Annotated in this window: 47 protein-coding genes and 1 pseudogene (1 of these 48 running past the window's edge); 27 read left to right on the top strand and 21 right to left on the bottom strand. The window is 64.5% G+C overall.

The window, feature by feature from the left end:
- From EO156_RS16495 to rph, 5 genes are all read right to left on the bottom strand, one after another.
- Positions 1 to 1,723, bottom strand: partial view of a DUF1631 domain-containing protein gene (locus tag EO156_RS16495; protein ID WP_011052249.1) — the 5' portion only. The gene continues 701 nt to the left of window position 1, outside the view; 1,723 of the gene's 2,424 nt are visible here — the first part of the coding sequence; its start codon is at positions 1,721 to 1,723; its stop codon lies off the left edge, out of view.
- Between the two features lie 306 nt (positions 1,724 to 2,029).
- Entirely contained in the window at positions 2,030 to 3,187 is a 1,158-nt protein-coding gene (gene hemW, locus EO156_RS16490) for a radical SAM family heme chaperone HemW (protein WP_011052248.1), read from the bottom strand.
- A gap of 15 nt (positions 3,188 to 3,202) precedes the next feature.
- Complete coding sequence (rdgB, locus tag EO156_RS16485; protein ID WP_003486138.1) at positions 3,203 to 3,802, bottom strand: RdgB/HAM1 family non-canonical purine NTP pyrophosphatase; 600 nt, start codon at positions 3,800 to 3,802, stop codon at positions 3,203 to 3,205.
- Positions 3,799 to 4,191 carry a VOC family protein gene (locus EO156_RS16480; protein ID WP_011052246.1) on the bottom strand — a complete coding sequence of 131 codons (393 nt, stop codon included), beginning with the start codon at positions 4,189 to 4,191 and terminating at the stop codon, positions 3,799 to 3,801. Before EO156_RS16480 ends, rdgB begins: the two co-directional genes overlap by 4 nt.
- Positions 4,188 to 4,913 (bottom strand): ribonuclease PH, encoded by a 726-nt coding sequence (rph, locus tag EO156_RS16475; protein ID WP_005926909.1) that lies wholly within the window; start codon positions 4,911 to 4,913, stop codon positions 4,188 to 4,190. Before rph ends, EO156_RS16480 begins: the two co-directional genes overlap by 4 nt.
- A gap of 109 nt (positions 4,914 to 5,022) precedes the next feature.
- Here rph and EO156_RS16470 point away from each other — a divergent pair, with 109 nt between their 5' ends.
- From EO156_RS16470 to EO156_RS16430, 9 genes are all read left to right on the top strand, one after another.
- Positions 5,023 to 5,883 carry a YicC/YloC family endoribonuclease gene (locus EO156_RS16470; RefSeq protein ID WP_003486147.1) on the top strand — a complete coding sequence of 287 codons (861 nt, stop codon included), beginning with the start codon at positions 5,023 to 5,025 and terminating at the stop codon, positions 5,881 to 5,883.
- A 115-nt stretch (positions 5,884 to 5,998) separates the two neighbouring features.
- Complete coding sequence (gmk, locus tag EO156_RS16465; protein ID WP_005921718.1) at positions 5,999 to 6,610, top strand: guanylate kinase; 612 nt, start codon at positions 5,999 to 6,001, stop codon at positions 6,608 to 6,610.
- A gap of 261 nt (positions 6,611 to 6,871) precedes the next feature.
- On the top strand, positions 6,872 to 7,171 hold the full coding sequence (gene rpoZ / locus EO156_RS16460) for a DNA-directed RNA polymerase subunit omega (protein WP_002812428.1): 300 nt from the start codon (positions 6,872 to 6,874) through the stop codon (positions 7,169 to 7,171).
- Positions 7,172 to 7,299: 128 nt separating this feature from the next.
- Complete coding sequence (locus EO156_RS16455; protein ID WP_003486157.1) at positions 7,300 to 9,471, top strand: bifunctional (p)ppGpp synthetase/guanosine-3',5'-bis(diphosphate) 3'-pyrophosphohydrolase; 2,172 nt, start codon at positions 7,300 to 7,302, stop codon at positions 9,469 to 9,471.
- 79 nt (positions 9,472 to 9,550) lie between these two features.
- Complete coding sequence (locus EO156_RS16450) at positions 9,551 to 9,931, top strand: RidA family protein (protein ID WP_005911914.1); 381 nt, start codon at positions 9,551 to 9,553, stop codon at positions 9,929 to 9,931.
- Between the two features lie 20 nt (positions 9,932 to 9,951).
- The gene (gene recG, locus EO156_RS16445) at positions 9,952 to 12,105 is read left to right on the top strand and encodes an ATP-dependent DNA helicase RecG (RefSeq protein WP_003486161.1); all 2,154 of its coding nucleotides are present in this window, start codon (positions 9,952 to 9,954) and stop codon (positions 12,103 to 12,105) included.
- A gap of 136 nt (positions 12,106 to 12,241) precedes the next feature.
- A complete protein-coding gene (locus tag EO156_RS16440) occupies positions 12,242 to 13,180 on the top strand; it encodes a nucleoside hydrolase (RefSeq protein WP_016848816.1) in 939 nt (312 codons plus the stop codon).
- A 71-nt stretch (positions 13,181 to 13,251) separates the two neighbouring features.
- Entirely contained in the window at positions 13,252 to 13,494 is a 243-nt protein-coding gene (locus EO156_RS16435) for a type B 50S ribosomal protein L31 (RefSeq protein ID WP_005911911.1), read from the top strand.
- A 229-nt stretch (positions 13,495 to 13,723) separates the two neighbouring features.
- Complete coding sequence (locus EO156_RS16430; RefSeq protein ID WP_003486167.1) at positions 13,724 to 15,013, top strand: citrate synthase; 1,290 nt, start codon at positions 13,724 to 13,726, stop codon at positions 15,011 to 15,013.
- 260 nt (positions 15,014 to 15,273) lie between these two features.
- Here EO156_RS16430 and EO156_RS16425 read toward each other — a convergent pair whose 3' ends face one another.
- Complete coding sequence (locus tag EO156_RS16425) at positions 15,274 to 15,924, bottom strand: hypothetical protein (protein ID WP_005926962.1); 651 nt, start codon at positions 15,922 to 15,924, stop codon at positions 15,274 to 15,276.
- 322 nt (positions 15,925 to 16,246) lie between these two features.
- Positions 16,247 to 18,769, bottom strand: a complete 2,523-nt coding sequence (locus EO156_RS16420) for a penicillin-binding protein 1A (protein ID WP_016848815.1) — start codon at positions 18,767 to 18,769, stop codon at positions 16,247 to 16,249.
- Positions 18,770 to 18,885: 116 nt separating this feature from the next.
- Between EO156_RS16420 and EO156_RS16415 the strand changes: the two genes are divergently transcribed.
- The 13 genes from EO156_RS16415 (at position 18,886) to tkt (ending at position 36,260) form a co-directional block, all read left to right on the top strand.
- Positions 18,886 to 19,944, top strand: a complete 1,059-nt coding sequence (locus EO156_RS16415; RefSeq protein WP_005911892.1) for a pilus assembly protein PilM — start codon at positions 18,886 to 18,888, stop codon at positions 19,942 to 19,944.
- On the top strand, positions 19,944 to 20,726 hold the full coding sequence (locus EO156_RS16410; protein WP_005911890.1) for a PilN domain-containing protein: 783 nt from the start codon (positions 19,944 to 19,946) through the stop codon (positions 20,724 to 20,726). Before EO156_RS16415 ends, EO156_RS16410 begins: the two co-directional genes overlap by 1 nt.
- Positions 20,723 to 21,388, top strand: coding sequence for a type 4a pilus biogenesis protein PilO (locus tag EO156_RS16405; protein ID WP_003486177.1), 666 nt, complete (start codon positions 20,723 to 20,725; stop codon positions 21,386 to 21,388). Before EO156_RS16410 ends, EO156_RS16405 begins: the two co-directional genes overlap by 4 nt.
- Positions 21,385 to 21,918, top strand: a complete 534-nt coding sequence (locus EO156_RS16400; protein WP_003486179.1) for a pilus assembly protein PilP — start codon at positions 21,385 to 21,387, stop codon at positions 21,916 to 21,918. Before EO156_RS16405 ends, EO156_RS16400 begins: the two co-directional genes overlap by 4 nt.
- Positions 21,919 to 21,937: 19 nt before the next feature.
- Positions 21,938 to 23,884 carry a type IV pilus secretin PilQ family protein gene (locus EO156_RS16395; protein WP_016850063.1) on the top strand — a complete coding sequence of 649 codons (1,947 nt, stop codon included), beginning with the start codon at positions 21,938 to 21,940 and terminating at the stop codon, positions 23,882 to 23,884.
- Positions 23,885 to 24,851: 967 nt separating this feature from the next.
- On the top strand, positions 24,852 to 25,871 hold the full coding sequence (locus EO156_RS16390) for a MoxR family ATPase (protein ID WP_016850064.1): 1,020 nt from the start codon (positions 24,852 to 24,854) through the stop codon (positions 25,869 to 25,871).
- 20 nt (positions 25,872 to 25,891) lie between these two features.
- Positions 25,892 to 26,854: a DUF58 domain-containing protein gene (locus EO156_RS16385; protein ID WP_029829381.1), complete on the top strand. Its 963-nt coding sequence runs from the start codon at positions 25,892 to 25,894 to the stop codon at positions 26,852 to 26,854.
- A 2-nt stretch (positions 26,855 to 26,856) separates the two neighbouring features.
- Positions 26,857 to 27,318: a DUF4381 domain-containing protein gene (locus EO156_RS16380; protein WP_029829378.1), complete on the top strand. Its 462-nt coding sequence runs from the start codon at positions 26,857 to 26,859 to the stop codon at positions 27,316 to 27,318.
- Positions 27,315 to 28,322 carry a VWA domain-containing protein gene (locus EO156_RS16375; protein WP_026007079.1) on the top strand — a complete coding sequence of 336 codons (1,008 nt, stop codon included), beginning with the start codon at positions 27,315 to 27,317 and terminating at the stop codon, positions 28,320 to 28,322. The genes EO156_RS16380 and EO156_RS16375 overlap by 4 nt, the downstream gene beginning before the upstream one ends.
- Positions 28,319 to 30,124, top strand: a complete 1,806-nt coding sequence (locus tag EO156_RS16370; protein ID WP_016850401.1) for a VWA domain-containing protein — start codon at positions 28,319 to 28,321, stop codon at positions 30,122 to 30,124. Before EO156_RS16375 ends, EO156_RS16370 begins: the two co-directional genes overlap by 4 nt.
- Positions 30,121 to 31,869, top strand: coding sequence for a BatD family protein (locus EO156_RS16365; RefSeq protein WP_029829376.1), 1,749 nt, complete (start codon positions 30,121 to 30,123; stop codon positions 31,867 to 31,869). Before EO156_RS16370 ends, EO156_RS16365 begins: the two co-directional genes overlap by 4 nt.
- Positions 31,870 to 32,752: 883 nt before the next feature.
- Positions 32,753 to 34,033, top strand: coding sequence for a dicarboxylate/amino acid:cation symporter (locus EO156_RS16360; protein WP_016850146.1), 1,281 nt, complete (start codon positions 32,753 to 32,755; stop codon positions 34,031 to 34,033).
- A 226-nt stretch (positions 34,034 to 34,259) separates the two neighbouring features.
- Complete coding sequence (gene tkt, locus EO156_RS16355; RefSeq protein WP_016850145.1) at positions 34,260 to 36,260, top strand: transketolase; 2,001 nt, start codon at positions 34,260 to 34,262, stop codon at positions 36,258 to 36,260.
- 247 nt (positions 36,261 to 36,507) lie between these two features.
- Here tkt and EO156_RS16350 read toward each other — a convergent pair.
- A pseudogene (locus EO156_RS16350) lies at positions 36,508 to 37,440 on the bottom strand (alpha/beta hydrolase); the annotation flags it as partial.
- Between the two features lie 315 nt (positions 37,441 to 37,755).
- Between EO156_RS16350 and fhuE the strand changes: the two are divergent.
- The gene (gene fhuE, locus EO156_RS16345) at positions 37,756 to 39,942 is read left to right on the top strand and encodes a ferric-rhodotorulic acid/ferric-coprogen receptor FhuE (RefSeq protein ID WP_016850143.1); all 2,187 of its coding nucleotides are present in this window, start codon (positions 37,756 to 37,758) and stop codon (positions 39,940 to 39,942) included.
- A 469-nt stretch (positions 39,943 to 40,411) separates the two neighbouring features.
- A complete protein-coding gene (locus EO156_RS16340; protein WP_016850142.1) occupies positions 40,412 to 40,897 on the top strand; it encodes a hypothetical protein in 486 nt (161 codons plus the stop codon).
- A gap of 168 nt (positions 40,898 to 41,065) precedes the next feature.
- Here the strand turns inward: EO156_RS16340 and EO156_RS16335 are convergent, their stop codons facing one another.
- The 5 genes from EO156_RS16335 to EO156_RS16315 all read right to left on the bottom strand — a co-directional run bounded on the left by EO156_RS16335 (position 41,066) and on the right by EO156_RS16315 (position 49,212).
- On the bottom strand, positions 41,066 to 41,785 hold the full coding sequence (locus tag EO156_RS16335; RefSeq protein ID WP_016850141.1) for a M23 family metallopeptidase: 720 nt from the start codon (positions 41,783 to 41,785) through the stop codon (positions 41,066 to 41,068).
- 2 nt (positions 41,786 to 41,787) lie between these two features.
- The gene (locus EO156_RS16330) at positions 41,788 to 42,717 is read right to left on the bottom strand and encodes a L,D-transpeptidase (RefSeq protein WP_026007033.1); all 930 of its coding nucleotides are present in this window, start codon (positions 42,715 to 42,717) and stop codon (positions 41,788 to 41,790) included.
- A 386-nt stretch (positions 42,718 to 43,103) separates the two neighbouring features.
- Positions 43,104 to 45,818, bottom strand: coding sequence for a TonB-dependent receptor (locus EO156_RS16325; RefSeq protein WP_029996369.1), 2,715 nt, complete (start codon positions 45,816 to 45,818; stop codon positions 43,104 to 43,106).
- Positions 45,819 to 45,945: 127 nt separating this feature from the next.
- On the bottom strand, positions 45,946 to 47,121 hold the full coding sequence (locus tag EO156_RS16320) for a phosphatidylinositol-specific phospholipase C1-like protein (RefSeq protein ID WP_016850138.1): 1,176 nt from the start codon (positions 47,119 to 47,121) through the stop codon (positions 45,946 to 45,948).
- Positions 47,122 to 47,253: 132 nt separating this feature from the next.
- Positions 47,254 to 49,212 carry an acetyl-CoA hydrolase/transferase C-terminal domain-containing protein gene (locus EO156_RS16315; RefSeq protein ID WP_029829369.1) on the bottom strand — a complete coding sequence of 653 codons (1,959 nt, stop codon included), beginning with the start codon at positions 49,210 to 49,212 and terminating at the stop codon, positions 47,254 to 47,256.
- A gap of 162 nt (positions 49,213 to 49,374) precedes the next feature.
- On the opposite strand from EO156_RS16315, the gene EO156_RS16310 reads away from it, so the two are divergent.
- The 3 genes from EO156_RS16310 to EO156_RS16300 are packed head-to-tail and all read left to right on the top strand — an operon-like array spanning position 49,375 to position 51,606.
- A complete protein-coding gene (locus tag EO156_RS16310; RefSeq protein WP_016850136.1) occupies positions 49,375 to 49,740 on the top strand; it encodes a BlaI/MecI/CopY family transcriptional regulator in 366 nt (121 codons plus the stop codon).
- The gene (locus EO156_RS16305; protein WP_026007031.1) at positions 49,730 to 51,028 is read left to right on the top strand and encodes a TonB family protein; all 1,299 of its coding nucleotides are present in this window, start codon (positions 49,730 to 49,732) and stop codon (positions 51,026 to 51,028) included. Before EO156_RS16310 ends, EO156_RS16305 begins: the two co-directional genes overlap by 11 nt.
- On the top strand, positions 51,025 to 51,606 hold the full coding sequence (locus tag EO156_RS16300) for a hypothetical protein (RefSeq protein WP_016850134.1): 582 nt from the start codon (positions 51,025 to 51,027) through the stop codon (positions 51,604 to 51,606). Before EO156_RS16305 ends, EO156_RS16300 begins: the two co-directional genes overlap by 4 nt.
- 97 nt (positions 51,607 to 51,703) lie before the next feature.
- Here the strand turns inward: EO156_RS16300 and modC are convergent, their stop codons facing one another.
- The 8 genes from modC to EO156_RS16260 form a co-directional block, all read right to left on the bottom strand.
- Positions 51,704 to 52,318, bottom strand: coding sequence for a molybdenum ABC transporter ATP-binding protein (gene modC / locus EO156_RS16295; protein ID WP_003490175.1), 615 nt, complete (start codon positions 52,316 to 52,318; stop codon positions 51,704 to 51,706).
- Positions 52,318 to 53,004, bottom strand: coding sequence for a molybdate ABC transporter permease subunit (gene modB / locus EO156_RS16290; RefSeq protein ID WP_016850133.1), 687 nt, complete (start codon positions 53,002 to 53,004; stop codon positions 52,318 to 52,320). The genes modC and modB overlap by 1 nt, the downstream gene beginning before the upstream one ends.
- Before the next feature lie 16 nt (positions 53,005 to 53,020).
- Positions 53,021 to 53,797: a molybdate ABC transporter substrate-binding protein gene (gene modA / locus EO156_RS16285; RefSeq protein WP_016850132.1), complete on the bottom strand. Its 777-nt coding sequence runs from the start codon at positions 53,795 to 53,797 to the stop codon at positions 53,021 to 53,023.
- A 75-nt stretch (positions 53,798 to 53,872) separates the two neighbouring features.
- On the bottom strand, positions 53,873 to 54,697 hold the full coding sequence (locus EO156_RS16280; RefSeq protein ID WP_016850131.1) for an MBL fold metallo-hydrolase: 825 nt from the start codon (positions 54,695 to 54,697) through the stop codon (positions 53,873 to 53,875).
- 13 nt (positions 54,698 to 54,710) lie between these two features.
- Positions 54,711 to 55,484, bottom strand: a complete 774-nt coding sequence (locus EO156_RS16275) for a S1/P1 nuclease (RefSeq protein ID WP_026007030.1) — start codon at positions 55,482 to 55,484, stop codon at positions 54,711 to 54,713.
- 275 nt (positions 55,485 to 55,759) lie between these two features.
- Entirely contained in the window at positions 55,760 to 56,374 is a 615-nt protein-coding gene (locus tag EO156_RS16270; protein WP_016850130.1) for an OmpW family outer membrane protein, read from the bottom strand.
- 116 nt (positions 56,375 to 56,490) lie between these two features.
- Positions 56,491 to 57,111 carry an OmpW family outer membrane protein gene (locus EO156_RS16265; RefSeq protein WP_016850129.1) on the bottom strand — a complete coding sequence of 207 codons (621 nt, stop codon included), beginning with the start codon at positions 57,109 to 57,111 and terminating at the stop codon, positions 56,491 to 56,493.
- A 286-nt stretch (positions 57,112 to 57,397) separates the two neighbouring features.
- On the bottom strand, positions 57,398 to 57,671 hold a 274-nt coding region (locus EO156_RS16260), incomplete at its 5' end, for an SgcJ/EcaC family oxidoreductase (protein ID WP_126936762.1).

Genomic DNA, 57,671 nt, shown 5'->3' with positions numbered 1-57,671 from the left:
TTTGTTCGCACAGCTGCTCGATGCGCGATTCGGCCTGCTGCTTGGCAGATTCCAGCCGCTCCTTTCCGCGCGCAGCATCCACATGCCGTCGCTCGGCCACCTCGGCCTTGCGCGCGAGGGTGCGCAGATGCGCCTGAATATCGTCGTTGGCCGCGGCGAAAACAGCCTCGTCGCCTTGATAGTCGTTGACGATCTTGTCGACCGCGCTGCCCAGCTTGTGCAGCAGGTGCGGGTCGGCATCGTCCTCGCCCAGCCACACGGCACCGGACTCGGCCACGGTGTTGAGCAATTCGCGCACCGGGTGCTGGTCGCGCACGAAAAAGTGCGCGTCGGCTAGCGCCGCGCGCACCACCGGCACCTGCAACTTGGCCAGCAACGCCTGGGCGGGAGCTTGCTCGCGCACTTCGCGCTGCATTTGCGCATAGAGCAGGCCGAGCAGGTCGAAGGTGTCGTTGTCCTGCGGCGATAGCGCGGCATCGGGGCCGTGCTGGCGGCGCAGCACCTCCAGCACCTGGCGCTGCACCGCATCGATGCCGGATGCCTGTGGCGTTGCTGCCGCCTGCGTGGCCAGCGCACCTTGCAGGCTGGCCAAGGCATCGCCAAGCGCCGCCTTGGGTACCGCAGCGGCGGCGCTGTGCTGCGATGCCTGGGCGACAGCGGCAAGCGAGGTGGGAGAGGGCGCCGTGACCTCGTGATGGGCGAGCGCCCCCGCGCCTGCGTGGCTTGCGTGCACCGCTGCCTGCGATTGCCGTGCCGATGCCATCAAGCCGCCCAGCGCCTGCACTGCATCGCTGAGCGCCGGCGACAGCGCGGGTGGGGCGATTGCCAGTGCTGGTGGCGCGGCAGCGGGATCCAGCAAGGCGCTCTGCCACGCCGTCGGTGCGGCTTGGCCTGCCCAGCCGGTGGCCGGCCGCGGCATGCGCGGGCCCGCACCGGGCTTGTTCATTGCGGCAGCGTCTTTCGACCCAGGCGCCGCTGCCGGCGGCGCACGCCGCGTCTGCACCTGCGTGGGTTTGACCAGATACGGGTGATAGACCAGCCCCGGCAGGATGCCTTCCTGGGCCAGCGCGCTGTTTGCACTTTCGAACAGGTCGCCCAGTCGGTCCATCACCTGGCGCTCGAACACCTTGTACAGGGTCAGCTGTCCATCCAGGCTCAGCCCCAGCGTTTCCCCGCACCGACGCACGATGCGGCATAGCGCGTACGGGCCAAGCGGCAATTCTTCCAGTTCGAATTCGGGTACCGTACCGATCACCGCCAGGCGCTGCGCCAGCAAGAGCAGTGCATTGGCGCGCCGCGATGTCTCGCGACGTGCGATGTCGCTCAGCACGATGTCGCGGTCGATATCGGTGTCTTCGACCAGGGTCAGCATCTGTGTTTGCGCAGACGTATCGGTCGATGGTGTCAGTACCGGGCGTTCACGCAGGCTGGCCAGCGCTTGCGCCAATTCCTGCAGGAATGCCTGCGGGAAGCGATCGATGTGATCGCGCAGGCCGCGCATCTGCGCGTAGGTTTCAGCCTGGATCTGGCTATTGCGCGCATGCTCGGCCTGATGCAATAGCTCGCGTTCCAGCTCGACCACGGTCAGCCGCAGCGGTCCGCCCAGCGCCTGCACGCACTGCGCGTGCAGCATGCCGAGCAATCGCCGGCCGCGCGCGGACACCGGCGCATCGGCAATCGGGCCGCTAACTGCAGGTTGTATGGGAGACACGTGCATGGACATCCGGGGGGGGAGGCTGGCTCGGTTCAAAGCGTGAGCTATGTAGCATGTTTTTTCGCTGACCGCGCGGCACCGGCGCGCGCCGGCGCATCCTGCCCGCGCTGTCTCAGCCGGCGGTCATGCGGGTATGCGCCCCGGCCGTACGGCCGATCCACCGGCGATGCCGGGGCGCCCAGACCGCTCGCACGTCGCGCACGGTCGTCAGCCAGGCGTGGATGGCGCACTGGACGCACTGTGCGCAGGCGGTACATGCCGATGCCAAGCGCCCGGCCACGCCGACCTGGCAGTGAGCGCAGTCGCTCGCTGCGCCTAGACCAGGAACAACTCGACCACATCATTGGTGAAACGCCGTCCCAGCTCGGTCGGCACCACGCGCCCGTCTTGCTGCCTCATCCAGCCCTTTGCCACTGCGCGCGCCAGCGGCGCCTCGATGGCGCAGGCCGCAAGGCCAGTCGACGCCTCGAAATCGCTTAGCCGGAAGCCCTCATGCAGGCGCAGCAGATTGAGCATGTATTCGAACGGCAGCCGTTCGCCCGGTACGATTTCATCGCCGCCGATGGATGCAGCAGTGCCGGCGCTGGCCAGATAGCTCTGCGGATGCTTGTGCTTCCAGCGCCGCAGCACGTGCGCTTCGGCACCGGAGCTGATCTTGCCGTGCGCGCCCGCGCCGATGCCCAGGTAATCGCCGAACCGCCAGTAGTTGAGGTTGTGCGCGCACTGCCGCCCCGGCTTGGCATATGCGCTGACTTCGTACTGGGCGTAGCCGGCGTCGGCCAGCAGGCCTTGGCAGTGTTCCTGGATATCCCAGGCGGCATCGTCGTCGGGAATGCCCTTGGGCGGCCGCGCGAAGAACACCGTGTTCGGCTCCAGCGTGAGCTGGTAATGCGACAGGTGCGCCGGCTGCAGCGCGAAGGCGCGCTCCAGATCGTGCTCGGCCTGCATCAGCGTCTGCTCGGGCAGTGCGTACATCAGGTCGATGTTGAAATTATCGTAGCCGGCGTCCTGCGCCAGTTTGATCGCGCGCTCGGCTTCGGCGCTGTCGTGAATACGGCCGAGTCGCTGCAGCGCCACATCGTCGAAGGTCTGCACACCGAAGCTCAGGCGATTCACGCCAGCAGCGCGGTAATGCTCGAAACGGCCATGCTCGGCGGTACCGGGATTGGTTTCCAGGGTGATCTCAAGATTCGGGGCAAAACGCAGCCGCGCCGCTGCTGCCTGCAGAAAGCGGTCGATCGCCTGCGGCGGAAACAGGCTGGGCGTGCCGCCGCCGAAGAACACCGAATGCACCACGCGGCCCCAGACCAACGGCAGGTCCGCATCCAGGTCGCGGATCAGCGCGTCCACGTACGCCTCGAACGGCAATGCGCCCTTTGCCGCATGCGAGTTGAAATCGCAGTACGGGCATTTGCGCACGCACCAGGGCAGGTGCACGTAGAGCGACAGCGGCGGTGGAATCAGCTGGGGCATTGCGCGAGGCGTGCCTTACAGCGACATCGCATGCAGCTTGTGCTGCAGCGTGGCCAGGGCGACCGCACGATGGCTCAGGCGGTTCTTCAACGCGGTGTCCATCTCCGCCGCGGTCAGGCCATACACCGGATCCAGAAACACCGGGTTGTAGCCGAAGCCGCCATCGCCGCGCGGTTGCGTGGTGATCACCCCTTCCCAGCTGCCTTCGGCGATCAGCGGCTGCGGATCTTCCGGATGCCGCAGCAACACGATCACCGCATAAAACCGCGCGCTGCGGCGATCGCTCGGAACCTCGCGCATCGCGTCGAGCAACTTGGCGTTGTTGGCCAACGCGTTGGTCGGGCTGCCGGCATAGCGCGCGCTGTACAGACCGGGTGCGCCATCCAATGCATCCACGATCAGCCCCGAATCATCGGCCAGCGCCGGCAAGCCGGTCACTGCGCTGGCATGGCGCGCCTTGATCAGGGCGTTCTCGACGAAGGTCAGGCCGGTTTCCGGAACATCTTCCACGCCGAGCTCGCCTTGCGCGACGACGCGCAGCGGCAGGCCGGCCAGCATGGCGCGCAGTTCTTCCAGCTTGCCGGCGTTGCCGCTGGCCAGGACCAGTTGTTTCATTGCTTTGGCTCCAGTAGATCCCACTTGGTGCCGTACAGATCGCGGAAGACCACGACCGTGCCGTACGGCTCTTCGCGCGGGGTTTCCAGAAATTCCACGCCGAACGCCTGCATGGCCGCGTGGTCGCGCCAGAAGTTATCGGTGTAGAGGAAATGATCCACCCGTCCACCGGTCTGGTCGCCGATGCGCGAGCGTTGCGCGGCATTGGCCGGCTGCGCCAGCAGCAAGGCAGCATCGTCTGCGCCGCCCGGTCCGATCACGACCCAGCGCTTGCCGTCATCGAGCGGGCGATCCTGCAGCACGCCGAAACCCAGCGCGCCGGTGTACCAGGCAATGGCCGCATCGTAATCGGCAACCAGCAAGGTGGTCAGGGCGATACGACGGCTCATCCGGCCAGCGCAGCGCGTTGCAGTGCGAACAACTCGCCCATGCCTTTTTCGGCCAGGGCGAGCAGCGCGTTGAGTTCGTCGCGACGGAAGGCGTGGCCTTCGGCCGTGCCCTGCAGTTCGATGAAGCCGCCGCCGTCGTTCATCACCACATTCATGTCGGTATCGCAGTCGCTGTCTTCCGGGTAATCCAGATCCAGCACCGGCTCACCACGATAGATGCCGACCGACACCGCAGCCACCGCGCCGATCAGCGGGTGCTTCTTGATGTCGCCGCGCTTGATCAGCAGGTTCACCGCATCGGCCAGCGCCACGTACGCGCCGGTGATGGCCGCGGTGCGGGTGCCGCCATCGGCCTGCAGCACGTCGCAGTCCAGGGTGATGGTGCGCTCGCCAAGTGCATTGCGGTCCACGCAGGCGCGCAGCGCGCGGCCGATCAGACGCTGGATTTCCAGCGTGCGGCCGCCCTGCTTGCCGCGCGCGGCCTCGCGGTCGGAACGGGTGTGGGTGGAGCGCGGCAACATGCCGTATTCGGCGGTGACCCAGCCTTCGCCCTTGCCGCGCAGGAAACCCGGCACGCGGTTTTCCACGCTGGCGGTGCACAGCACGCGGGTGTCGCCGAAGCTGACCAGCACCGAGCCTTCGGCATGGCGGGTGAAGGAGCGTTCGATGCGCACCGGGCGCAGCTGGTCGGCCGTGCGGCCGCTGGGACGGGAAAAGGTCATGCGATGAGTCCGGAAGTCGGGAGGTGGGTCTGGCGCCACTGCGCAGCGTGCAGGCAGCCGGCGAGGGCGGCTAGGGTACCATTCGCGCTTTGACGGCACGGGATTGACGATGATCCGAAGCATGACTGCGTTTGCTGGCAGCGAACGCATCACACCCTGGGGCACGCTCGGTTGCGAGCTGCGCTCGGTCAACCACCGCTTTCTGGAAGTGGGTGTGCGTCTGCCCGAGGAATTGCGTGCGCTGGAACCGCTGCTGCGCGAGCGCGTGGCGGCAAAAAACAGCCGTGGCAAGCTGGATCTGACCCTGCGCCTGCGCGCGCCCGACAATGCGCAGACGCTGGCGGTCAACGAATCGCTGCTACAGCAACTGGGTGCGCTGGCCACGCGGCTGGATGGCGTGTTCCCCAAATTGCAGGTCGGCTTCACCGACCTGCTGCAGCTGCCCGGCGTGCTGCAGGTGCAGGACGTGGACGCCCCCGCGTTGCAGGCGCAGGCGGTGGCGTTGCTGGAGGAAGTGGTGGGCAGCTTCGTGATCGCGCGCGAGCGCGAAGGCGCCAAGCTGGCCGAGGCGATCAGCGAACGGGTGGATGCCATCGAACGCATCGCAGCGGAGGTGCGCATCCTGATTCCGGTGATTCGCGAAGGTCAGCGCGCCAAGCTGGCCGCCCGCCTGGCCGACCTGCCGCATCCGGTCGACCCGGGCCGTGCCGAGCAGGAATTGGTGCTGTGGCTGCAGAAGCTCGATGTGGACGAGGAGCTGGACCGCCTGTCCAGCCACATCGCCGAAATCCGCCGGGTGCTCAAGCAGCGCGAGCCGGTCGGTCGCCGCCTGGACTTCCTGCTGCAGGAGTTCAACCGCGAGGCCAATACGTTGGGCTCCAAGTCGGTGGACAGCCGCACCTCCAATGCCGCCGTGGATCTGAAGGTGTTGATCGACCAGATCCGCGAGCAGGTGCAGAACATCGAATAGCCGGGAATAGGCGATCGGGAATGGGGAATCGTCAAAGCGGGTACGATGCATCCCCTCGGCCTGCTTGCTTGGCGCGGTGCCCCATTCCCTATTCCCGACTCTCTATTCCCTAAAAATGCGCGGCACTCTCTATATCGTTGCGGCCCCCTCGGGCGCCGGCAAGAGCAGCATCGTCAACGCCACCCTGGCACGCGACCCGAAGATCGCCCTGTCGATCTCGTTCACCTCGCGCGCGCCGCGGCCGGGCGAACGCCATGCCGAGCACTACCATTTCGTCTCCGCCGACGAGTTCCAGGGCATGATCGAAGCGGGCGATTTCTTCGAATACGCGCTGGTGCATGGCGACTGGAAGGGCACTGCGCGGCAGTCGGTGGAGCCGCAGCTGGCCGCCGGCCACGACGTCTTGCTGGAAATCGACTGGCAGGGCGCACGCCAGGTGCGCCAGAAGGTGCCCGATGCGGTCAGCGTCTTCATCCTGCCGCCCTCGCGCCAGGCGCTGGACGAGCGCATGCGCAAGCGCGGGCAGGACAGCGAGGTCGTCATGGCGCAACGCCTGGCCGCCGCCCGCGAAGAGATGCTGCATTTCGAAGAGTTCGATTACGTGATCATCAACGAGACCTTCGATACGGCGGTTTCGGAGATGTGCGCGATCTTCACCGCCAGCCGGCTACGTCGGCAGGCGCAACAGCAACGGCACGCCGGATTGATCCAGGCGCTGCTGGATTAAGCGCCGCTGGCAAGGCTGCGCTGATCACCGACGGGCGCAGCCGCCGCGCGAGGCGACATCTATCCGCTTGCACTGCGTTCAGAACGCGCCGGTCGCACCAGCGACGGCTCAGGACGGTTTCCTGGTGGCTCAAAACGGCTCAAACTGCTGATTCCAAAGGAAACTGAATGGGTGGCGGTTGCTGCGACGCCGGCCGGAGCGTACACTCCGTCCCCTTTCCCTCATTCGATGCGCGGCCGTCGCTGGTCGCCGGGAGCCCGCATGGCCCGCATTACCGTAGAAGATTGCCTGGAAGTCGTGAACAACCGTTTTGAGCTGGTCATGATGGCCTCCAAGCGCGCCCGTCAGCTCGCCAACGGCGTGCAGCCGCTGATCGAGAATGCCGACGCCAGCGACAAGCCCACCGTGATGGCACTGCGCGAGATCGCCGCACGCCGGATCGACAACGCGCTGATCGATGAAGTCGAGAAGGCCGAACGCGAGCGTGCCGAACGCGAAGCGCTGGAATGGGCCGCCGCCGAAGTGGTCGCCGACGAAGACATGTCCAAGAACGACGATTGATTTCCGGCATCGCTGCGATCGATCAGAACAGCCCGCCTCGACGCGGGCTGTTTTCGTTTTCGGTCCCGGCAATACGCATGCGTGTGCAAATGTTTGCCGAGACTGCACGGCTGGCATAGTCTTCCGGCATGAACCCAGGCCCCACTGCCCAGGCGACCGTCGTGACGTCTCCGTCTTCCGACCAGGCCATCCCCGACTACGTCCTGCATCTCGAACGCGCGGCCAGCTACCTGCCCAAGGAGCAGCTGCCGATCCTGCGGCGTGCCTGGGAAGTGGGTGCCACCGCGCATGCCGGGCAGACCCGCAAGTCGGGCGAGCCGTACATCACCCACCCGGTGGCGGTGGCTGGCGTGCTGGCCGAGCTGGGCCTGGACATGGAATCGCTGATCGCCGCGATCCTGCACGACACCATTGAAGATACGCCGCTGACGCGCGAAGAACTGGCGTCCGAGTTCGGCGAAGCAGTGGCCGAGCTGGTCGATGGCGTCACCAAGCTGGACAAGCTCAAGTTCCGCGACCGTCAGGAAGCGGCAGCGGAAAGTTTCCGCAAGATGCTGCTGGCGATGTCGCGCGATCTGCGCGTGATCATGATCAAGCTGGCCGACCGCCTGCACAACATGCGCACGCTCGGCGCGCAGAGCACCGAGGCGCGCGGCCGCATCGCACGCGAGACGCTGGAGATCTACGCACCCATCGCGCAGCGCTTGGGCATGAGCCTGATCAAGTCCGAATTGCAGAATCTGGGCTTTCGCGCGTTGTATCCCTGGCGCCACGCCATCATCGAAAAGCACATCCGCAGCCAGCCGGTGGTGCGGCGCGAATCGATGGCGCAGGTGGAAGTGCAGCTGTCGCAGCGGCTGGCCAAGGAAGGGCTGGAGCATCGGCTGGTCAGCCGCATCAAGACGCCGTGGAGCATCTATTCCAAGATGCACGAAGAGAACAAATCCTTCGACCAGGTGATGGACGTGTTCGGTTTCCGGCTGGTAGTGCGTTCGGTGGCCGATTGCTATCACGCGCTGGGCGCAGTGCATGCCAGCTTCAAGCCACTGGATGGGCGCTTCCGCGATTTCATCGCAATCCCTAAGGCCAATGGCTACCAGTCGCTGCACACCGTGTTGTTCGGACCGTACGGCTCGCCGATCGAAGTACAGATCCGCACCGAAGAGATGGACCTGATCGCCGAACGCGGCGTGGCGGCGCACTGGACCTACAAGGTCGGCTCGGCTTCGCCCAACAGCGCGCAGAGTCGCGCGCACGACTGGATCGTGGAACTGATCGATTCGCAGCGCGCCGCCGGCTCGTCGCTGGAATTCCTGGACAACGTCAAGGTCGACCTGTTTCCGGACGAGGTCTATCTGTTCACGCCCAAGGGCAAGATCCTGGCGTTGCCGCGCAATTCCACCGCACTGGATTTTGCCTACGCGGTGCATACCGACGTGGGCAATCGCGCCGTGGCCTCGCGCGTGGACAAGAAGCTGGTGCCGTTGCGCACCAAGCTGGTCAGCGGGCAGGCGGTGGAGATCATCACCGCACGCTCGGCCACGCCCAAACCGCAGTGGCTGGAATTCGTGGTCAGCAGCAAGGCGCGCACGGCGATTCGTCACCAGCTCAAGCAACTCGAGCACGAAGATGCCGTGCAGTTGGGCCACCGCATGCTGGACCGCGCGCTGGAAGCGATGGACTCCTCGCTGGAGCGGCTGCCCAAGGGGCGCCTGGACGCCTTCCTCAACGAGCACCGCTACCCGCGTCTGGAAGCGCTGCTGGCCGATGTGGCGCTTGGCAACTGGATGCCCAATCAGGCCGCGCAGGCGCTGATGGCTTACGCGGAATTGCGTGGCGGCGGCCTGTCCAAGCATTCGCACGAAAAGATCCTGATCGACGGCAGCGAGCGCGGCGTGATCAGTTTCGCCAATTGCTGCCAGCCGATTCCCGGCGATGAGATCATGGGCTACCACACCGCCGGCAAGGGCATCGTGGTGCACCGCCTGGACTGCCCGAACCTGGCGGAACTGCGCAAATCGCCCGAGCGTTGGGTGCCGATCGACTGGGACTCCAACGTGACCGGCGATTACGACACCGCGCTGGTGGTCGAAGTGGAAAACCGCACCGGCGTGCTGGCGCAGTTGGCGGCAGCCATCGCGCAGAGTCAGTCCAATATCGAGCGCGTGGACTATCTGGATCGCGACTTCAACGCAGCCGTGCTGCGCTTCAACATCCAGGTGCGCGACCGCCGCCATCTGGCTGAAGTGATGCGCCGGCTGCGGCGCCTGCACGTGGTGCAGAGCGTCGGGCGCCAGTAGCGCCTGGCGCGCTCGCGCAACAGTCGAGCAAATCCGCACAAAGGCCTAAACTGCGGCAACCCTTTGCAGTGGAGTTGCCATGTCCCAGATCATCCATACCGACCAGGCGCCTGCCGCCATCGGCCCGTATTCGCAGGCCGTGCGTGCCGGCAACACCGTGTATTTCTCCGGCCAGATCCCGTTGGATCCGGCCACCGGCGAGATCGTGCCAGGCGACATCGGTGCGCAGGCGCGGCGTGCGTTCGACAACCTCAAGGCAGTGGCCGAAGCGGCCGGCGGCTCGCTCGACAAGATCGTGCGCCTGGGCCTGTATCTCACCGACCTGGGGCAGTTCGCTGCCGTCAACGCGGTGATGCAGGAGTATTTCCAGGCGCCGTTCCCGGCGCGTTCGACCATCGAAGTCTCCGGCCTGCCCAAGGGTGCCGGCTTCGAGGTCGATGCAGTGATGGTGATCGAGTGATCCTGCACCGCTGATCGGCCGTGTCGCGCACGCGCGTCGTCACACCGAGCCTGGCCGTCGCCGGCCAGGCTCGGCTGTCCAGCCTGCCCGGTGTCGGCCCGAAAGTGGCCGACAGGTTCGCTGCGCGCGGCATCCTGAGCGTGCAGGACCTGTGGCTGCATCTGCCGCTGCGTTACGAAGACCGCACGCGCTTGACCACCATCGCGCAGCTGCAAGGTGGCGTGCCGGCCCAGATCGAAGGGCGTGTGGACGCGGTGGAACGTGGCTTCCGTTTCCGGCCGGTGCTGCGCGTGGCAGTGTCCGACGCGTCGTATGGCACGCTGGTGCTGCGCTTCTTTCATTTCCGCGCCGCACAGGTGGCGCAGTTCGCCGTCGGCACACGTGTGCGGGTGTTCGGCACACCCAAGCCCGGCCAGCACGGCTGGGAGATCGTGCACCCCAGTTACCGCGTGCTCGCGCCGGACGAAGATGCCGGGTTGGGCGACAGTCTGGATCCGGTGTATCCGGTGCTCGAAGGCGTTGGCCCGGCGACGTTGCGCAAGCTCATCGGTCAGGCGCTGGAGCGTCTGCCGCCCGAAAGTGCGCTGGAATTGTTGCCACCGCATTGGCTGCAGGACGAGCGACTGCCCTCATTGCGCGCGGCGTTGCTCACCATGCATCGCCCGCCGGTCGGTACTGATCCACAGCAACTGCTCGCCGGAGGCCACCCGGCCCAGCAGCGCCTGGCGATCGAGGAATTGCTGGCACACCAACTCAGCCTGCGCCGGCAACGCATCGCATTGCAACGTCTGCACGCGCCCAGCCTGCCCGGCAACGGCACATTGGTGCAGCAATTGCGCAAGGCGCTGCCGTTCCAGCTGACCGGTGCGCAACAACGGGTGTTCGAGCAGATTGCGCATGACCTTGCGCAGCCCTCGCCGATGCTTCGGCTGGTACAGGGCGATGTCGGCAGCGGCAAGACCGTGGTCGCCGCACTGGCGGCAATGTTGGCGGTGGAGCAGGGCAAACAGGTCGCACTTGCCGCGCCCACCGAATTGCTGGCCGAGCAGCACCTCACCAATCTGCGTGGCTGGTTGGAACCCTTGGGCATCCGCATCGTCTGGCTGGCTGGCAAGGTCACCGGCAAGGCGCGCGCTGCAGCGATGGCCGAGGTCGCCTCCGGTCAGGCGCAGGTCGTGGTCGGCACGCATGCGTTGATGCAGGAAGCAGTGGTCTTCCACGATCTGGCGTTGGCCATCATCGACGAGCAACACCGCTTCGGCGTGCATCAGCGCCTTGCGCTGCGCGACAAGGGGGCGGCCGCGGGCAGCGTGCCGCATCAACTGGTGATGACCGCCACGCCCATCCCGCGCACATTGGCGATGTCTGCTTACGCAGATCTGGATGTTTCGGCCATCGACGAATTGCCGCCTGGCCGCACGCCGGTGCAGACGATCGTGCTGAGCGCGGAGCGCCGGCCCGAGTTGGTCGAACGTATCCGCGCCGCCTGTGCCGAAGGGCGGCAGGCGTATTGGGTGTGCACGCTGATCGAAGAAAGCGAAGAGCCCGGGAAAGGCGCGCAAGGCCAGCAAGGCGGCCCGCCACGCATCGAAGCGCAGGCGGCCGAAGTCACCTTCGAGACCTTGTCGGCGCAGTTGCCGGGCGTGCGGGTGGCGCTGGTGCACGGCCGTATGAAGCCGGCCGAGAAGCAGAAGGCCATGCTGGATTTCAAGCAAGGCCGTAGCGACCTGTTGGTGGCCACCACCGTGATCGAAGTCGGCGTGGACGTGCCCAATGCATCGTTGATGATCATCGAAAATGCCGAGCGGCTTGGCCTGGCCCAGTTGCACCAGTTGCGCGGCCGGGTCGGTCGCGGTGCGGCCGCTTCCAGTTGCGTGTTGCTGTACCAGGCGCCGTTGTCGATGATGGCGCGTCAGCGTCTGGAGACCATGCGCCAGACCAACGACGGTTTCGTGATCGCGGAGAAGGATCTTCAATTGCGTGGCCCGGGCGAATTGCTGGGCACCCGGCAAACCGGTCTGGCGAGTTTCCGCATCGCCGATCTGGCGCGCGATGCAGGGCTGTTGCCGCGCGTGCAGTTACTGGCCGAGCGGCTGCTGGACGAAGCGCCAGACATTGCCGACCGCGTGGTCGAACGCTGGATCGGCGGCGCGGTGCGTTACGCGGCCGCGTGAGCGGCGGGAATCGGGAATCGGATTGGGGAATCGTAAAAGCAAAGGCTGCTGGCCCTGTGCAACCTGGGCGTTCGCGTGACCGGCCGATCCTTGCGAAGATGCGGCAACGAATCCCGAATGCCCGTTCCCGAATCCCATGACAAAAAAAATACCGCTGCTGATCGACACGGACCCCGGCGTGGACGACGCCTTGGCGCTGCTGATGGCCTTCAACGACAACCGCCATGAGGTCGTCGGCCTGACCATCGCCGCCGGCAACGTGGGCTTGGAGCACACCGTGCGCAACGCCTTGAAGGTCTGCGAGATCGCTGGCCGTCCCGATGTGCCGGTCTACGCCGGCTGCCCGCAGCCATTGCTGCACCCGTCGGTGGATGCGGCACACGTGCACGGTCTCGACGGATTCGGCGATGTGGGCCTGGCACCGGCCAAGCGCACCGCCGAGGCCGAACACGCCGCGCTCGCCATCCTGCGTCTGTCGCACGAACACGCCGGCAAGCTGCTGCTGGTGGCGCTCGGTCCACTGACCAATCTTGCCCTGGCACTCACTCTGGACCCGACCCTCCCGCAACGCGTGGCGCGGCTGGTGGTGATGGGCGGGGCGTTGACCGGGCACGGCAATATCACCGCCGCGGCCGAGTTCAACATCGGGTTCGACCCGGAAGCGGCGCATATCGTGTTCCGCGGTTTTCCGCAGTTCGACGTGGCCGATTGGGAGGCCACCATTGCGCACGGGCTACTGCACCGGGACGTGGAGCACTGGCTGGCGGCCGATTCTGCCCGCGCCCGGTTCTACGAGGAGATCTCGCGCAAGACCCGGCTGTGGTCCGAAGACAGCCGCGGCGAGTACTGGTATGCCGCCGACGCGCTGGCGATGGCTTTCGCCTTGCACCCGGAAGGCGCGCAGCGGCTGGAGCAGCGCCCGGTACACATCGAACTGTCCGGTGCGCATACCCGTGGCATGACCCTGGTGGACTGGAACCGGCAGGGCGGGGCGCCTGACAATGCCAATCTGCTGCTGGCCTATGACATCCAGCAGTTCTACCGGCTCGTAGGGGCGGCGCTGGCGGCGAACTGAGGCGACCTTGCGCCGGCTGCCTGGGCGCAGCTATAATGCTCGGCTTATCCAGGCAGCCCGGCGCCAAGTCCATGAAAGATAACGTTCATCCCAATTACAAAGACGTCGTCTTTCACGACGTGACGTCCGATTTCAAGATTCTGACCCGTTCCACCATGACCTCGAAAGAGACCGTGAAGTGGGAAGACGGCCAGGAATATCCGCTGATCAAGGTGGAAATTTCCTCGTCCTCGCACCCGTTCTATACCGGCAAGCACAAGGTGATCGACACCGGCGGCCGTATCGACAAGTTCCAGAAGCGCTACGCGCGCTGAACTTGCAGGACGGGCTGTACCGGCAGCGGCCGCGCATTGCGCGGCCGTTGTTTTTTGCGGCACTGAACGTTTCGCCTGTATGCCTGGCGCGACGCGTCTACGACTTCTGTCCAAGCGACGGCCAAAATGCTGCTGTGCGATAATGGCCTGATCCGAGGCGATGCCTTGGACTTCCATCACGTGCCTGCCCATGTGGGATCAGGCGCCTTCCACTGAAGGAGCGTACACAGTGTCCGATCTTGATCAGGTCACGCTCAACGCCGGCGACAAGTCGGTCGTTCTGCCGGTTCTCAAGCCCACGCTTGGCAATGATTGCGTCGATATCTCCAAGCTGACCAAAGAAACCGGTCTGTTCACCTACGACTCGGGCTTCACCGCCACCGCCAGCTGCAAGTCGGCCATCACCTACATCGATGGCGACAATGGCGTGTTGCTGTATCGCGGCTACCCGATCGAGCAGCTGGCCGAAAAGTCCAGCTTCCTCGAGGTCTCGTACCTGCTGATGAACGGCGAACTGCCGACGGCGGACGAATTCAAGAAGTTCGACCACGAAGTGACGCATCACACCATGATGCACGAGTCGCTGAAGAACTTCCTCGGTGGTTTCCGTCATGACGCGCACCCGATGGCCATGCTGGCCGGCTCGGTCGCCTCGCTGTCTGCGTTCTACCATGACACCCTGGACCTCAACGATCCGGAGCAGCGCCGTCAGGCCGCCATCCGTCTGATCGCCAAGGTGCCGACCCTGGCGGCTGCCGCGTACCGTTATTCGATCGGCTGGCCGATCCGCTACCCGCGCAACAACCTGAACTACGTCGATCGCTTCCTGCACATGATGTTCGAAGTGCCGAGCGAGCCGCTGGAGATCAATCCGGTCGTTGCCAAGGCCCTGGATCTGCTGTTCATCCTGCACGCCGACCACGAGCAGAACGCCTCGACCTCGACCGTGCGTCTGGTCGGTTCGACCGGTGCCAACCCGTATGCGTCGGTCGCCGCCGGTATCACCGCGCTGTGGGGTCCGGCACACGGTGGCGCCAACGAAGCCGTGCTGAAGATGCTGGAAGAGATCGGCACCGCCGACAACGTCGAATCCGCCGTGGCCAAGGCCAAGGACAAGAATTCCTCGTTCCGTCTGATGGGCTTCGGTCACCGCGTCTACAAGAACTTCGACCCGCGCGCCAAGATCATCCGTGAGATGACCCACAAGGTGCTGGGCGAGCTGGGCGTGAACGACCCGCTGCTGGAAGTGGCGCTGAAGCTGGAAGAGGCCGCGCTGAAGGACGACTACTTCGTGCAGCGCAAGCTGTACCCGAACGTCGACTTCTACTCGGGCATCATCTACAAGGCGCTCAATATCCCGGTGGAAATGTTCACCGTGATGTTCGCCATCGCACGCACCGCAGGCTGGGTGTCGCATTGGCTGGAACAGCAGGTCGACCCGGAAATGAAGATCGGCCGTCCGCGCCAGATCTACACCGGCTACGACAAGCGCGATTACACCGACAGCGCCAAGCGCTGATCGGTCCACGCGTACCTGCGTAAACGAACGCCCCGCATTGCGGGGCGTTTGCATTTGGACGGTTGCCTGGCAGTCGATCTTCCAACAAAGCGGGACGCTGTCGTGGCGAGTGCAAACCCGCGACCGGCGGCGCATGGCACGATGGTTCGTCCAGTAGTGCCGGGCCCGAATAAAACGAGCGCTGCCGCAGTGGCGTTGCGACGCCGGCTTAGAGAGGTGCGGAGCTCGTCCACATCGGCAAGCCGCATCATATGGTCGACTCAGCGCAGCAGTGGTGAGCCGCCGGAACCGTCGCCGTCCGTCAGTAACTGTCGCACCTGCGCGGCCGATGCACGCGGCATCGGCTTTTCGTCCAGCTGCGAGAGTGGCGCCTGCCGCAGTGCGTCGTAGGGCAGCACGGTGAGATCGAAGGTCAGGTCTTCGGCGCTGAACAGCCAGACGGGAAACTCGCCGTTGCGCTCGCGATCCAGGCGCAGCCGGCGCGTGCGCGACTCGGCCGGAATGCGGTGTTCTTCCAGAAACCGCTGCACGGCATCGGCATCGTCGCTGTGCAACTGCAATTGCACCGGCGCGTTGGCATCGGCGGTGCCGTCCAGCACCGGGCCGGTCAACCGTGGCTGGAAGGGGCTGAGAAATTCAAGCGCCCGCAACGCGGCTTCGCGACGTTGGCGCAGACGCGCACCGTGCGCAGGTCCGGCGAACAGGCGCTGGTACTCGCGCAACGCATCTTCGATCTCGCGATTGCGTGGCAGCGAAGCATCGTCATGAATGCCGAGCCGGCTGGCAGCCTTGAGCTTGGCTTGATGGAAATCGCGGATGCCGCCTTCGGCCATCAGGCGTGCGGCTTCGTGTGCCAGGCGATGGCGACGTTCCCGGGTTCGTGTATCGGCGTGCGCGCGTGCGTGATGCATGACCGGGCTCCCCTAATGAACCTGATCTGGACTCTACAACAGCTGCATGAAGACATGGCGAATGCGTCATGCCATGGCAAAGAACGATCACGCAGCGGTGACCTGGCGATGGTCCGGGTACGGCTATGCACGTGCAAGGCGCAATGCGCGTGGAATATCAGTGGCGGGCAGGTGAGCGCTGCGCCGAACCGGCAACGATCCCGCCAGCGATCCACCAGGCTGGCAACGGCCTGCGCTTATCCAATCGGGGGCCAAGAAATTGGGGAACCGAACAGCCACGCCGCGTTCGATTCCCCAATCCCGATTTCCGAATCCCAGCTCCTCAGAAAATATCGAACGCCTTCTCGTCCTGCTGTTCCTGCAGGCCGTAGTCGTAATCCTGCAGGCGGTCCAGATCTTCGTTCTTGACCCATTCGACGGCGCCATTGATGGTGGCTTGGGTCATGCCATCGGGCGGGTCGTTGGCGGCGATCGGCTTGTCCTTGAGCGCTACGCGCATGTAGTCGATCCAGATCGGCAGCGCCGCCTTGCCGCCGTATTCGCGATAGCCGAGCGAGCGGAAGTCGTCGCGGCCCACCCATACGGTGGTGACGTAGGGGCCGCCAAAGCCGGAGAACCAGGCGTCGCGGTGCTCGTTGGTGGAGCCGGTCTTGCCGCCCACGTCCTCGCGGCCGAGTACCTTGGCCGCGGTGCCGGTGCCGCGCTGGACCACGTCGCGCATCATCGACACCAGCTGGTAGGCGGTGCGCTCGTCGATCGCGCGTGGCGCGATTTTGGTCTCTGCGGTTGCCGCAGGGGCGGTCTGTGCCGGCACCGGCGTGGCCGTGGCAGGCGCAGCGGGCGGGGTTTCAGGTGCCTGGGCGCCGAAGTTGAAGCCATCCACGACCTGGCTCACGGGCGCGGCGGTGCCGCCCTGCAGGGCGCAGGTGCGGCAGGCCACGGCCGGCACTTCCTTGAAGATGACATTGCCCTCGCGGTCTTTGACCTCGTCCACGATCCAGGTGTCCACCCGTGAGCCGCCATTGGCGAACACCGCATAACCGCGTGCCACAGACAGCGGCGTCAGCGAAGCGGTGCCCAGCGACATCGACAGGTTAGGCGGCAACTCGGCCTCCTGGAAACCGAACTGGCTGATGTATTTGCGTGCGAAATCGACGCTGATCGCGTCCAGCAGGCGCACCGACACCAGGTTGCGCGACTGCACCAGCGCTTCGCGCAGGCGCATCGGCCCGCGGAAGCCGCCGCCGTCGTTCTGCGGCGACCAGGTCTTGCCGCGCCGGTCGCGGAACACCACCGGCGCGTCCAGCACGATCGAGGCCGGGTTGAAGCCCTTTTCGAACGCGGCCGCGTAGACGAACGGCTTGAAGCTCGATCCTGGCTGGCGCCGTGCCTGGGTGGCGCGGTTGAACTTGTTCCCCGCAAAGCTGAAGCCGCCGACCAGCGCACGCAGCGCGCCGCTATTGGCGTCCAGCGAGACCAACGCCGCCTGGCCGCGCGGCAACTGATCGATGAGCCACTCGCCGTCCTTCTCGCCGGCGCGAATGCGGGTCAGGTCGCCGCGGGTCAGCAGCTTGGCCGGGGTCTTGCCGGTCCAGCGGCTGGCAGTGGCGGGCAGGGTCAGTTCGGTCTTGTCGCTCTGCACGACCGTGACCCCGCCATCGGGATTGGTGCGCGCCACGATCACCGCACGCAGTCCGCCCTGGGTGAATGCGCCTGCCAGGTGCTTGGCCAGTGCGGGCGCGTCCGCATCGGCGGCCACGTCGAAGTGCTGCTCTACGCCGTGCCAGCCATGGCGATGATCGTAGACCCGCAAGCCGTCGGCGACCGCCACATCCGCACCGGTCTGCAGGGTCGCATCGATGGTCGTGGTGACGTGGTAGCCCTTGTTGAGCACATCGCCGCCGTACTTGGCGATCATTTCCTGACGCACCAGCTCGGCCACGTAAGGGGCGTACACCTCCACCGGCGGCTCATGCGGCTTGGCGTGCATCGGAACGGCCTTGGCGGCGTCGGCTTCGGCCTGGCTGACAAAGCCCAGGTCGGCCATGCGCTGCAGGACGTAATAGTCGCGACGCTCCTGCGCACGCTCAGGGTTGCTGATCGGGTTGCCGCTGGATGGGAACTTGGGGATGCCGGCCAGCGAGGCCATCTCGTCCAGGCTCAATTCGCTCATCTTCTTGCCGTAGTAGTACTCGGCAGCGGCCCCGACGCCGTAGGCGCGGTTGCCGAAGAAACTCTTGTTGAGATACAGCTCGAAGATCTCGTCCTTGCTCAGCTCACTTTCAATCTTGCGCGCCAGCAGGATCTCCGCCAGCTTGCGGGTGTAGCTGTATTCCGAACTCAGGAAGAACTGCCGCGCCACCTGCTGGGTGATGGTCGAACCACCCGGCACGCGCTTGGCATCGGTGGTTGTCAGCAACCATACCGCGCGGGCAATGCCCTTGTAGTCCACGCCGCCGTGCTCGTAGAAGCGCGCGTCCTCGGTGGCCAGGAAGGCCTGCTTCAGGCGCAGCGGCACGTCCTTCATCTGGATGGGATAGCGCCGCGTCTCGCCATAGACGGCCATGAGCCGGCCATCGCTGGAATAGACGTACATCGGCTCCTGCAGCTCTACCTGCTTGAGCGACTGAACGTCTGGCAACTTCGAGGAAATGGCGTAATACAGGCCGCCGGCAGCAATAGCGCCAAGCAGTGCGAGCACGACGGTCGTGGCCAGGATCCAGCCCAGCCAACGGCGAATACGGGGCATGTAAGAGAGATTCCGATTGCAGATTTCTTGGTCACAGAGTATAGATGACGCCGAGTTTGGCTGGGGCCGAACTCTGGGGATCGCAGAAGACGGCACTGGGGTAGCGTCGCCGGGTCATTGCCTAGCGCGTGAAGGGCTTGTCAACTGTTAAAATTTGATTATTAATACGAGGGCGCACATGCGTCCAAGTGCCCGTCGGCAGGGGAGTTACCGTGGGGCTTTTACCCAAGAGTCAGTCGCCACTGATTGGTGTCGACATTAGTTCGACTGCCGTGAAGCTCTTGCAGCTATCGCGCAGCGGGAGCCGTTTCCGCGTGGAACATTACGCGGTGGAACCATTGCCGCCGAATGCGGTCGTGGAAAAGAACATCGTCGAAGTGGAAGCGGTGGGCGAAGCCATTCGCCGCGCCATCAACCGTTCCGGCAGCAAGGCCAAGAACGCGGCAGCAGCCGTGGCAGGGTCGGCGGTGATCACCAAGTTGATCCCGATGCCGGCCGATTTGGACGATAGCGACCTGGAAGCCCAGGTCGAACTGGAAGCCACCAATTACATTCCGTACCCGATCGAGGAAGTGAATCTCGATTTCGAGGTGCTGGGCCCGATGCCCAATAGCCCGGACATGGTGCAGGTGCTGCTGGCCGCCTCGCGTTCGGAGAATGTGGAACTGCGCCAGTCGGCGCTGGAACTCGGCGGCCTGACCGCCAAGGTAATGGACGTGGAGGCCTTTGCGGTCGAAAACGCCTTCGCCCTGGTTGCCAGCGAATTGCCGGTAGCCGCCGATGCGGTGGTGGCGCTGGTGGATATCGGCGCGACCATGACCACGCTGAGCGTGCTGCGCTCCGGTCGCAGTCTGTATAGCCGCGAGCAGGTGTTCGGCGGCAAGCAACTCACTGACGAAGTGATGCGCCGTTACGGGCTGACCTACGAAGAGGCTGGCCTTGCCAAGCGTCAGGGCGGCCTGCCGGAAAGCTACGAGGTCGAAGTGCTGGAGCCGTTCAAGGAAGCTACGGTGCAGCAGATCAGCCGTCTGCTGCAGTTCTTCTATGCGGGCAGTGAGTTCAACCGCGTCGACTGCATCGTGCTGGCCGGCGGTTGCGCCGCGCTGGCGCGCCTGCCGGAGATGGTGGAAGAGCAGCTCGGTGTGACCACGGTCGTTGCAAATCCGCTTGCCCAGATGACGCTTGGCCCGAAGGTTCAGGCCCATGCGCTGGCGCTGGATGCGCCTGCACTGATGATCGCCACCGGCCTGGCCCTGAGGAGCTTCGACTGATGGCAAGAATCAATCTATTGCCCTGGCGCGCGGAGCGCCGAAAGGCGCGCGAGCGCGAGTTCTACTCGATGCTGGGCTTCGCCGCATTGGGCGGCGTGCTGTTGTCGGCACTGATCTGGTTCTATTACGACGCGCAGATCAGCGGCCAGACCGAGCGCAATGCGTTTCTGACCACCGAGATCGACAAGGTCAAGGCGCAGAACGAGGAGATCAAGGAGCTCGACAAGAAGAAGGACCGCCTGCTTGCGCGCAAGAAGGTGATCGAGGAGCTGCAAGCCAATCGCTCGCAGATGGTGCACCTGTTCGATTCGCTGGTGCGCACCATTCCCGATGGTGTGGCGCTGACCAACATCAAGCAGGATGGCGACATCCTCACGCTGGAAGGTCGCTCGCAATCGAATGCGCGGGTCAGTGCCTACATGCGCAACCTTGAAAGCTCGGGCTGGATGACCAATCCGGACCTGTCGATCATCGAGGCCAAGAGTCAGGACAAGGCGGGGCAACCTGCCGGGTCGTCGATGGACACCAAGACGCTGCCATACGTGTTCACGCTCAAGGTCAAGCTGGCCAATCCGAACGAGGCTGACAAGAACGGCATTGCGCCGGGCGCAGTGGATCCGGCCGCGCCGGGCACCGCAGCACCGGGTGCAACGCCTGCCGGTGCGACGCCTGCTGCTCCGGCAGCGGCGCCCGCGCCGGCAACGCCGCCAGCCGCTGCTCCTGCACCGACGCAGGCAGCACCGGCGCCAGCCAATCGGCCGCAGGAGGGGGCGGCGTCATGAGTAAGAAATCATTCAAGCTCAGCGATCTGGATTTCAACAATATCGGCGGTTGGCCGCAGCAAGCACGCATTGTGTTCTGCGTGGTGGTCGGCTTGTTCATCATGGTGCTGGCCTGGTTCCTGTTGATCAGCAGCAAGCGCGAAGAACTGGAAGGCCTGGAAAGCACCGAATCGCAGCTGCGCACCGAGTTCGAGACCCAACAGGGCCGCGCGGTGAACCTGGAGCCGCTCAAGCAGCAGCTCGCGCAGATGGAACAGGTGCTGCAGCAGATGCTGCGTCAGCTGCCCAGCAAGACCGAAATGCCGGATCTGATCATCGACATCTCGCAGACCGCGTTGTCCAGCGGCTTGTCCAACGAGCTGTTCCAGCCCGGTCCGGAATCGCCGAAGGAGTTCTACGCCGAAAAGCCAATCGCTCTGCGCATGGTGGGTAGCTACCACCAGTTCGGTGCCTTCGTCAGCGGTGTGGCCTCGCTGCCGCGCGTGGTGATCCTGACCATGCACGACATCAACCTCAAGCCCAAGGATCCCAAGGCCGGCATCGGCCCGCGCGGTGCGCTTGAGCTGTCCGGGACGGTCAAGACCTATCGTTATCTGGACGATGAGGAAATGGCCGAACAGGAAAAGGCTGCGGCCAACGCTGCGAAGAAGGGCGGCCAATGACCATGAAATTGCTCAAGATCCTGTCCTGTGCGGCGTTAATTGCAGTATTGCCGGCGTGCACGCGCGGTGTGACCAGCACACCGGGCGATGCGCCGAATCTGGAAGCCTGGGTTGCCGAGGTGCGCGCGCGTCCTGCGCCGCCGCTGGAGCCGTTGCCGGTGATGCAGCAATTCGAGACCTTCGAATATGCAGCGCAGGCGATGCGCGACCCGTTCAGCGATGCCTGGGTCAGCGCGGAAGGTGGCAACGGCACGCGTCCGGATCCGAACCGGCGCAAGGAGCCGTTGGAAGCCTTTCCGCTCGACGCCCTCGACATGGTGGGGACCATTGGCGGCGGTTCGGGCCTGATCGCTCTGGTGATGGCGCCTGACAAGGTGACCTACCGGGTGCGGCCTGGTGTGTATCTGGGACAGAGCGATGGCCGGGTGACCGGGGTCTACGAAGACCGCATCGAGCTGATTGAACTTGTGCCGGACGGTGCGGGTGGATGGCTTGAACGGCCGGCCGCACTCGCATTGGATGATCAATAAAGTGATAGGGGATAGCACGATGACGTTTTCCAATGCCCAGCGGCTGCGTCCGGTACGACGCCACGCGATCTTCCAGGCCTGCGCGTTGGGGTTCGCGCTGGCACTGGCGAGCGGCAGCGCATTCGCCGCCGCGGCGCTGACTCAGCCCGCGCAGGATCCGGCCAAGGTCGCTCCGGCGAGCCTGGCGGTGTCCAAAATCGATTTCAAGCGCGGCGAAGACGGCGCTGGCCGTCTGATCCTGCAGTTCGACGGCAAGGGCGCCAGCCCGGACCTGCGGACGCAGGGCGACAACGTGCTGGTGGACATCAGCAATGCCAAGCTACCTGCCGAGCTGCAACGCCCGCTCAATGTCACCGACTTCGCCACGCCGGTGCAGCGCGTTGAAGTGAAGCCGTCCGGTTCCGGTTCGCAGCTGGTGCTATCGACCAAGGGTGCCTTCGATTCGCTGGCCTACCAGACCGGCAACGAATACGTGGTGGAAATCACCCCGCGCAAGGGCCAGCCGGCGGTTGGCGGTGTGAGCCCGGCGGCGGTCACGCAGGCTGCCGCGCAGATCGCCGCGCGCGGCTATAGCGGCCGCCCGGTGACGTTCAACTTCCAGGACGTGCCGGTGCGCACCGTGCTGCAGCTGATCGCCGAAGAGTCCAACCTCAACATCGTCGCGTCCGACACCGTGCAGGGCAATGTCACGCTGCGCCTGATGAATGTGCCGTGGGACCAGGCGTTGGACATCGTGCTGCGTGCCAAGGGCCTGGACAAGCGACGCGATGGCGGCGTGGTGTGGGTCGCCCCGCAACCGGAGCTGGCCAAGTTCGAGCAGGACAAGGAAGACGCCCGCATCGCGATCGAGAACCGCGAGGACCTGATCACCGATTATGTGCAGATCAACTACCACAACGCTGCGGTGATCTTCAAAGCGCTGACGGAGGCCAAGGGAATTGGTGGTGGCGGTAGCGGCGGCGGCCAGGGCGGACAAGGCGGTGCGGGGCAGCAGGACAATGGCTTCCTTTCGCCACGTGGCCGGTTGGTTGCCGATGAACGCACCAATACCTTGATGATCAGCGATATCCCGAAGAAGGTCGCGCAAATGCGCGAGCTGATTTCGCATATCGATCGCCCGGTGGATCAGGTGTTGATCGAGAGCCGGATCGTCATTGCGACCGATACATTTGCACGTGATTTGGGTGCGCGTTTCGGCATCACCGGCGCGACAGGTCGTGGCATTCTCAGTGGTTCGCTCGAGAGCAACACCAACTATTTGAACACTTCTGCGCAGCGGGCCAACGAGATCGCCAATGGAGGCACCAGTACCACGCTGCCTGCGCATCTGTTCCCATCCGGACTGAATGTCAATCTCGGTGCAGGCGGTGGATTCACCACCAACACGCCTGGCGGCCTCGCCTACACCTTGCTGGGTTCCAATTTCAATCTAGATATCGAGTTGTCGGCGATGCAGCAAGAGGGACGTGGCGAAGTCGTATCGAACCCCCGCATCGTTACCGCGAATCAGCGCGAGGGCGTGATCAAGCAGGGCCGGGAGATCGGGTATGTGACCATCAGCGGCAGTGGTGCGGGCGGCGGTTCGCAGGCCAACGTACAGTTCAAGGAAGTGCTGCTTGAACTCAAGGTGACGCCAACCATCACCAATGACAATCGGGTCTTTCTTAACATGAATGTCAAGAAGGACGAGGTTGCACGGCTCATCGATTTGCCATTGTATGGAACGGTGCCGGAGATTAATCGTCGGGAGATCAATACCGCCGTGCTGGTCGGAGATGGTGAAACCGTGGTGATCGGTGGTGTCTACGAATTCACCGATCGCGAGAGCGTCTCCAAGGTGCCGTTTCTGGGCGACATCCCGTTCCTGGGCAATTTGTTCAAAAAGCGCGGACGCAGCAAGGAAAAGGCGGAATTGCTGGTGTTCGTGACGCCGAAGGTACTGCGCGTAGCGAGCGCTACTCCGTAAGGATTGGCTGAATCGGGAATAAAAATGTTGGCAAAAATCCAGTTAGGCCTGAATAGTCGGCAATAAAAATTTATTTTTTGTCAGTGAGTGCGCAAAACTAACAGATCATCAAACAGGAATGAACCGTGAACAATAAATCGGATGTCTGTTCTCTTGGAGTTATGATTTTCGGTCTTTTTTTCTTCAATGCAGCCATTGCTTCGAGTAGTACTATTACGGCAACCGCGCGCAATGGACAAAGCACCCAGGGCACTGCATCCACTGCAAAAGTGTCATTGATTACCTGCATCCAGGCAACAGGTGGAGGAGAAGCTGGCACAAGCTGTGATATACAGGCACCGGGATGGAATGGCCTCGTATCGCAAGGTGAGTCGATAGGTACGACAGGGCCAGGACTTGTCGTTCTCAACTGCAATGGATCCTACGCGGCTGCCGGTGGAGGGTTGACATGCATAGCAAAAATCGATGACACAACATGTTCGCCGGAGCAGACTATTTTCGCCTCTGCCAGAAACGGCAGCTCTTCACGTGGATTGGCGCCCATAAAGTCTGCAGCAATCGTTCAGTGCACTCAGGCTTCAGGCAGTGTAACTGGAACGACCTGCGGGATTCAGGCTCCGGGATATACTGGGCAGTTGAAGCCAGGTCAGTCGATTCCAACCAGTGGCGCAGGAACTGTAGAGCTTGCTTGCGGCGGACAGTATTCAGCGAATGGGGGTGGATTATCTTGTTCTGCGAAGGTTAGCCAGGCTTGCCCCTGATAAATGGTGGCAGGTGGTATGAGTGGTTTCTGGTAAACAGAGGGGAGCTTGCGGGCTCCTCGCAGAATAATTCCGAAGCGTGGCATGTGGGAGCGTTTGCGTGGTGCGTGTCGTCAAAAGAGCCATTCCATAGAATTGCATCATTAACTGAACAGCGCGCCGGCCCGCGGTGAACCAATCGCTTTCAAATCGGTCACACTGGGCCTATGAACGCACCGCCACTGCTCCCCCCCGAAGCCGTTGCCGCGCCCGCCGAGGACCGGCTGCACCGTCAATTCACCTCGCTGCGCGAATCGCTTGCGCAGCGCATCGTTGGCCAGGCAGCGCTCGTGGAGCGGCTGTTGATTGCCTTGCTGGCCGATGGCCATCTGCTGGTCGAGGGCGCGCCCGGGTTGGCCAAGACCACCGCGATCCGTGCGCTGGCTTCGCGGCTGGAAACGGATTTTGCGCGGGTGCAGTTCACCCCGGACCTGCTGCCTGCCGATCTGACCGGTACCGAGATCTGGCGCCCGCAGGACAGCCGGTTCGAGTTCATGCCCGGGCCGATCTTCCACCCGATCCTGCTGGCCGATGAAATCAACCGCGCACCCGCCAAGGTGCAATCCGCGCTGCTGGAGGCGATGGGCGAGCGGCAGGTGACGGTTGGCCGGCACACCTATGCGCTGCCGCAGTTGTTCCTGGTGATGGCGACGCAGAACCCGATCGAGCAGGAGGGCACGTTCCCGCTGCCCGAAGCCCAGCTGGACCGTTTCCTGATGCATGTGCGCATCGGCTATCCGCAGGCGGACGCCGAGGCGGAAATCCTGCGCCTGGCACGCGAGGCCGCCCGCGATACGCTGGAAAAGCACGAGACCGTGCCCGACAAGATTCCGTTGGAAGATGTCTTCGCCGCGCGCCGTGTGGTGCTGGATGTGCATCTGGCGCCGCAGCTGGAACGCTATCTGATCGAAATCGTGCTGGCCTCGCGCGATGCCAAGCGTTACGACCCGGCATTGGCGCGACGGATCGCCTGGGGCGCCAGCCCGCGTGGCTCGATTGCGCTGGAACGGTGCGCACGCGCACGCGCGTGGCTGGCCGGGCGCGACTACGTGACGCCGGACGATATCCGCGCCATTGCCCCGGACGTGTTGCGGCATCGCGTGCTGCCCAGCTACGAGGCCACCGCCGAAGGCTGGGACGGCGAACGCCTGGTCGCTGCGTTGCTCGAAAAGATTCCGCTGCCCTGATCGGGCAGCGTCGCTGAGGTATGCCGCACTCTCGCCAGACGCCGATGTCTTCGATGCCGTTCTCGTCCCCTGCAACCACCCCCTCGCCAGTCGCTGGCGATGGGGTGCGCCCAACGCTTGCAGAACTGATCGCGCTGCGCGGTACCGCGATCCATCGCGGTCAACCGGGACGTGGCCGGTATGGGGTGGTGGGGCCGTTGCCTGCCGCCACGCGCGGGCGCGGCATGGAATATGCCGAGTCGCGCGAGTACGTGGCTGGCGACGATGCGCGGCATATCGACTGGCGCGTCACTGCGCGAACCGGACGGGCGCACACCAAGTTGTTTCAGGCTGAGCGCGAGCGTTTGAGTCTGATCGTGGCCGATACCTCGCCTGCGCTCTTCTTCGGTACGCGCGTGCGCTACAAATCGGTGCAGGCCGCACGCGCTGGCGCCGTTGCCGCATGGCTGGCGCAGCGCCAGGGCGACCGAATTGCAGCATTGCGCGGCACCGCGAGCGAGGCGCCGATTGCGCCGCGGTCCGGCCAGCGTGGTGTGCTGCCGGTGCTGGATGCCTTGGCGCGTTGGTATGCCCAGCCGCCGCCCGGCGACGCGGGGCTGGAGGTTGCGCTGGATCATGCGGCGCGCCTGTTGCGCCCTGGCGCGCGCCTGACCGTGCTGGCCGATGCGCGCAGCGCCGGCCGGATTTCTGCCACGCGCTGGTCGGGCTTGGCCTTGCATCACGAGGTGGTGGTGATCGTGCTGGTCGATCCGCTGGAATTGGCGCCACCGGCACGTGCAGTCACCTTCGACGTGCGTGGCGAGCGCATCGCGATCGATCTGTCTACGCAGGCCGGGCGTGCGCGCTGGCAGGCGGAATTCGTCGCGCCGCTGGAGCACTTGGGCTCGCTCCTGCAGGCACGCGGCGTGCGCTTGCATCGCCTGTCCACCGACGATGCCAGCGATGCCTGGCTGGGCGGCAGCCCCGCCGCGCGGAGTCGCTGAGAATGTCCCCGCAGTCGCTGCCGCTGCGTGATGTGCATCTGCCGCCGACGCCGTCGTGGTGGCCGCTGGCACCGGGCTGGTGGCTGGTGATCGCGGTGGTCGTGCTGGTGGTGGGGAGCGCATGGGTCTGGTGGTGGCGCCGGCGCCGGCGTCAGCGCCGCTGGCTGGCTGCTTTCGATGCGGAACTGGCGCGCGCCACGACGCCTGCGCAGCGCCTGGCGGCCGTGTCGGTGCTGCTGCGACGTGCGGCGCGGCGCGTCGATCCGCAGGCCGACCGCTTGCAGGGCGAGGCGTGGTTGCAGTTCCTGGACGGGCGCAAGCGCAAGGACCCCGTGTTTTCGCAGGGGCCGGGCAGGGCTGTGCTGGAAGGCGGTTTCCAGCGCGCACCCACAGTCAGCGATCTGCCGGCGTTAGAAGCGTTGGCGCGGCAGCGCTTTGTGGCGCTGATGCGGGGCCGGCGGTGAACTGGTTGCAGTGGTCGCAATGGCAGGATGCGTTGGCGCACTGCGCCTGGCCATGGGCGTGGTGGTTGATGCCCTTGCCGTTGCTGATGTGGTTCTGGCCGCAACGTCGCGCCGATACGGCCGCGCTCCGTGTGCCTTACGCGGAGCAGTTGCAGGCAGTGGCACAGGCGACAAGCGCGCCGGTGCTGCGGATGCCGCGTTGGCTGGCGTGGCTGGCTTGGTTTTTGCTGTGCGCCGCGCTGGCACGTCCGCAGCAACTGGGCGAGGTGATTCAACCGCCGCGCGAGGCGCGCCAGATGATGTTGGCGGTGGATCTGTCGGGCAGCATGAGCGAACCCGACATGGTGCTCGGCGGCAAGGTGGTGGACCGGCTCACCGCCGCCAAGGCCGTGCTGTCGGACTTTCTGGATCGGCGCGACGGCGACCGCGTCGGCTTGCTGGTGTTCGGCCAACGCGCGTATGCGCTGACACCGTTGACCGCGGATCTGACTTCCGTGCGCGATCAGTTGCGCGATAGCGTGGTGGGCTTGGCCGGGCGCGAAACCGCGATTGGCGATGCGATCGCCTTGTCGGTCAAACGCCTGCGCGAACAGAAGCAGGGCCAGCGCGTGGTGGTGTTGCTTACCGATGGCGTCAACACCGCTGGCGTGCTCAATCCGTTGAAGGCTGCGGAACTGGCCAAGGCCGAAGGCGTGCGCGTGCACACCATTGGGTTCGGCGGCAGTGGCGGCTATTCCTTGTTCGGGGTGCCGATTCCGGCCGGCGGCGACGACGACATCGACGAAGACGGGCTGCGCAAGATTGCCCAGCAGACCGGCGGACGCTTCTTCCGCGCCCGCGACACCGAAGAACTCGCCGGAATTTATGCCGAACTGGATCGGCTGGAGCCAGTCAAGGGGCTCGGGCCTTCGGTGCAGCCGCGCGTGGAGCGCTATTACTGGCCATTGGGTGCGGCGATCGTCATTGCGCTGCTGGCTTATGTGCTGCCGCGGAGGTGGCGATGAACGCGCTGGCCGAACTGGCAGGGCCGCTGCAGTCGCTACATCTGTTGCGCCCGATGGTGTTGTGGGCGCTACTGGCGATCGTACCGGCGGCAGCGCTGTGGCACTGGCGTCGCCGCGATGCCGATGTCTGGCGGCAGAGTGTGGATGCGCATCTGTTGCCGGAGCTATTGGCCGCTGGCGGTCGGCGCGGATGGCTGGGATTCGTGCTGGCTGCGCTGACCTATGCGTTGGCAGTGATTGCGATGAGCGGGCCGAGTTGGCGGCAGACCGAGCGTCCGGTGTTTCAATCGAGCATGCCGCTGGTGGTGGTGCTGGATCTGTCGTCCAGCGCTAACGCAACCGACCTGCCGCCTTCGCGCCTGCTGCAGGCGCGCGCCAAGCTGGCGACGCTGCTGCGCAAACGTGCCGGTGGCGAGGTGGCATTGCTGGTCTATGCAGGCGAGAGTTTCACGGTTGCGCCATTGACCGAAGACAGCGCCAACGTGGCCTTGTTTCTGGATGCGCTGTCGCCGTCGGTGATGCCGGTCGATGGCAAGCGTGCAGACCGGGCGATCGATGCGGCCGCGCAGCTGTTGCAGCAGGCCGGCTTCAAGCAAGGCGAGATCCTGCTTGTCAGCGATGGCGCAGATAGCTCCGCCGAAAGTTCGGCACGGGTGGCACGTTCGCGCGGTTTCAGTGTCTCCGCGCTTGGCGTGGGCAGCGAACGCGGCGCAGCGTATCGCATGGCCAGCGGCGAGATTGCGCAGGCCAAGCTCGACGAAGGCAGTCTGCGCACCCTGGTTGCGCAGGGCGGCGGGCGGTATGCACGCATCACGCCGGACGATGTGGACCTGCGCGCCTTGGGCGTGCTCGATCCGTCGCAACAGCCGTTGGCCGATGAAACCGCCGAGTCCGATGGCGGCAAGACCTGGCTCGATGAAGGCTATTGGCTGGTGCTGCCGGTGATGCTGCTGTCCCTGCTGGCGTTTCGCCGCCGCGCGGTGGTGGCCGTACTGGCGATGGTCTGCGTGCTGCCGCTGGCGCAGCCCGCGCACGCGGCCGATGGCACCTTGTGGCAGCGGGCCGATCAGGTGCAACAACAGCGCCTGGACGCCGGCGTGCAGGCATATCGCAAGGGCGATTTCGCAGCGGCACAGAAGGCGTTCGAAGCGGTTCCAACCGATGAGGGGCTGTACAACCTCGGCAATGCGCTGGCGCGACAAGGTCAGTACGACGCCGCGATCGCGGCCTACGACCGTGCGCTCAAGCAACACCCGAATCAGCAGGATGCCATCGCTAATCGCGCGGCGGTCGATGCGGCGCGCAAGCGTCAGCAGCACAACAACAAGGATGGCAAGGGCCAGGACGGCAAAGGCCAGTCCAAGGACCAGAAGCCATCCGGTCAGGATGGGAAGGGGCAACAGCAGGCCGGCCAGGATGGGCAGAACCAGCAGGACAGCAAGAACCAGCCCTCCCAGGCGCAGCCGCCACAGGACGGCAAGTCGCAAGATGCGCAGGCCAAGAACGGGCAGGGCGAGCAACGCAAGCAAGACACCCCGCCCCAATCTGCCGATGCCAAGGCGCAGCAGCAGGCCGATGAGGCACAGCGTCGCAAGATGCAGCAGGCCATGGCGCAGGCGGGCGACAAGCAGGCCGATGCCAGCGGCAAGCAAGAGGCCGCCGTCGCCGGTGAGACGCCGGAACAACGCGAGCAACGTCAGGCGGTGGACGCATGGCTGCGGCGGGTGCCGGACGATCCGGGCAGCCTGCTGCGTACCAAATTCAGGCTGGAATACGAACGCAGGCAACGGGACGGACGATGATCGGCAGACAGCACTTACGTCGCGCGGCAATCGGCATGCTGGCCAGCGTGGCACTGTTGGCGTGCGCGCCGGTGGGTGCAGTCACGCGCGCGTGGCTGGACCGCGACAGCGTCAATGCCGGCGATGTGGCGATGTTGAATATCGAAACCGACCAACGCGGCGTCGACCCGGATTACACGCCACTGCGCACCGACTTCTTGCTGGGCGCCAAGAGCGCCAATCAGCAGATGCAGGTGGCCAATGGTTCGGTGACGGTGCGTGCCTTGTTCGGTGTGGTGCTGACGCCGCGCAAGAGCGGCGAACTGATCGTGCCGGCGATACGCGTAGGCAATGAACGCACCGAACCGCTGCGCCTGCAGGTGGTTGGGGCGGCGAACGATCCCGCAAGCAGCTCCGGCAACGCTGCCGGCGTGCCGAGTGCAGCGCAGGGCAATGAAGAAGCCTTCGTCCAAACCCAGGTGGACGACCCGCAACCCTACGTGCAGCAAAGCGTGGGCGTGGTGGTGCGGTTGTACTTCGCCACCCAGCTGGCATCGGGCGAGTTGGATCTTGAGGCCCCGGATGGGGCATCGATGCAGCGCGTCGGCGACGACGTCAGCTCGGTCAAGGTCGTCAACGGACGCCAATACAACGTGGTGGAGCGGCGCTACCTGCTGGTCCCCGAGCGCAGCGGTCGCCTGCTGCTGCCGCCGGCACGTTTCAACGGGCGTTCGGTGGGCGGGTTTTTCGACGACTACTTCGGGCGCGGAAACGGTGAGCTGAGTGCGCGCAGTGCGAGCATTCCGTTGCAGGTGCGCGCGCAGCCGGCCAATGCGCCGCAGCCGTGGTTGCCGTTGCGCAGCCTGCAGTTGCGCTACACGACCACGCCACAGCGGGCGACCGCCGGTGAGGCGGCCCAATTCGTGGTGGAAGCCAGTGCGCGCGGTGCGACCCAGGCGCAGTTTCCCGAATTGCCGACGCCCAGCGTGCCCGACGCGCAGGTGTTCGCCGAGCCGCCGCAATTCGAGGAGCGCTTCGTGGACGGCTCGCCGCAACTGCGACTGACCCGGCGCTATTCGATCGTGCCCAACCGCGCCGGTCCGTTGGTGGTGCCCGGGCTGCAGATGGCGTGGTGGGATGTGGGGGCAGGGGCAGCCAAGACGGCTTCACTGCCCGATCTGACGCTCGATGCCGCGGCAGGTAGCGGCGCGTTTGCGACGCCTGCGCAGGCACCCACGCCGCATCCGACACCCGATCAATCGGCGTCGACACCCGATCGCACGCTCACCCTGCAAGCACCATCGCCCGCGCAACCGCCGTGGGGGTGGATCGCGGCGGCGATCGGATTTGCGCTTTTGTGGATCGCCACGCTGGTGTGGGCGTTAGTGCGTCGGCGCGGTGCTCAGCGCGGTGCATCAGGCGGCACCGGTGGTGACGGCAGCAATGGACCAGCTGAGGTTGGGCGCGCGACCCACGGCGTGGCCGAGTTGCGCCGCGCGCTCGACACCGGCGGCATGGACGATGTGGCGGCGGTGCTCTGCGGCATGGCCGGCGTTGCCGATATCGACGCAGTGGTGGCGGCGTTGGCAGACCCGGCGCAGCAGGCAGCGGTGGCGCGCATGCAGCGCGCACGCTGGGGCGGCGATGGCGATGTGACCGGCGCGCGCGCCGCCTTGCGCGATGCATTCGCCAAGGGGCCACGGTGGCACCATGCAAGCGCAGCCGAACCGGAGGTGCTGGCGCCGTTGTATCCGCCTGCGCCTTGATCGACGGCGTTGCATTGGTGGCGGCTTGGAACGACTGAGATACTGGCTGCGCAGTTTCCGCGCGGTTGCAGTCGGTGCGAGGGATGGTCTGCAACAACGGTGCTTCGATTCCTGGTGGGGAATCTGCGCTCACGCAACAGTGGCTCGTTAGATTTCGTTGGCCGCTATTACTCGCTTTGAGCGGCGACGCTGCCTTGCAGCGCTGATAAGGCATTGATTCTGGATGCGCGTGATCTGCCGACTGTGCGGAAGAGAGCGAAGAGCGTTGGCGCTTCGGCGTTGCTGCAGGGCCCTTGCTCGCCCACCCTCGCAGGACACGCTGCAAATACGTCCTTGTAAGCTCCTTGGCGGCATCCATGTCGCCAAGGGTCCCGCGACGGTGAGCGGGCAAGGAACAGTCGCGGTAGTCGGTATGTATGGTGCAAGCACTGCATTACGTGTTGCTGGTTCGCCAGTGCGCATGCCCTTCTGCGACCCGCACCACTAAGCCCTGCGCTTACCAGACGCTAGGCCTTCTATTGAGTCAGCGAACAGCGTGCTGGTGCGGCGTCCTCGCCGCTTGCGGGACCGTTGGCGACATGGATGCCGCCAGCGGTCCCCCAGGGACGGCTTCACGGCGTGTCCCGCGAGCGGCGAGGCACCGCGCACCCGCCGCGCCAGGCTTTCGACCTGGGGCATCTGAGGACGTATAAGCGCCGCTACGAGATTCCGTTGCCGCACGCAGGTGCCGAACAGCCAGGCGGATTGTCAGTTCCAACGCCTGCATCACCCAACATCGAAAGACCCCTACCCGCAGGCAGATGCCTAGGCGACTCCCGGGTAGGTGGCCGCATCCATGGCGTTTGTTAAGCTCCGGTCTTTGTGTCCACCAAGGCCTGACCAGATGACAGCATCCCCAGCCACGCGCCGCCCGGTCCTGCCCCTGCATTGGAAGATGGGCATTGGCTTTGCCGTTGGCCTGTTGTTGGGTCTGGCTGTCTACTACCTGGCCGGCAGCGACGCCGAGTGGGTGCGTCTGGCGACCAAGTACGTCACCACGCCGTTTTCGCAGGTCTTCCTCAATCTGATCTTCATGCTGATCGTGCCGCTGCTGTTCTCGGCGCTGGTCATGGGCATTTCCGAAATGGGCGACATCCGCGCGCTGGGGCGGGTGGGGTGGCGCACCCTGGGCTATACCGTGGTGCTGTCCGGTGTGGCGGTGTTGCTGGGGTTGGTGCTGGTCAACGTGCTCAAGCCCGGCGCGGGCGTGGACCCGCAACTGGCCAATCAGCTGATCCAGGAAAACGCCGAGCGCACCCGCGAGATCATTTCCAGCTCCGGCACGCAGCCGCAGGGCATGGACATGCTGCTGTCGATCGTGCCCAGCAACGTGATCGCCGCGGCGTCGAGCAACGGCGCGATTCTGTCGCTGATGTTTTTTGCGGTGATGTTCGGCGTGGGCATGGTGCTGACCGAAGACGAAAAGGTCGCCACGTTGCGGCGCGGCATCGAGGGGGTCTTCGAGATTTCGATGACCTTGATCGGGCTGGTGATCCGTCTGGCGCCGTATGCGGTGGCGTGTTTCATGTTCAACCTGGCCGCGCTGTTCGGCTTCGATCTGCTGATTCGTCTGGGCGCCTATGTGGGCGTGGTGGTGCTGGCGCTGGGCCTGCACATGGTGGTCAGTTACGGCATTGCGGTGAAATTCGCCGGACGCTCGCCGCTGGGCTTTTTCCGCCAGACCCAGGAAGCGACGGTGATGGCGTTCTCGACCGCCTCCAGCAACGCGACCCTGCCAACGGCGCTACGCGTGGCCGACGAGATGGGCCTGCCGCCGCGCGTGTCGCGTTTCGTGCTGACCGTGGGCGCCACCGCCAACCAGAACGGTACCGCACTCTTCGAAGGCGTCACGGTGATCTTTCTGGCGCAGTTCTTCAACGTGGACCTGAGCCTGGGCCAGCAGTTCATGGTGATGCTGGTCTGCATCCTGGGCGGGATCGGCACGGCCGGCGTACCGTCCGGCTCGCTGCCGGTGGTGGCGCTGATCTGCGCGATGGTCGGGGTCAACCCGGTGGGTATCGGCATGATCCTGGGCGTCAACCACTTCCTGGACATGTGCCGCACGGCGCTGAACGTGACCGGGGATCTGGCGCTGACGACCTTGGTGGCCAAGGGCGAGAAATAGGGAGTCGGGAAATAGGGAATGAGTGAAGCGGGCTGGTGCGAGCCTGGGGTGTGACGGTGAGCTTCACGTCTGGCGACGGTGATTAGGCCCACGGGTGATTGCATCGACCAAACGGCAACGCTGCATCCGACTCTCCATTCCCGATTCTCGATTCCCCTAACGCGCTGTGTGGGAGAATAGGGGTCTCCGCTTCCAGCGGTGTTCCCCTCCGCTTCCATAGACGCCCATGACCCAGCCCACCCACCGCCAGCTGGCCAACGCCATCCGTTTTCTTGCCGCAGATGCGGTCGAAGCCGCCAAGTCCGGTCATCCCGGCATGCCGATGGGCATGGCCGATATCGCCGAAGTGCTGTGGAACGACTTCTACCGGCACAACCCGAACAATCCGCAGTGGTTCAACCGCGACCGTTTCGTGCTGTCCAACGGGCATGGATCGATGTTGCAGTACGCCCTGCTGCACCTGTCCGGCTACGACCTGCCGATCGAACAGCTCAAGCAGTTCCGCCAGCTGCACAGCAAGACCGCCGGTCACCCCGAGCGCAGCGAAACTCCCGGCGTTGAGACCACCACCGGCCCCCTCGGGCAGGGCTTTGCCAATGCGGTGGGCTTTGCACTGGCCGAGAAGTTGCTGGCGCAGCGCTACAACCGCCCGGAGCTGGAAATCGTCGATCACCGCACCTGGGTGTTCATGGGCGACGGCTGCCTGATGGAAGGCATTTCGCACGAAGCGGCGTCGCTGGCTGGTACCTGGGGCCTGGGTAAGCTGGTGGCGTTCTGGGACAACAACCAGATTTCCATCGACGGCAATACGGCCGGCTGGTTCAGCGACGACACCCCGGCGCGTTTCGAGGCCTATGGCTGGCACGTGATCCGCGATGTGGACGGGCATGACGCCGACAAGATCAAGGCCGCCATCGAGACAGCGCTGGAAAACACCGACAAGCCCACGCTGATCTGCTGCCGTACCAAGATCGGTTTCGGTGCGCCGACCAAGGCCGGCAAGGAGTCCTCGCATGGCGCTCCGTTGGGCAAGGACGAGCTGGAAGGCGCGCGCAAGGCGTTGGAGTGGCCGTACGGCCCGTTCGAAATTCCCGAAGAGATCTACGCCGGCTGGCGTGCCGGCGGCACCGGTACCTTGCGTCAGGCCGAATGGGAACAGCTGTTCGACAAGTACGCCAAGCAGTACGGCGCGCAGGCCGACGAGCTGACCCGTCGTTCGCATGGCGAACTGCCGGCCGACTTCATCGCCAAGGCCGATGCCTACATCGCCAAGGCGCAGGAAGAGGGCCAGACCATTGCCTCGCGCAAGGCCTCGCAGCTGGCGATCGAAGCGTTCGCGCCGCTGTTGCCGGAATTGATCGGTGGCTCGGCCGACCTGGCGCACTCCAACCTGACCTTGTGGAAGGCCAGCAAGTCGGTCGCCACCGACGACCCGGACGCCAACTACGTGTATTACGGCGTGCGCGAGTTCGGCATGACCGCCATTGCCAACGGTCTGGCGCTGCATGGCGGGTTCATTCCGTTCGACGCCACCTTCCTGGTGTTCAGCGACTACGCACGCAACGGCGTGCGCATGAGCGCGTTGAACCCGGCGCATGCGATTCATGTGTACACGCATGACTCGATCGGCCTGGGCGAAGACGGCCCGACCCATCAGCCGGTGGAACACCTGGCCTCGCTGCGCTACATCCCCAACAACGATGTGTGGCGCCCGGGCGATGCGGTGGAATCGGCAGTGAGCTGGAAGGCGGCCATTACCCGCAGGGACGGCCCAAGCTGCCTGATCTTCAGCCGCCAGAACCTGCAGCACCAGCCGCGCAGCGCCGAGCAGATCAAGTTGATCGAACGCGGTGGCTACGTGCTGGCCGACGCCGAAGGCGGTACGCCGGACGTGATCCTGATCGCCACCGGCTCGGAAGTCGGTCTGGCGGTGGAAGCCAAAAAGACGCTGGATGCGGCCGGCCTCAAGACGCGTGTGGTGTCGATGCCGTCGACCGATGTGTTCGATCGCCAGGACGCGGCGTACCGTGAGTCGGTGCTGCCGAACGCCGTGCGCAAGCGCGTGGCGGTGGAAGCGGGGGTGACCGGCTTCTGGCGCAAGTACGTGGGCCTGGATGGCGATGTCGTCGGCATGGACACCTTCGGTGCCTCGGCGCCGGCCGACCAGTTGTATGCGTACTTCAAGATCACCGCAGAGCACGTGGTGGCCGCAGCCAAGGCGCTGTAACGCCTTGCGTGGTGCTTGAAAGAAAAAGCCGGCGAAAGCCGGCTTTTTTGTTGGATTTCGTGAGCGATGCGCGGTCCGTCATCGTTCAACGGACGCCTTGCGTGTTTCAGTGCGCGTCGTTGGCCAGCGCCGCCGCACGGATCCTGGTCAGCACCTTCAGCTGTGCGGCCATCATTGGCGGATTGGGATCGTGTCCTGTGCGTGGCAGCAGGAGAAATTCCTTGCTCCGTGCAGAAAGACCATCGAAATAGGCTTTGCTGATTTGCGCCGGAGTCACCAGATCCTGTTCGCCCTGAATCAGATAGACCGGCATGGCGAACTGCGGCCCGAGCGTGCGCAGATCGATCTGCGGGCCCATGCCGTCGCCTGCCAGCCCGACGAACTGCAGGAAGGAATAGTCTTCCCCGGCTTCATAGGCTGCGCGGTAGTCGGGCGTGTCGTACTCCGCCGCGAAGGTAAACCAGTCTTCCGGCGCCGGGTCGGTACTCAAGGCTTCGTATTTGCGCGTCAGGCGTCTCAGGACTCCGAAGTTGCGTGGGTTCGTCCATGGCGGCGGGCCGATCTTCTCCAGCTTGCCGAGCGCATCCGCATCGCTGGCTGCGCGGGCCAGGCTCAGCGTCTTGGCGTAGCTCGACGCCATGTCGTCCTGGTAATTGACCAGTTGCGCCGTGCCGACATAAGCGTGGAACAGGTTCGGATTCGCCTTGGCGATAGTGACGGACAGTGCCGAGCCCCACGATCCGCCCATCAGGATGAGCTTGGGTTTGCCCAGCCGTTGCGAGGCATAGCGTGCGACCTCGCTGCCGTCCAGGGTCAGCCGCCGCATGGTCAGCGGCTCGCCGTCGGCAGGCTTGCTTGCCGCGTAGGTCTTGCCGGAGCCGCGTTGGTCCCACTGCACGATGGTGAAATCGCGCGTCCAGCTGCCGAACAGGCGATGCGCGAACGGCGTGTTGGGGTTGCCCGGCCCGCCATGGACGATCAGCACCACTGGATTGCGGCAGTCCTGGCCCTCGATCGTGACCCATTGCTGGATGCCTCCGATCTGCACAAGACCTGCCTCGTGTACGGCACTGCCGGGTACCCGGCAAGCGTCATTCAAGGGCGTTTTTCCAGACGCCGCAGCACTCACTGCCGGCGCGCATACTAGCAGTAGAGCGATAGCTACCCAGCATTTTGTCATGTGATTCGCGTCGTAGCGCGTTCCGTCATTGCATCAGCCACCTGTTCAGCGGCAGCTCCCGCTCCGAGTGTCGCGCCTATGCGAGTTCGGCTGCAATGGCTGCGGTTGGACCGGGAGTTGCAAAAATGCGCTTCCACCTGAGGTAGCGCTCGCTTGGATCGAGCAGTGCCAAATAAATGCCAATCCGGCTATTTAAAATGTGAATCATTCCCATTAAAATGGTGCGCTGCCGCGGTTGCGTGGCGCGTCCTCCCCTTTGTTCGCCGTCCGGCGCTGCCGTGATGGGTGCCCTCGACTGTCTGTGCCGGAGCTGTGATGAATCGTCCTACCGTAATGCGTCTCCTTCCCATTGCGCTGCGCCCGCGCGCGCTGTCGCATGCGGTGTTTGCCGCGCTGTGCACCCTGTCGGCAGGGCAGGCGTTGGCCGAAACGCCGGCCGGCGACGCGGAGGTCACCACCCTGGATCGGCTCAATGTGCAGGGCGAGCAGGTCAAGGGCTACACGGTGGAAAAGACCACCGCCGGCACTCGGATGAACCTGTCGCTGCGCGAGATTCCGCAGTCGGTCACGGTGGTCACGCGCGATCGCATGGACGACCAGAACCTGCAGAGCATCACCGATGTGCTCAACAACGTTACCGGCATTTCGGTTGCGCAGAGCGATAGCGAGCGGCTTGAGTTCTATGCGCGCGGGTTCTACATCGACAACTACCAGTTCGACGGCATTCCGGCCTACATGGAGCAGGCCTGGAGCTACGGCGATTCGGCGCTGGACGTGGCGCTGTACGACCGCGTGGAAGTGGTGCGCGGCGCGACCGGCCTGTTGACCGGTTCGGGTAATCCGTCGGCCTCGATCAACCTGGTGCGCAAGCATGCGGTCAGCCGCGATTTCACCGGCACCGTATCGGTGGGCGGCGGCGACTTCAACAAGACCCGCAGCGTGGCCGACGTCACGGTGCCGTTGAGCCCTGAAGGTACCGTGCGCGCGCGCGTGGTGGGCGTATACCAGGACGGCGAATCGGACATGGACCGCTACAGCCTGCGCAAGAAGATCGGCTCGGCGATCATCGATGCCGACCTCACCGACAGCACGTTGCTGAGCGTGGGCTACGAATACCAGAAGAAGGAATCGGATGATGTCACCTGGGGCGGCTTCCCGCTGTTCTACAGCGACGGCACGCGTACCGACTACAAGCGTTCGTTCAATCCGGCGGCCGACTGGACGTTCTGGGACACGCGTCTGCAGCGCACCTTCGCCAGCCTGCAGCAGAGCTTCGACAACGGTTGGACCCTCAAGGCCAATGTGAGCCACGAAAAGACCGAAGCGGCGAATCATCTGTTTTATCCGTACTACACCATTTTCGGATTCGATCGCAATACCGGTGCCGGCGTGGTGCCGTATTCGGGCAACTACCAGACCGAGCGCAAGGCCGATGGCGCCGACGTCTATGCGGAGGGCCCGTTCCGGCTGTTCGGTCGCGAACATCAGTTGGTCGCCGGCGCCAGCTACAACCGACGCGAGTACGTCAACAACGGCACCTACGATTTCCCCGCGCCGCTGGACAGCTACCTCGGCTGGAACGGCGCGTATCCGGAGCCCAATTGGAGCCCGCGCACGGTACAGAGCGAAGGCACCATCACGCAGAAAGCCGCCTATGTGGCTGCGCGTTTCTCGCTGGCCGAGCCGCTGACCCTGCTGGTGGGGGCCCGCTATACCGACTGGCAGATCGATGGCCGCAACTTTGATTTCACCACCCAGCAGCTGCTGCCGTTCGCCGACACGCAGACCGAAGTCACTCCGTACGCCGGACTGGTGTACGACATCGACGATGTGTGGTCGACCTACGTCAGCTACACCGAGATCTTCAACCCGCAGACCTTGCGCGATGCCAACGGCGGCTACCTGGATCCGCTGAGCGGCAAGGGCTACGAAGCCGGCGTCAAGGCAGCGTGGTTCGACGATCAGCTCAACGCTTCGCTTGCGTTGTTCCGTATCGAGCAGGACAACCTCGGGGTGGCGACCGGCGGCTTCGTTCCGGGCAGCAGCGAATCGGCGTACGAAGCGGCCAACGGCGTCGTCAGCGAAGGCTTCGATTTCGAGCTGTCCGGCCGCCTCACCCAGGGCTGGAATGCCACCTTCGGCGCTTCCCACTACACTGCGCGCGACGACAGCGGCACCTCGATCAATACGCACCTGCCACGCACCACCATCAAGTTGTTCAGCAGCTACACCCCGCAGGGCGCATGGAGCGATCTGACCGTAGGCGGTGGCGTCAACTGGCAGAACCGTTCGTACTACGTGGACCCGGTGTACGGCAACTTCCAGCAGAGTGCCTACGCCCTGGTCAGCGCGTTCGCGCGCTATCGCCTGTCGCCGCAGTTCTCGGTGCAGCTCAACGTGGACAACCTGCTCGACAAGCGCTATTACGCGCAGTTCAACGGCGGTTATGGCGCATGGGGCGCATCGCGTAACGGCATGCTGACTTTCAATTACACGTTCTGATCACAGGCGGCGCCGGGCACGATCTCAGTGCCCGGATCGTTGCCGTCAAACCGCACAGGCACCTTGCGAAAGGTGCCTGTGTTTTTTGTAGCGGCTGGATTTCTGGCAACTTGCAAGTTTGGTCCGGTTGTCTGACTAAGAGGGTTACGCACTGGTGATCCTCGATCAATACACTGCACCGTTCACGGTTTGTCCGGCGATGCCGCCCGCTTGGTGGACACGCTGCCGATGCCCGGCACTAGTTGGATCTATGTGCAGGGGATCAGGGAGCTCTGGCGGACTGTGGGTATCGTAGATGTGTCTTCAAGAAATCAGTATTGCCATGCCAGAAAGTAAAGGGAGATACGCTTGGAAATTCTGGATGGGTACCTGATGTCATGCGTCTCGAAGGAGGGCTTTGCACTCTTGTACCATCCCAATTGCAAGAGTAGATTCTGCTGACTAGCTCGGCCTTCAGTAAGGATACGCAATGTCGATCCAGCCAAGACCTCTGCTGAGCATTACGTTGTTCGCGATGATCGGAGCCTCAGGCTATGTCAGTGCCGCCGAGCAGAAGCCTACTTCTGCCAATGTGATCCGTGGTCTGGGCGAAAGTGTTCCGGCCGGTGCAAAAAATATCAGCCTGTCACGGTTGTTCAAGGTCTACTCTTTCGAGAAAGATGGGCTGAAGTATGTCCAGATCAATTCGTTAACGGACCAAGTCTTGACGGTCATGATCGTGACTCCGGGCGCGCAGCAACAACTGCCGGTTGGGTCTGCCGCACAAGTCCCCATGGCAATTGTCAATGATGAGAATGCCAAGCCGCTCGGCATGGTGACGGCAGCCGCAACGTGCCCCTGCAGCAGTCAGGTCGTCTATGATGATCCCTATGTCCGTATCGTGGTCATTTATGGAGCGAACGGCGAATATATTCAGGCCGTGACCATCAATAAGCAAACGACTCATGAAAAATGAAGGCGTGGCTTATAACCGTCGATCAAACTTGTATCGATGTGATGATTTTTCTTTCAAACGCCCGGTAAATCCGGGCGCTTTAGTGTTGAGGCGAGGTGCTGAATAAGTCTGTATCGGGCTGCCAGATCCGCTGAAAGAAGAGATGTTGGTGCGGAACTTGCCTCGCTGTCACTGCAACATCTGATCGCCGTGCAAGACGGGGTAAGGATTCAATGCGTCCCCCTTCCACCATTGTTTTTCAGGTCCCAGGCGGTGGATCTCGAAATGCAGATGCGGTGCGGCGGGATTGGCGTTGCCGGTGCTGCCGACATAGCCAATGACCTGGCCGCGCTTGATCGATTGTTTCTCCGCCAAGCCGTCGGCATAGCGCTCCAGGTGCGCGTAGTAATAGCAGTATTTGCCGCCGGGCTCGAACTGGTAGACGGTCAGGCCGCCCCGGTCGCTGGTGAACAGTTTCTCCACCGTGCCGTCGGCAACTGCCACGACCGGTGTGCCGGTGGGAGCGAGGATGTCGATGGCATCGTGCACGCGGCCTTCGCTGCGCGCATCGGTGAAGGTGTCTTGCAACTGGCTGGCGCTGATGCCCTGTACCGGGATCAGCAAGCCGCTGCCCGGTGCCGCAGCGGCAGGCGACTGCGCTGGTGTCCTTGCTACGGGCATGCCGGCGGGCGCGGCATCGGTCAGTGGTGCCGAGGCAGCCATCGGTGCTGCCGCGGCGGTCGCTGCAGGGGCTGCCATTGGCGCGGCACTCGCTGAGCTGCGGTCTGTCGCGACGGGAGCAGCGCTGGATGACGGCTCTACTTTTGCTTCCGGCGCGGTGCGTTCCAGCCACCAATAGCCGGCCGCACCCAACACGACGCCCACCACCAAAGTCATCAGCAGTTTCATGTTTACTCCTGCATCACCACCGGCACCGACGGGCCGACCACGCTGGCGAGGGCGACCACGTCCCAGTTGGTCAGCCGCACGCAGCCATGCGATTCGGTCTTGCCGACATGGCCGGGCTCCGGCGTGCCATGCAAACCGTAATGCGGTTTGGACAGATCGATCCAGACGCGGCCAACCGGATTGTTCGGACCCGCCGGCAAGGTGGCTTTCTGCTCGCCCTTTTTCGCGTCCCAGAACAGTTTGGGGTTGTACTTGAACACCGGGTCGCGCGAGATGCCGAGAATTTTCCAGCGGCCAATCGGCAGCGGGTCGTGCTTGCTGCCGGAAGACACCGGGAATTGCGCATAGACCTTGCCGTCGGCGTCGAATAGCCGCAGCGTCGAATCGGATTTGTCCACTACCAGCTTGGCCGGTTTGGCCAGCGGCGGCACGCCGTCGATGTTGGGTACTTGAATCACGCTGCCGGCCTTGCTCAGATCCACGCCAGGATTGAGTTGGCGCAGCAGCGCGGGGTCTGCGTGGAAACGTTCGCCCAGCGCTTCGTCGACGGAGGCGTAGCCAAGCGCAGTCAGCTTGGCCTGTTCGGCAGGCCCTTTGGGAATGGGCTGGAACGGGCCGGCGACATCGGCGTCGGTAAGCGTGTACTGCACCAGGGCCGGCGTGGTATCGGCCTGCAAGGCCTGCCAAGTAGCGTCATCCAGCTCGCCGGTGGCCTTGATGTTGTGGGCGGCCTGAAACCCGGACACTGCGCGCTTTTGATTGGAGCCGCGCTCGCCGTCGATCTGGCCCGGCGAAAAATGCGCGCGATCCAGCAACACCTGCGCGTGCAGATCCGAGCGCGCGCCGGTGGGGACATCCTTGGCCGCGGGAGTCGCGGCCGATGCAGGCGCAGCGGCAGGCGCAGACTGCTGCGCTTGCGCCAGCGCAGACAAGGAGGTGCCCAGTGCAAGGGCAAGCAAGCAGGCGCGAGCGTAGGAGCGTGGTGGCATGTGCAGGTCCGAAAGAGGCATGCGCGCACCTTGCCGCAGCCGCCTGCGTTTTCTGCGTGAAATCGCTGCACCGGTACTGACTGGCCAAGCGGTGAGATGCGGCATTGCGGTGGGCATTGCCGCCGGCGCAATCGACGGACGCAGCACACCGTTGTGATGGAGCCTTGCGTGCCGATACCGATACCGACGCCTCGGCGCGATGATACGGCGGCGGTGCAATCGCGTGTCGAGCAATGGCGCTGCGCCAGCCGCTAAATAGCACGTAGGCAATGGACGCAACGGCGTCCTTTGCGTTGAAAGATCGCCGCTGCAGCGTGCCGGTCTTTGGATCAGTACGTGTAGCCCAAGGTCAGCATGTAGGTGCGCCCGGTTTGCACATAGGCACCGTCGGCGCCGGGATCGTAGGCCATGTAGCGCTTGGACTTGCCCTGCGTTTCGTAGAACGTGGCGGCATTGAGCAGGTTCTTTGCCGACACGCCGACATCGATATGGTGTGGCAAGTGATAGGTCGCGTTGAAATCCAGCGACTTCACCGGCTGCAGGTAGTAATTGAGGCGGTCGGTGGTGAGCCCCAGCAGTTGCAGGCCGGTGTAGTTGTAGCTCAGGTCCGTCCGCAGATGGGTGTCGTCGTAGAACAGGTCCAGGTTGTAGATGCGCTCCGGCGCACGCGGCAGCCAGGTCTTTTCCGGCTGGTCGCTGCGTTTGCTATCTGCCTGGCTGTGCTGCAGCGTGAGGTTGGCGGTAACACCGAAATTGCTCCAGAGGCCGGGCAACTGTTGCAGCCGCTTGCTCGCTGCCAGCTCGAGCCCATAGAGCTTTGCGATGCCGCCATTCTGCGGCATGGTCACCGGCACGCCATTTTCGAAGGTGGTGCCGGTTGGCACCAGGCCGCCCAGGGTGCTGTCGTTGCTGGTGGCCGATTGCGAGGTATAGATGAAGCCATTGATGCGCTTGTAGTACGTCGAGGCGCTGAGCACACCGCCCTCGTGGTCGTAGAATTCGGCAGACAGGTCGGCGTTGTCGGCGGTGCTCGCCTGCAGGTTGGGGTTGGGCTTGGAGATGCCGACCACCTTTTGGGTGTCGTCGATCGAATACACCGTCTCGCCGGAAATCAGCCCGAACGCCGGGCGGCTGAAACTGCGGCGCAACGACGCGCGATACACGGTGAGATCGTCCGGCCGATAGTTGACGCTGATGCCCGGCAAGACCTTACCGTAGGTACTGCCGCTGCCGACGAAACGGCCGGTGCTGCCATCGCCGCTGGATTGCCAGGAGTCGGCCGAATACTGGGTCAGTTCGTAGCGCACGCCGGGCAGGATGCTCACCTTGCCGAGATGCAGCGCGGCCATCGCATAGCCCGAATAGATCGCCTCGGTGCTGGAGGTGGTGTTGGCGTTGTAGTCGTTGGCGGTATAGATGCCTGCGCCGTTCGGGTCGTCGACGTATTTGTAAGGCAGCGCCTGCGCGCGCATCCAGCCGCGATCCAGCAGTTTGAACGGCCCCGCGTAGTGACCGTCGAATGCGTTGTAAGTGATGCGGCCGGGAATCGCGCTCAGCGGCGGGCCGCCGGCGGTGGGAAACGCGTAATTGGGGCCGCCAAAGTACGGGCCGTTGGTGACGAAGTTGCCATCCTTGTGGAAAAACGGGTGGTCATAGGCATCGCGCTCGGAGTGATCGGCCGACAGGCCAAGTTTGACGCTGTCCAGCACAGCGCCATCGACCTGATACGCGATATCGGTATGCGCGTTGAAACGGTTATCGTGGCTGCCGGCGTCGTGGCCCTGCACCTTCCATAGCAGCGAAGAATCCAGGTTGTAGAAGAAGTCCTTCAGCGCCGGCGAGCTCGGGCCGATGCTCGGGTAGGTGGGGTCGCTGAGGTCGAAGGCGAAGCTGCCCGGAGTAAACCCGTACAAGCTGGCCGACACATAATCCGGCCGGCTGCGGGTGCCGCGGCCGAACGAGGTGCCGTAGTCGACGTGCAACCGATCGAGCGTGGTCTGCCCGCCCAGTTGCAAGGTGGCCAGGGTCTCGTCGATATCGTGCGTATTGAAGTACCCGCCGCGCACCGCCGTGGGCTGGTTGCGATAGGTCTCCAGGCGCGCACTGGACTGGTCCTGCGTGCCGGTGACGCCGTAGCTGCCGTAGATGGCACGTGCATACAGCGCGCTGGTGTCGCCCTGCCAATCCAGCGACAGGTTGCCGCCATAGCGTTCGATCTGGCTGGCGTACAGGCTGTATTTGTAGCGAGTGCTGATCAGCGGGCCAACATCGCGCAAATCGGTGGCCGCGGCGAGCGCAGGGTCGGCGGGCACGTATTTGCTGTTGGGCGCCGGTGCCTGCGCCATGTTGTTGTTCTTGCCGTAGTAGGCCGATGCGTAGATGCCGAAGGCATCGCCTTGCCCGAACTTCCAGGCCAGCTCCTGCTGGAAGGTACCGCCGCTGTCCTTGCCGCCCAGGTGGTTGGCCAATGCGCTGAACTGGCCTTGCGCGGTGCTCTTGGCATAGACGTCCTGGTCGAAATCAAACGCATTGGGAGTGCGCATGTCGATCGCACCGCCGATCGAATCGCCGGGCGTGTCGGGCGTGGGCGATTTGGAGACCTGCACCGACTGGATGCCGAACGGCGCCAGCATGTTCAAGGAGATGGCGCGCGTCGAGGAGTCGGTTTCCGGCATGCCGAACCCGTTGAGCGTGTATGCGTTATAGCTGGCGTCCATGCCGCGGATGCTGACGTAGGCGTTCTCGCCGGTGGTGGCTTGGCCAAGATGCATGTCGCTGTAGGACGACAAACCCGGCATGTGCGCCACCACATCGGCAATGCCGCCGGAAGGAATCGCATCGATCTGCTGCTTGCTCATCACGCTGTTGACGCTATTGGATAGGCGCTGTTCGTTGAGCGAGCCCGGCGCAGCGGCGTGGGTGGCTTGCACGTTGACCGAGTCCAACGTGGTGGTGGTCATCTCTGCAGCGTACGCAAGCGACGGTGCGCAAAGCACCGCGGCAATGGCGCAGCTCAAACGATGGAAGGGCCGGAAAGACTGCATGTTGGGGCTCGCGTGATTAGAAGGGGAAACCCGCGTCCGATAAACGGGTGCGGTGATAGATTGCCGACGCCCTCCATTGCGAGAGGTCTGCTGCGTGGGTGGCTTGCGCTTGCGCGCGGTGGTGCGCTCAGTGATGCAGGTCGGTGCCGTCGCAATGCGCGCTTGTTCGCTGCGGATTGCAACGCGCCACCGCGTCGCCGTCGAAGCGAACCACGTAGCCGTTATCGGCCGGCTCGTTGATCGGGAAGTCGGTACTGAGCAATTGCGCGCCGCTGGCCAGCATGGCGTCGCGCCGCGCGGTGTCGTTGTGCTGCGCTTCTTTCAAGTCCGCATCGGTACGCGTACGCACCAGATAGCCGGCCTTGACCAGCTTCTTGATGTCATCGGCAGGTCCGTCGTTGAGCTCGACGAAGGCTGCATCGTCTTCGCCCGGCACCGCATTGGTGAAACAGACCCGGCCGCGCAGCGACGGGTGTCCGGGCAGGTAGCTGGCGCCGGCAACGCGTTGGTCGAGCAGAAACACCACCTTGCCGCGCGCCTGGGCCAACGATGGCCAGCCGTGCGCGAGCACCGCCGCGTTGAGCGTGGGCGCGCGGCCGCGTACCTGATCGGGACTGATGTATTCGCCGGCTTGGAAGACCGAACGCACTTCGGCATCCAGCGCATCCATCGCTTTTGCATCGAAGGGTTCGGGTTGCACGCTGGGAAACGCCAACTGGATCGGCGCCTGCTTGGTTTCGAGCAGGATGAAGATGGGGACGTGGTCCGGATGCTGCTTCGACCATGCGCGGATTTCCTGCAGGCAGGCAATCAAGGGTTGGCAGTTGCTGCGCTGGTCCAGGTCCTGCACGTGCATGACCTTGAATCCGGGTCGGTCCATCACCCCAGTGGGTGCGCTTGCCGGTGCGGTCGGCAGACCGGCCTTGGCGATCTGCGCAACGATGGCCGGGTGTGCGTAGCGCCCGCCCTGTGCATCGGCGAAGACGTCCAGTTCGAGTTGGCGCACGCCATCGTTAAGTTGCTGCGTCAATGCGGGATGGCGGTAATCCAGCGCGGCAAACAGCGCCGGGTCCAGTTGCTTCAATAACGCCGCTTCGCTGGGCGCAAAGCCTGCGTGGTAGCTGTTGTGGCTGCCGATGTACTGCAGGTCGGTCAAGCGCGGCGCGGCTTGCGCGACAAGACTGCTCAGCAACAAGGCGGTAAAAATGGCGGCTCGCGAAGTTGTTCTTCGCTTTCGGCGCATCAACTTCGTTTTGCGATCGATGCCTGAGGTAAAAGCAGTAAATGCGTGAAAACGGTGCATGCAGCACAGCCGGAAAGCGACGAGGTCGCCATCATCACGGCCCAGTTTGACGCATATCTTTCCGCTGTGTGTCCGTGATGCGTCAGTGCTTGTTACCGTGTGCTCGTACCGTTTGTAAATCGCGACATTTTTTTAAGAAGCGGCGGTCTGCCGCAATGCATAGGTCAGCAGCCGCGCCTGCAGGCGATCGCCAAGACTGTTTGGCGCATCCAGCGCCATGCGTTGAAGGCAGTCGATCTCGTTAGCGTCCGACGCTTCGCGCGTGAGCAGGGCGCGGGCCACCGTGGCGATCTTTCCGCCAGTGCTGGCGGTTGCGCCTTTGAGCCAGCCCAATGCGGGCAGCAGACGCTGTTCGATCTTGGTGAAGTCGCTGCCAAGCGGGTAATCGGGCAAGCTGCCGTCGCGTCGAAATGGCGCCAGCGCCTGTTCCAGTGCCCGTGGTGTGTTGCGCTGCGCGCGTATCGGCAATTCCGGTGCGATACGCAGCTTGCGCGACCGTTCCGCCTGGGCAAGCAGTTCATCCTGGAAGCGGGCGTCGCAGATGGCGGCCATTTCCAATACACAGTCCTGATCGGTCTTGTGGCGCAGGTCGGCGATGCCGTATTCGGTGATGTAGAGATCGCGCAGATGGCGTGGAATGGTAGTGTGGCCGTAGTTCCAGCGCAGGTTGCTGGCGGTGTGTGCGCCAGCCTCGCGGGTGGCGCGCAGCATCAGGGCGCTACGTGCCTGCGGCAGTGCATGCGCCATCGCCACGAAGTTGTACTGCCCGCCAACCCCGGACACGATGCGGCCATCTTCCAGCCCGTCGGAGACTGCCGCACCCAGCGCGGTCGCCATCATGCAGGAGTTGAAGAAGCGTGCATCCCTGCGTTTCAACCGGTTTAACGTTTCGTTGCCGCCATAGAGCTGATTGATCTCGCTGATGCGGCGCATGCCGATCGCCGCGCGTGTCGATGCATCCAGATCGCGCAACCATTGATAGAACGCGGGCGAGCCGAGGTAGAAGGCGCCATGCAGGAACTCGCCTTCGGCAGCAAGCCGTGCGTGGTCGGCGGCGTCGGCGCTGCCATCGGCAATGCGCTGCATCAGCGGCAGGTCGTCATGCACCTTGCGACGGATCACGCCGCTGTCCACCAATTGCTTGAAGCCTTCGTTGAGCATTTCGCTGCAGCCGTACAAGCCGATGGCGAACGGCTCCAGGCCGCCGCTGGACTGCACGGCCGGGTGCTGCTCCAGTGCCGGATCCAGCGCATGCAGCACGCGGCGATAGGTCGCGTTGTCGGTATGCCGCAGCACCAGCGCATGGCTCAGCGCATCGGCCAGCGTGCCGATGCCAATCTGCAAGGTGCCGCCATCGCGCACCAGGGCACTGGCATACAAGCCGATGGCGTAGTCGACGCTGTTCACCGCTTGCCGCGGCAAGCCGAACAGCTGTGGAAACGGGCCTGGCAAATCGATGATCAGATCGAAGAACGCGGCATCTACCGCTGCGGCGCCTCCCATCCATGGCAACTGCGCATCGACTTCCGCCACCAGCATCGGGCGCGGCAAGCCGAGTGCCTGCACCGCATCCAGCGTGTCCTGGGTGATGTCGTTGTTGCACGACAACGACAGCCGCGTGCCGCCCGGTTCGCGCGCCACTTTTTGCACGATCAGATTGGGCGCGCGTTGCGCCACCGCTGCGGCGGCATGCGTGTAGTTGAGGCTCGTGTAGTCGGCCTGGGCCTGGGTGGAATGCAATAGCCCGCCGGACTGCATGTAGAACTCTTCCAGCTGCACATGCGCGGGCAAGGCATCGCGCAGCATGGCGTCGACATAGGCAAGGCGAGGGAAATCCTCGCCAAAATGGCGCGCGATGAACGGTGCGGCAAAGCGCGCCTGGAGTCCGGCACCCGGCCTGGGGGGATTGAGCGAGAGCGCCGTGTAAATCGCCAGTGGCCGCGACGGCGTGTCCTTGAGCTGTGCGTAGAGCGCGTTCAACAGGCGGTGCGGCTTGCCGATGCCCAGTGGTGCGCCCACGCGCAGCGGGCCGTCGATGCGTTGTAGGATCCGCTCCACGGCGGCGCTTAGATCGGTGAGATGCTCGGTCATCCGCGCAGAGTAGCCGAGCCGGTCGCCTGCTGCCTGCATCTCATACTCGTGCGCCATGCTCGGCCGCCATCAATGCGGGCAGGTGTCGGGAGCCCGTTCGATCACTGCTTGACAATCAATCCGTTTACGCGCGTAATCGGTAAAAATTGCGGGTGTAATCGCATGCCGATCAGTGACGCAGAAGCGATAGTGATGCACGTGCTCTGGGAGGATGCGCCGCGCACGGCAGAAGAGGTGATCGCCGCGTTGGCGCATACCGGCTGGGCCGAACCCACCATCAAGACCTTGCTGAATCGGCTGCTCACCAAGGGCGCGGTCGCGGCAGAAAAACACGGCCGCAAATATCACTACGCGCCCCTGCTGGCGCGCGAACAGTGGGTGCAGCAGCAGAGCGAAGGCTTGCTGCAGCGGCTATTCGGCGGGCGCGTTGCGCCGCTGGTGGCGCATTTCAGCGAACGCGGGAAACTCAGCGCGTCCGACATAGCCGAACTGAAGCGCCTGCTCCAGGAGTTGGACGATGCACCTTGACTTGCCTTTGCTGTTGCGCATCACGCTGTATGGCAGCGCCGCATTGCTGGCCTGTCTGGTGCTGCGGCGCGCACTGCGTGGCTGGCTGGGCGCAACAGCGGCGTATGCGATCTGGGCCGCTGTGCCGCTCGCCGTATTGGCAGCTGCAATACCGGGGCCGCCGATATCGGCAGCGTTGCCGAAGATGCCGGCGATGGTCGCGATGCCGCTCAACCTGCAAAGCAGCGAACATGCATGGGCGGGACAACTGCTCGCTGTGTGGTTAACCGGTGCGGTCGCGATGGCCGTTGCGCTCTGGTGGCGACAGCACCGTTTCGTGCGCCGCCTGGGTGTATTGCATGCGCTCGACGGCGAAATATGGGCGGCAACGCGCGATGTCGGCCTGCCGGTGTCTGTGGGTCTATGGCGCCCACGCATCGTGCTGCCGATGGATTTCGATACGCGCTACAGCGCCGCCGAACGTACCTTGATCCTGGCCCACGAGCGCCTGCATCTGCGGCGCGGCGATCTGTATGCCAATCTGCTGGCGGCACTGTTGCTGTGCATCGGCTGGTGCAATCCGTTGATGCACCTGGCATGGCGCGCGTTTCGGCTGGATCAGGAACTGGCCTGCGACGCAGAGGTGCTGACGCGTTACCCAGGCGAGCGCCGCAGTTACGCCACCGCGATGCTCAAGACCCACGGTGGTGCCGGCTGGACGCCGACGGCCTGCCGTTGGAATGCGCCGCACGCGCTCACCCAACGCGTGGCTGCATTGCTGAAGCCTGCGGTGGAGATGCCCCGCGCGCGATGGAACCTGCGCGTCGTGGTGGCGATGGCGGTGATGCTCAATGGCGCCTGCTGGGCGTTCCAACCTGCACGATTGCAGGGCATGCGCGTACCCGGCAATGCGCTGGATTTCCGCACCATGCGGCCGCCCAGGTATCCGCCTGACGCGGTCGCTGCAGGCCTGGCGGGATTTGTCGAACTGCAGATCGCAGTGAGCCCGACTGGGACACCCGAGCATATCGCCATCGTGCGCAGCACGCCGGCGGGCGTGTTCGATCAGACCGTGCTCGACGCAGCACCCCACTGGCGCTTCACACCTGCGCTGGAGGATGGCAAGGCAGTGGCGTCCGAGGTGCGCGTGCCGGTGAAGTTCGAACTGGATCCACCAGACACGGCACCGGCGGTTGCGGATATCCATCCCGGTACCGAAGCTGCTGCACGCCCACACGCTGCCGACCGGTCCGAACCGGTTGCCCGCTGTGCGCCTGCGGGATGCGCCTCACGCGGAGGGTTGCAATGAACCGCTGCCTGATCGGCAGCCTCGCCCTGATGCTGGCCATGAGTAGTTGCGCCACGCGCCAACTCGCGGAACGGCAACGCAGCCAGCGCGAGGATTCGGTGGATCAACGCATGTTGCCTTCACAGCCGGACGGCGGCGCTGCGGGTGTCCAACCCTACACACTGGCGCCGACGCAACGCTTTCGCATGCCACGCGCGGTGCGCAGCGAGGCCCCGGTGCTACCTGCCGATTCGCCGCGCCAGAGCCTGGCGCCCACCACCGTCTGCGCGCATCTCATTCTGAGCGCAGAGGGTACGGTGCAGCGCGTGGATCCGATGTCCGACCGCGACGAATGCGCCGCCGGGTTGCTGCCGGACAACGCCGACCTCATGCAAGCGGTGCGTACTACCGCGCTGCGATGGCAGTTCGTTCCAGCCACGATATGCACCTATGCACCAGGGGTTACCCAGCCGGCAGCACCGGACGACTGCACCGACGCCACCCAGATCGAGCCGGTACCGGTGACGCTGTCGTTCGCGTTCACCTTCGAGGTGCGGCAAGGCAGGGTGAGTGTGCGGACCGGGAAGGTGGTGCGATAGCTGCTGCAGCCGTTGCGCAGCGTGTCCCAGTCACAACCAACGCTGGGCCGTCTTGCAACGCGTCGACGCAAGCGCCCTATCCACGCCCACACCACCGTCAATCCAGCACATGCACGCTGTCGGCAATACGCTGTACTTCATCGGGGTTGTGGCTGACGTAGAGCATCGGCAGGCGAATCTCGTCGCGCACGCGCTGCAGGTAGGGAATCAATTCTTCGCGGCGCGCCTGATCCAGGGCCGACAGCGGTTCGTCGAACAGCAGAATCGCCGGTTGCGCCAACAACGCGCGGCCAATCGCCACGCGCTGCGCTTCGCCGCCTGAGAGGTTGCGTGGCCGGCGTTGCAACAGCGGTGCAATGCCGAGCAAGGCCACCACATCGTCGAAGCCGAAGAGCGCCGTGCTGCGCGCATGCCGGCCGTAGCGCAGGTTGCGCCGCACATCCAGATGCGGGAACAGCCGCGCATCCTGGAACACATAACCGATCCGGCGCTGGTGCGTGGGCAGATCGATGCCTTGCCCGGCGTCGTACAGGCAGCGCCCATCGATACGGATATGCCCGGCCTGCGGGCGCACCAGGCCGGCGATTGCGTTGAGCACCGTGGTCTTGCCCGCGCCGGAGGGGCCCACCAGCGCCACGACGCGCGCGTCGTCCCGGATGCGGATGCGGCGCTCGAATGTACCGCGGTGCAGCTGCAGATCGATATCCAGCATCAGTCCTCCTCGTGCGGATGCGGCCTGCGCACCAGCCATTCGGACAGCAGCAACGCGGCCAGCGAAATCGCCAGCGCCACCCCGGCCAGCCGCCAGATGCCCGATTCCATCCCCGGGACCTGCATCAGCCCGTAGATGGCCGACGACAAGGTTTGCGTTTCGCCGGGGATATTCGACACGAAGGTGATGGTGGCGCCGAACTCGCCGAGCGCCTTGGCGAACGCGAGCACCACGCCGGCGACCAGGCCTGGCCAGGCCAGCGGCAAGGTGATGCTGAAAAACACCCGCCACGGCCCGGCGCCCAGCGTGGCGGCGGCCGCTTCCAGGCGACGATCGGTGGCTTCGATGGACAGACGAATCGCGCGCACCATCAACGGAAATCCCATGACCGCGCACGCCAACGCCGCGCCGGTCCAGCGGAAAGCGAACTGGATCCCGAGGTGTTCCAGCAACCAGCTGCCCACCGGGCCCTGCGTGCCCAATACCACCAAGAGCGCATAGCCGGTGACCACCGGCGGCATCACCAAGGGCAGATGCAGCAGCGCGTCCAGCAGGGCCTTGCCGGGGAAGCGGCGCCGCGCCAGCAGCCAGCCGCAGGCAATGCCCGGCGGCAGGCTGGCGAGCGCTGCCACGATCGCGACCTTGAGACTCAAGCCGATCGCGGTCAGCTCTTCCGGGGCGAACATCGACAAACGGTGCGCCTCAATCCTTCAGCGAAAAACCACGGCGCGCAAAGATCGCCTTGGCCGGCTTGCTTCCCAGCCAGCTCACGAATGCGGCGGTGGCGGGGTTGTTGCTGTTCTTCAATGCAGCGACCGGATACACGATGGCGTCATGGCTGTCGTCGGGGAAGGTGGCGACCACGCGCACCTTGGCATCGGCGCGCGCGTCCGAGCCATACACGATGCCCAGCGGCGCTTCGCCACGCGAGACCAGCATCAATGCCGCGCGCACGCTTTCCGATTCGGCAAGACGGTTGCTGACGCTATCCCATTGGCCGAGCTTGCGCAGCGCAGCGGCGGCGTATTTACCGGCCGGCACGCTGGCGGTCTGACCAACGGCCAGGCGCCCGTTCTCGCCAAGCGCCTTGGCAATGGCGCCGGGCGCGCGTGGATCCACGCGCAGCTTGCTGCTCGCCGGCGCAACCAACACCAGCGTATTGCCGAGCAGGTTGTGGCGCTGCGCGGGCAGTACCAGGCCGTGCTGTTGCAGATAGTCCATCCACTCCAGGTCGGCCGAAAAGAACACGTCCGCCGGTGCGCCTTGTTCGATCTGGCGTGCCAGGGCAGAACTCGCTGCATACGACACCCGTACCGGCGTGCCGGTCGCTTTTTCGTACGCGGTGGCGGCTTCGTCCATCGATTCTTTCAGGCTTGCGGCCGCAAACACCGTCACCGGGGCGGTCTGCGCACTCGCCAGCAGGGGCAACGTCAGCATCAGCACGCACAAGGCGCGCTGCCAGAAACCGATCATGCGCATCGAAGGCTCCTCACCAGGACAAGGCCCCGATCATAGCGGCTACGCGATGCGCACCGCGTGGCGAGCCGGCGCGCGCTACAGGACCACTCCGGCCCAGCGCCCGGCCTGAAGATTGGTTTGCAGGGCCGGGCGGATCAACTTGGGTTCGGGCAAGGTGGCATCGCGCGCCTGCCGCTGCGCCACGAAGGTCTCCACGTCCACGCCGTCGCGTACGTGGATGTTGCTGCGCCGCTGCGCGCCAATGCTGGTTTGATGCGCCACCGCGCGCCCGCCCGGGCCATAGTCGTGGCAGACGAACACGCGGGTGCTCTCCGGCAGCGCGTACATGCGTTGGATCGACGCAAACAGCTGGCGGGCATCGCCGCCCGGGAAATCGCAACGCGCGGTGCCCGCATCCGGCATGAACAACGAGTCGCCAGGAAACAGCGCATCGCCGATCAGATACGCAATGCTGTCGCTGGTGTGGCCGGGCACCGCGATGACGCGTGCTTCGATACCGCCAAGCTTGAAGCGCTCGTCATCGGCGAACAGATGATCGAATTGCGAGCCATCGGCACGGAAGTCGTCCGGCAATGCGTACTGCGGGGCAAGGGTTCGTTGCACTTGGCAAATTCCCTCGCCGATGCCGATGCGCGCCTGCGGCCAGTGCTGCTTCAGCCACTGCGCCGCAGACAGGTGATCGGCATGCGCATGGGTTTCCAGCAGCCACTGCAACTGCCATCCGTGTTGCTCGATGGCGGTAAGGATGCCCTGCGCCGCCTGGCTGCCGATGATGCCGCTCTCGGCCGCGTAGTCCAGCGCCGGGTCGATCACCGCCGCCGCACCGGTGGCCGCATCGGCGACCACATAGGTGAAGGTGTTGCTGTCGGCATGAAAGAAGGCAAGTACCTGGGGCTGCATCGGCGTCTCCACGTCAGGGGCTGGCCAGTGCCGCGTTGAGGATGGCGGCTAGCCGGTCACCCGCGATGCGTAGCTGGGTTTCGGCGATCGGGCGATAGGTGGCGATGTAGGTGGCGGGTAGCACGTGCGCGCTCGGATAGACGCCCGGCGTGACGGCGATCTCGCACGACGCCTGCGCCCATGCCGCAGCCGGTGGTGGCAGGGCCGCAGACACCGCAGTGGCGGCCGGCAATGCCAGCAAGCGTTGCAGGTACGCATCGTCGCTCAGATGGCGGTCGTTGAGCATGCCGCTGTCCCACAGCGCATGCAGGTTGCTGCCCTTGCCGTCGATCTGCAGCTGGAAGTCGTTGCCGCCCTTGTCGTGCGCATAGCCGGCGTGCATCGGCTGATGGATGTCGCCGACGAAATGCACCACGAACTTCAAGGCCTGGCGGCGTACGTCCAACGGCTGGGTGCGATCTGCGAGCAGGGCGGCTTGCTGGTCGAGCGCGGCGATCACGCAGTTGCCGTCCGGGCAGTCGCGCGGCGGCGAGTACGCGCAGTCGTGTTCGCCCAGGTTGACGTAGTGCCACGGCCCGGAGCGTTTGCCAAGGTCGGGGTCGTGCTCGCGCAACTCATCGGCCCACGTGGCCACGCCGTGCAGTGTCGGGTCCGGCTCGCCGGCCAGCAATTGCGCTACTTGCGCGCGTGCCTGCGTGCTCAGTTCGGTTTCGGCGATGCGCGCCACCAGGCGGTGGCCTTGCGGGCCCCAGGCCAGGGCGGTGGAGGGGTGGATCGCGGCGGCCATTGCCGTCGCAGCAACGAATGCAGAGAGGGAAAGTGTCTTCATCCGGCGATTGTACGCATCGCTCCGGGACGGTTTGATGGCCATCCCCGGAGCTGCGACAGCCATGCCTCAGCATGGTGCCGACACGTGCCTGGAGCACGCCCGGATGTGGCAGGCAATTGTCGGGCGGGTTTGCGCGAAATGCGGCAACCGCAGCATCCGCGTGGGGTCATGCCGCACCGGGCAGTGGCCGTGCCCATCTGGCGGTGAGCGCAGTCGCGTTGCCAGAGGCGCTCTTAGTAATATACCAAGTACGACACACCGAAGGTCAACGGATCGATCCGCGCCTTGCCCAGTCGCGTGCCATTGAGGTCGACGTTGCTGCGCGAATCGGTCCAACGCGCATCCACGCGCAGACCGCTGCGGTCGTTGAAGATGAAGTCCACGCCGACATGCGCGGTGGCGCCGACCGAATCGTCGAAGCGCAGATCGCCACTGCCGATCGTCGGCTCGGTGTCTTCGCCCAGGAAGGTGGTGTAGTTGATGCCCACTCCCACGAAAGGCGACACCGTGCCATAGCCGTTGATGTGGTACTGCAACAACACGCTCGGTGGCACCGACCAATAGCTGCCCACCTTGCCGATGCCCTGCAGTTCGAGGTCGTGCTTGCCTGCAACTGCCGCATGCACTTCGACACCCAGGTTGTTGCGCAGGAAGTATTCGTAGGTGAACGACAGTGCCGGCGCGCCCTTGATCTCGGCCTGGGTGCCGCCGACGGTGCCGCTATTGGACTTGGGCGAGACGTAGCCGGCACCGTAACCGGTCGTCCAATGACCGGCCGACTGTGCAAGGGCGGGTGCGGCCGAGGCGGCCAGTGCGATGGCGAGGGCGGTGCGAGTCAGCGTGTTCATGGAATCCCCGGTAGGTCGGACAGACGGGCGACGTGACCGACCTGTCCGCAACTCCGGCGGTGGATGCACGTCCCTGGGCGGCAAGTGTGCCAGAGATGCGCCCACGCCGCGGGAGATCAGAACCGGTGCACGTAGGCCACGCCGTAGACCAGCGGGTCGATATTGACCGTGCCGATACGGTTGCCGTCCAGGCGCGCTTGGGTATCGATATCGATCCAGCGCAGGTTGACGCGCAGTGCGCCGCGGTCGCTGAGCGTGTAGTCCACGCCTGCATGCAGTGCCAGGCCCCAGGAATCGTCCAGCTCCAGCTCGCTGCCGGCCAGCGCACCGTGGGTGTCGGTGCCGAAGAAGCGCGTGTAGTTGATACCGGCGCCAACGAACGGCGAGAACGTGCCTTGGGCATTGAAGTGGTACTGCAGTGAGATCACCGGCGGCAGATGCTTGGTGCTGCCCACCCGGCCCAGGCCGCGTATCGCAATGTCGTGCTCGAACGGTAGCGCAGCCAGCACCTCGATGCCCAGGTTGTCTGCGACGAAATATTCGGCTGTAAACGTGGGTTTGATGTCTTTACCCACGTCCACGTCGAGCGTGCCGCCGACCAGGCTGCCGTTGTCGGATTTGGGAGCGACCTGATGGGCGCCGACGGCAACGGTCCAGTCGCCTTTGGATTGCGCCAGTGCGGGGAGGCTGACGAAAGGAGCCAGGACGGCGAACAATAGGGTAGAGCGCATACGCATGGGAAGTTTCGTGGGGTGCAATGGATGTGGGAAGTCTTGGCGCTTGGCGTCGCCGCTGCCTTGATCCTGATCAATTCGGCCGTTCGCTCAGATGTGCGTGCCTGCAATGGCTGCAGTCACACTCCGCGCAGACGGCGGCGTTGCGCGCCGTGCGGGTGCTCGTAGCGGCGCATCGCGCGCGTGGCATCGTGCGATGCGCTTGGCACAGCCGTCGGCGTGGGAGGGGCGCCGACGGTTGCGTGCGCAGTGGCGTCGACAGCGATCGCTCGCCGGTGCGATGTACCGCTTACTTGACCTTGGCGACCTTGGGTGCATCCACTTCCGGCATCGCCGAGCTGTGGTGGTTGATGATCAGCCACTTGCCGTCGCGCTTTTCGTACACGAAGGTGTAGCGGGCCTGTACGTTGCTCTTGTTGCCGGCCTTGTCGGTCAGCGTGAAGGTATACACGCCGGCATCCACGGCGCTGTCGTCATCGAGCACGCGCACGGTGCGGTAATTGACCACGCCCTGCGGCTTCTTGGTCAGGAACATCTCGAAGTAGTTTTCGATCTGTTCGCGC

Origin of the sequence: Xanthomonas sp. DAR33341 (genome assembly GCF_003992815.1) — a bacterium.
Taxonomy (GTDB): Bacteria; Pseudomonadota; Gammaproteobacteria; order Xanthomonadales; family Xanthomonadaceae; genus Xanthomonas; species Xanthomonas cissicola.
The sequence above is the reverse complement of the archived record's forward strand: the minus strand, read 5'-3'. Positions and strand labels throughout refer to the sequence as shown.

What these genes read in the sequence shown, in the direction of transcription:
- modB (WP_016850133.1), bottom strand. Translation starts at nt 53,004, where the DNA reads ATGTTCGCCCCGGAAGAGCTGACCGCGATCGGCTTGAGTCTCAAGGTC.
- EO156_RS16270 (WP_016850130.1), bottom strand. Translation starts at nt 56,374, where the DNA reads ATGAACACGCTGACTCGCACCGCCCTCGCCATCGCACTGGCCGCCTCG.
- hemW (WP_011052248.1), bottom strand. Translation starts at nt 3,187, where the DNA reads ATGCCCCAGCTGATTCCACCGCCGCTGTCGCTCTACGTGCACCTGCCC.
- tkt (WP_016850145.1), top strand. Translation starts at nt 34,260, where the DNA reads ATGACCCAGCCCACCCACCGCCAGCTGGCCAACGCCATCCGTTTTCTT.
- EO156_RS16360 (WP_016850146.1), top strand. Translation starts at nt 32,753, where the DNA reads ATGACAGCATCCCCAGCCACGCGCCGCCCGGTCCTGCCCCTGCATTGG.
- EO156_RS16405 (WP_003486177.1), top strand. Translation starts at nt 20,723, where the DNA reads ATGAGTAAGAAATCATTCAAGCTCAGCGATCTGGATTTCAACAATATC.
- EO156_RS16365 (WP_029829376.1), top strand. Translation starts at nt 30,121, where the DNA reads ATGATCGGCAGACAGCACTTACGTCGCGCGGCAATCGGCATGCTGGCC.
- EO156_RS16435 (WP_005911911.1), top strand. Translation starts at nt 13,252, where the DNA reads ATGAAAGATAACGTTCATCCCAATTACAAAGACGTCGTCTTTCACGAC.
- EO156_RS16320 (WP_016850138.1), bottom strand. Translation starts at nt 47,121, where the DNA reads ATGCACCGTTTTCACGCATTTACTGCTTTTACCTCAGGCATCGATCGC.
- EO156_RS16265 (WP_016850129.1), bottom strand. Translation starts at nt 57,111, where the DNA reads ATGCGTATGCGCTCTACCCTATTGTTCGCCGTCCTGGCTCCTTTCGTC.
- EO156_RS16450 (WP_005911914.1), top strand. Translation starts at nt 9,551, where the DNA reads ATGTCCCAGATCATCCATACCGACCAGGCGCCTGCCGCCATCGGCCCG.
- EO156_RS16390 (WP_016850064.1), top strand. Translation starts at nt 24,852, where the DNA reads ATGAACGCACCGCCACTGCTCCCCCCCGAAGCCGTTGCCGCGCCCGCC.
- EO156_RS16300 (WP_016850134.1), top strand. Translation starts at nt 51,025, where the DNA reads ATGAACCGCTGCCTGATCGGCAGCCTCGCCCTGATGCTGGCCATGAGT.
- EO156_RS16410 (WP_005911890.1), top strand. Translation starts at nt 19,944, where the DNA reads ATGGCAAGAATCAATCTATTGCCCTGGCGCGCGGAGCGCCGAAAGGCG.
- EO156_RS16440 (WP_016848816.1), top strand. Translation starts at nt 12,242, where the DNA reads ATGACAAAAAAAATACCGCTGCTGATCGACACGGACCCCGGCGTGGAC.
- EO156_RS16370 (WP_016850401.1), top strand. Translation starts at nt 28,319, where the DNA reads ATGAACGCGCTGGCCGAACTGGCAGGGCCGCTGCAGTCGCTACATCTG.
- modC (WP_003490175.1), bottom strand. Translation starts at nt 52,318, where the DNA reads ATGCTGGATATCGATCTGCAGCTGCACCGCGGTACATTCGAGCGCCGC.
- modA (WP_016850132.1), bottom strand. Translation starts at nt 53,797, where the DNA reads ATGCGCATGATCGGTTTCTGGCAGCGCGCCTTGTGCGTGCTGATGCTG.
- EO156_RS16340 (WP_016850142.1), top strand. Translation starts at nt 40,412, where the DNA reads ATGTCGATCCAGCCAAGACCTCTGCTGAGCATTACGTTGTTCGCGATG.
- rpoZ (WP_002812428.1), top strand. Translation starts at nt 6,872, where the DNA reads ATGGCCCGCATTACCGTAGAAGATTGCCTGGAAGTCGTGAACAACCGT.
- EO156_RS16305 (WP_026007031.1), top strand. Translation starts at nt 49,730, where the DNA reads ATGCACCTTGACTTGCCTTTGCTGTTGCGCATCACGCTGTATGGCAGC.
- EO156_RS16385 (WP_029829381.1), top strand. Translation starts at nt 25,892, where the DNA reads ATGCCGCACTCTCGCCAGACGCCGATGTCTTCGATGCCGTTCTCGTCC.
- EO156_RS16470 (WP_003486147.1), top strand. Translation starts at nt 5,023, where the DNA reads ATGATCCGAAGCATGACTGCGTTTGCTGGCAGCGAACGCATCACACCC.
- EO156_RS16275 (WP_026007030.1), bottom strand. Translation starts at nt 55,484, where the DNA reads ATGGCCGCCGCGATCCACCCCTCCACCGCCCTGGCCTGGGGCCCGCAA.
- EO156_RS16325 (WP_029996369.1), bottom strand. Translation starts at nt 45,818, where the DNA reads ATGCAGTCTTTCCGGCCCTTCCATCGTTTGAGCTGCGCCATTGCCGCG.
- rph (WP_005926909.1), bottom strand. Translation starts at nt 4,913, where the DNA reads ATGACCTTTTCCCGTCCCAGCGGCCGCACGGCCGACCAGCTGCGCCCG.
- rdgB (WP_003486138.1), bottom strand. Translation starts at nt 3,802, where the DNA reads ATGAAACAACTGGTCCTGGCCAGCGGCAACGCCGGCAAGCTGGAAGAA.
- EO156_RS16380 (WP_029829378.1), top strand. Translation starts at nt 26,857, where the DNA reads ATGTCCCCGCAGTCGCTGCCGCTGCGTGATGTGCATCTGCCGCCGACG.
- EO156_RS16480 (WP_011052246.1), bottom strand. Translation starts at nt 4,191, where the DNA reads ATGAGCCGTCGTATCGCCCTGACCACCTTGCTGGTTGCCGATTACGAT.
- fhuE (WP_016850143.1), top strand. Translation starts at nt 37,756, where the DNA reads ATGAATCGTCCTACCGTAATGCGTCTCCTTCCCATTGCGCTGCGCCCG.
- EO156_RS16425 (WP_005926962.1), bottom strand. Translation starts at nt 15,924, where the DNA reads ATGCATCACGCACGCGCGCACGCCGATACACGAACCCGGGAACGTCGC.
- EO156_RS16315 (WP_029829369.1), bottom strand. Translation starts at nt 49,212, where the DNA reads ATGACCGAGCATCTCACCGATCTAAGCGCCGCCGTGGAGCGGATCCTA.
- EO156_RS16395 (WP_016850063.1), top strand. Translation starts at nt 21,938, where the DNA reads ATGACGTTTTCCAATGCCCAGCGGCTGCGTCCGGTACGACGCCACGCG.
- EO156_RS16400 (WP_003486179.1), top strand. Translation starts at nt 21,385, where the DNA reads ATGACCATGAAATTGCTCAAGATCCTGTCCTGTGCGGCGTTAATTGCA.
- EO156_RS16280 (WP_016850131.1), bottom strand. Translation starts at nt 54,697, where the DNA reads ATGCAGCCCCAGGTACTTGCCTTCTTTCATGCCGACAGCAACACCTTC.
- EO156_RS16455 (WP_003486157.1), top strand. Translation starts at nt 7,300, where the DNA reads ATGAACCCAGGCCCCACTGCCCAGGCGACCGTCGTGACGTCTCCGTCT.
- gmk (WP_005921718.1), top strand. Translation starts at nt 5,999, where the DNA reads ATGCGCGGCACTCTCTATATCGTTGCGGCCCCCTCGGGCGCCGGCAAG.
- EO156_RS16335 (WP_016850141.1), bottom strand. Translation starts at nt 41,785, where the DNA reads ATGAAACTGCTGATGACTTTGGTGGTGGGCGTCGTGTTGGGTGCGGCC.
- EO156_RS16310 (WP_016850136.1), top strand. Translation starts at nt 49,375, where the DNA reads ATGCCGATCAGTGACGCAGAAGCGATAGTGATGCACGTGCTCTGGGAG.